Raw genomic sequence first — 56288 nt, 5'->3', positions numbered from 1 at the left:
TGGGCAAATACATCAACGAGTATCCCGCGGGCGACGGCTATCAGGTGCCGACCGGCTGGGACGAGTGGCATGTGACGGCGGCTGGTGGATACAACGAGTTCAAGTACCAGCTCACCCGCTACATCAAGGAGGAATCGGGCGGCAAGCGGCCGATCGATCCCTCCGGCGGCAAGTATCTGGTGGACGAGCTGGGGCAGCGGGCGGTGGGCTTCATCCAGCGCTCCCGCAAGTACGCCCCCGGCGAGCCGTTCTTCCTCCAGGTCTCGCCCTTCGCGCCGCACAACAGGGTCGACGTCAAGCCTGGCGACAAGGAACCGCGCTTTGCGCCCGCACGTCGTGACCGGCCGAAGAACCAGTGGCCCGCCGGCGAGTTCCCGCACGGCGACTGTGGCGGCCCCGACTGCGACAGCATTGACGTGACCACCGCCCTGCCCGGGTTCAACGAGGACACCACCGACAAACCCTCCTGGGTACGGCGGGAGCCGATCGGCGCGAAGCTGGTCAAGGAGCTCCAGAACGACTTCCGCGACCGGATCCGCATGGTGCAGTCGGTCGACGACATGGTGGAACGCGTCCTGTCCGCGTTGACCGATGCGGAGAAGCGCAACACGTACGTCGTGTTCACCAGCGACAACGGCTTCCATCTCGGGCAGCACCGCCTGGTGCGGGGAAAGTCCACCGCATATGACCACGATGTACGGGTGCCGCTCCTGGTCAAGCGTCCGGCGACGGGGCCGCAAGGCCACCTCATGACCAGCGCCATCGCCCAGAACGTGGACCTGTTCGCGACCTTCCTCGACATGGCCGGGATCGGCGCGGCGACGCGTGACAGCCGCGACGGGCGCAGCCTGCTGCCCCTCATCCAGGGCCGGCAGGTCACGGACTGGCGCGACGCGGCGCTGATCGAGCACGTCAAGCCGAACCCCAACACGCCGGGCAAGCCTGACCCCGACGCGGACCGCCTCAAAACGGGCAACTCCCAACCGCCCTCCTACTCCGCCGTGCGCACCGCCGGGGAGCTTTATGTCAAGTACGAGGGCGATCCGAAACCCGAGTACTACAACACGGTCACCGATCCGAACGAGGAGTCCAACGACCCCGGCAACGCCAGAACGGCCGATCTCGGCAGAGCGCTCGACCGTTTGACGGGTTGTGGCAAGCCCGGCGCGGTGGACTGCTGGACCGCCTCTCAGCTGCCCTGAAGCCGGAGCACACCCCAGTGGCTGGTTTCCAGGTAACCGCGGCCCGTGATGTCGTTCCAGGTCACCGCACTCGTACGGGCGGCGCCCGTCGCATCGTTGACCTGCACGTCGAACCCCGGCAACGTGCCCTCCCCCAGCGCAACAGCAGGCAACGCGACGGCCGCCTCGACCGTCGGGCGCGGGCGCCGGCCAGCTCCGCTGAGACCCGGATGGCGTCGGTGCACATGTTCACAACCGTAAAACCGGGCTTGTGACACATATCAGTCGGATCCCGCAAAACATACGGTCACCGGCAAGTGCCTCACCCCAGGAGTCGACCATGCCTGCACTCCTCAGCCGCGCCATGACCGCGCTACTCCTCGCCCTCGCACTGATCGCCACCCCGGCCACCTCCCAGGCGGCCACCCTCACCAGAGTCACCGGATTCGGCTCGAACCCCGGCGCCCTCAACATGTGGGCGTACATCCCCGACAACCTCCCACCCGGCTCCCCCGCCGTCGTCGCCCTGCACGGCTGCACCCAGAGCGCGAACGCCTACTACACCAACTCGGGCTGGCGGAAGTTCGCCGACCAGCACGCCTTCGCCCTGATCTTCCCGGAGGCCACCACACCGCCCACGAACTGCTTCCAGTGGTTCCAGGACGGCGACATCAGACGCGGCCAGGGCGAGGCCCTGTCCATCGCCCAGATGGTGACGTACGCCACCACCACCTACCACCTGGACCCGGCCCGGATCTCCATCACCGGCCTGTCGGCGGGCGGCGCGATGACCGCCGTCATGATCGCCGCCTACCCCGACCTGTTCCACGCCGCCTCGATCGTGGCCGGCCTGCCGTACCGCTGCTCGCCACCCGCCTCCACCACCACCTGCATGCTCGGCCCGGTGAACAAGACTCCGGCCGACTGGGGCTCCTTGGTCCGCGCGGCCTACTCCGGCTACACCGGCCCGCGCCCGAAGGTGGCGATCTGGCACGGCCAGGCCGACTACACGGTCAACAAGGCCAACGGCGACGAGCTGAGAGACCAGTTCACCAACGTCCTGGGCCTGCCCCAGACCCCGGCCTCGACCACGAGCCTGCCCGGCGGCACCACCCTGGAGAGCTATGGCACGGGTGCGCTGCGCTACTACAAGATCGCCGGAATGGGCCACGGCACCCCGGTGGACCCCGGCAACGCGGCCGACCAGTGCGGCACGGCGGGCGCGTACTTCCTGGACACCATCTGCTCGGCGTACCACGACACCCGCTTCTTCGACCTCGCCGCCGGCAGCACTCCGGAGCCCACTCCGACCGTCACGCCCACGCCGACCGTCACGCCCACGCCTCCGGCGGCGTGCTTCACCGCCAGCAACTACGCCCACACCCAGGCCGGCCGCGCCCACCAGTCATCCGGCTACACCTACGCCAACGGCTCCAACCAGCCGATGGGCCTGTGGAACACGTTCGTGATCACCACGCTGAAGCAGACCGGCACCGCCTACTACGAGGTGGCCCCTGCCTGCTAGAACCGTAGGAATATCACGACTACCCAGTACCCCTGGGCCCGGGCCTAGCCTCGAGACCATGGACACGGAAAACTCGCCCGGCCGGTCCCCGCGCGCCCGCCGCGAGCAGGTCAGCCCGAACCTGCTGCGCATGATGGAACGCTGGCCGCGCACCCCGGCCGTGGTCCTGGGCCGCTGCCTGACCGTGCTGGCCGGCAACCCCCTGGGCAAGGCCCTGTTCGACGGCCACCACCACAGCGAGGACCTGGTGCGCCTGGTGTTCCTGGACCCGCACGCACGCGACTTCTACCCGGACTGGGACCAGGTGGCCGTCAGCACCGTCGCCGGGCTGCGCGCGGTGGCCCGCACGCACCACGACGACCCGCAGCTGATCGACGTGGTCGGCGAGTTGTCGCTGAAGAGCGACGCCTTCCGCCGGCTGTGGGCCCGCCAGGACATCCGCCAGAAGACCGAGGAGACCAAACGTTTCCGCCACCCGCTGGTGGGCGAGCTGACGCTGCACTACGAGTCGTTGACCGTGAACAGCGCTCCCGGCCAGCAGCTGGTCGTCTACCACGCCGAACCGGGCAGCCCGTCGGAACAGGCCCTCTCCCAGCTGTGCATCGCCGCGAACGCACCGCCGTCAGGTGGGTGAGATCATGCCTCCGCCGTTGTGCAGGCCCTCGCCCAGTTTGCCTGATTCCACCTCCCTAGGTCACCAAAAGTGAGAGAGTAACTACTCCTCCCCGGGACCGGGGGCGTGCCCGTTCCGGGCACGCCCCCGCGACATCAGGTCCCGTAGGCCTTGACCTCCAGGAGGCCGACGGAGCTGGTGCCGTTGCCGGTGAGCAGCACCCGCAGCCGGGTGGTGCCGGTGGCGGTGAAGGTGACGTTGTTGTAGGCGTTCTTGGTCAGCGTGTACGCCGACGCGCCGGGCACGTCCACGTACGCGCTGCCGTTCCAGTACTGCAACTTCCACGACGCCGGCATGTCGATGCCCTGCTCGTCGTCGAAGAAGTACACCTCGGCGCGGTTCAGGTTGCGGGCCGACGACCAGGTCAGGTCCACCCACTGCTGCCCGGTGTTCGGCCAGCAGCCCCAGCGCGGGTTCGCGGTGTCGTTGGACGACGACGGGTCGATCCCGTCGTTGACCGCGGCCACGCTCTCCCACGAGGAGGTGAAGGAGGCCGACGGCGTGGCCGACGACGCCAGGTTGGACGGCGGCTGGACGACGCCGCCCCGGTTGTACGCCTTGATCTCGGTGAGCCCGGTCCTGGCGCCGGAGGCGGCCGTGGCCAGCACCCGTACCCGCTGCGCGCTGACGGCGGGGAACTGCACCACGTTGTAGTTGGCCCGCGGCGCCGAAGGCGACTTGGCCTGGCTGGGCACGCTCACCCAGGCGGTGCCGTTGTAGTACTGGATGTCGTACGACGCCGGCGCCCGGTAGGTGGCGCTGGCCGGGCGGCTGTCCTTGAAGTAGAGCCGCACCTCGTTGAGCGTCCGGGCGGAGCCGAAGTTCAGCTCGTACCAGTCCTGCCCCGAGGTGGTGCCGCCCCAGAAGGGCTCGTTGATCGGGAACCCGTCCACGGCGCCCGCGGCGGAGCTGCCGGAGGCGGTGGTGGAGGCCGTGGCGGTGGCCCCGGCCGCGAGGTTGGTGAGGTTGGCGGTCAGGTCGACGCCCGCCTTGGCCAGCAGGTCGACCATGCGGGCGCTGGTCTGGGTCACCTGCGCGGGAGCCTGGAGACCTGGGACGGCCACGTGGTAGGTGACCGTGCCGCTGGTGGTGACGTCACCGGTGGCCGGGTCCCACGTGAACGGCACCAGCGACGACACCGTGGCCGCCCGGCTGCCGTTGACGTAGATCGAGTAGCCCTCGGGCACGCCGGGGTAACGTACGACGCCGTCGGCCGGGTCGTCCCACACGATGGTCAGGTCGGCGTTGCGGTAACGCAGGTTGTTGACCGTGAAGTGGGTCCAGCCGATGTTGATCGGCGAGAGCTCCACCTTGGCGTCGTTGCGCGGCCGCAGCCCGGCGACGTCCTCGATCACGGTCCAGTTGCTGCTGCCCAGGATGTTGTGGTGGATCCAGGAGCGGTAGGCGATCGAGGAGCCGTTCCAGTCGGCCCAGAACTCGTTGGCGTCCGGCCACTGCGTGTTGCCGCCCACGTATTGGGCCCAGGCGTTCCAGTAGAGCAGCTTCTTGTACCAGGTCGTGTCGATCCACTCGTTGGGGTAGTTCCGCAGCACCGAGGAGAGCAGGCGGAACTGCACGGTGGAGTTGATCGTGGAGAAGTTGTTGCTGCCGGTGCCCGAGGCCGCCTTGTCGGCCTGGTTGGCGGTGTAGAAGGGGAAGATCGGATACTGCGCCGGATCGTCGAAGAGGCGCAGGGCCTGCTTGTAGGTGGCGGTGTTGGGGATCGCACCGACGGCGAACGGGTAGTAGTTGTTGATCTCCTTCCACGGCACCCATTCGTTCGTCGACTTCAGCCGGTGCTCGAACAACTGCCTGCTCGGATTCCAGAGCACGTTGACGATGGCGTTCTGGATCTGCGTGGCCAGCGTGCGCATCTCGGTGGCCTTGGCCGTGTTGCCCACCGCCTCATACGCCTGCGCCGCCGCCAGCGCCCCGCTGTACTGGTAGGCGGCCTCGGCGCGGTCCATGCGCCCGGACTTCCAGTGGAACGACACGGCGTCGGCGTCGTTGCCGGTCAGGGCGCCCCAGTCGTACTCGATGAGCTTGTTGTTGTCGGTGTCGTAGAACGACAGTTGCCCCTTGACGTCCTGCTCGGCGTAGCGGGCCAGGTTGGCGGCGATGGCCGGTTGACCGCCGTGGATCTGGTAGCTCTTCCAGGCCGCCTCGGCGATGTACTGCGTGTAGCTGTTCGACCAGTTCTCCGGGTCACCCGGATTGTCCAGGAAGCGGCCGTTCTTGGAGATCTGGCCGACGCTCAGCCAGTCGCCGTAGGAGTAGATCGGGTTGCGCAGGTATTTGAGGTCGTCGATGTGCATGGGCTGCGTGAGTGCGATCGCGTTGTTGTAGCCCAGGACGCCTTCGGTGGAGGTGGGGAACTGGAACGTCTGCCCGGGGATGTCCGCGTCCAGATGGTTGAAGCGCATCAGCCACCAGCGGTAGTAGATGTTCTTCTTGATGGCGGGCTCGGGCACGTCGATGTAGGGGACGTTCTGCGCCCACCACAGGTTGTACGCGCGCACGTGCGTGGCGAACGCGGTGGCCGCCGAGTAGCCGGCGTAGGCGTCGTACTCGGTGCGCGAGGCGGGGATCTCGTTGGTGACGAAGCCCATGACCACCTTCACGGTCACGGTCGCCCCCGCCGCGATGGTGACGGACCTGTTGAGGCCGCCGCTGGAGACGGTGAACCCGTCGCCGGTGAGTCTGGGGTAGAGCGTGGTGAGGTTGTTGTAGGCGTTCACCTGGCCGGTCAATTCGCTGCCGCTGCCGGACGTGGCGTCCGGCGAAGTGGCCCTGAGCTGCAGCGTCGTCGAGGCGGAGCCGCCGTTGGTGATGGCCAGGTTGGTCACCGCGACGTTGTTGTCGGTGATGAACTTCGTCTGGTTGATCGTGACCGAGCCGCTGGTGTGGCGGCTCTTCCAGTGGCTGGGCGCCTGCCAGCGGGAGGCCACCTGTTCGGTGAACGTGCCGGGCGTGACGGCGACGGTGAAGGCGTTGTTGTTGTTGATGCTCTCCCAGTACGCCACCTGCCCGGCGAACCCGAGCGTGCCCGGCGTGTGCGTCTTCATGAACAACGCCCGCCCGCGCGACATGAGCCACGTTCCCGCCGGATCGTTGCCCGGGCGGGCGAGCAGCCGGTCCATCCAGAAGTCGGTGCCCGAGCTCTCGGCGTCGTAGATGGCCTGCATCATGTTGCCGGTCGTGTACGCCCCGGGCGGGGCCGGGACGGCCGGGCCGTTGAACGACGGGAAGCCGATGGTCTGATCCGCGTGCGCCGGCCCGCCGGCCACGAGTAAGCCCGCGACGAGCAGCAGGGCCGTGAGGATCCTGCTCATGAGAAGGCCCTCCATTCGAGCACACCGGTCGAGTAGCCGGTCCTGGAAGTGATGTTCAGCCGCAGCCGGGTGGTGCTGACCGCGGTGAAGGTCGTGGTGTTGAAGGTGTTGCCCGCCACGCCGCAGGCCGACTGCCCGGGCACGTTGACGTAGGCGCTGCCGTTCCAGTACTGCACCTGGCACGAGGCCGGCAGGTCGATGCCCTGGTTGTCGTCGAACCAGTACACCTGGGATCTGGAGACCGTCTGCGCGGTGGGCCAGCGGTACTCGATCCACTCGGTGCCCTGGTGGTTCCAGTTGCCGTAGGCGCCATGGCTGTGATCGGCCGAGTTCGCCGGGGTGTAGCCGTCGTTGATCGCGCCGAGGGTCTCCCACGGCGAGACGTAGGAGGTGGAGGGGGTGGCACTGGCCGCCAGGTTGCCCGGAGTGGTCGGTCCGCCGGTCTGCACGACCTTCTGCATGGTGCCGTCGGCGTTGAAGTAGAGCTTGTCGATCGTGACCGAGCGGCGGAAGTTGCCCCCGCCCGGGCTGGACGCGTTGTGGTACACCATGTACCACTGGCCCTTGTACTCGATGATCGCCGGGTGGTTCGTGGTCGAGGTGACCTGGTCGAGCACGACTCCGCGGTGGGTCCACGGACCCATCGGGTTGCTCGCGGTGGCGTACCGGATGCAGGCGTAACCGGGCGCCGAGCAGGCCGAGTCATTGGCCGCGTAGGCGAGGTAGTAGACGCCGTTGCGCTTGAACATCCAGGGGGCCTCCCAGAAGTTCGACACGCCGCTCGGGGTGACCACCGAGCCGTTGATCGAGGTCATGTTGGCGTTGAGCCGGGCGGCGCGCACCCCGTTGTACGAGCCCCAGTACATGTAGACCTGGCCGTCGTCGTCGGTGAACACGGTCGGGTCGATGTTCAGCGGCGAGGAGCCGGGCGTGCTGTCGCTGACCAGCGGGCCGCCCTTCGCGTCGGTGAACGGGCCCAGCGGGCTGTTGCCGACGGCCACGCCGATGTCCATCCAGCCGGCGCCGTTGCCGTTGACGGGGACGTACCAGTAGTAGCGGCCGTCGGCGCCCCGCTCGACCTCGCCCGCCCAGGCGTCGGCGCCCGCCCAGGAGAAGTTCGAGATCGCGAGCTTGGCGCCCTGGTCGGTGAAGGTGGTGGCGTCGGAGGAGGTGAAGACGTGCCAGTCGCGCATGACGAAGTTGGTGCCGCCCGTCGGGGCCTCGTCGTGGCCGGTGTAGAGGTACAGGGTGTCCCCGACGACCAGCGCGGCCGGGTCGGCCGTGTAGATCGCGGTGGTGATCGGCGGGCCCGCGAGCGCGGGCTGTCCGAGGAGGAGCACAAGTGCTCCGGCGAGGGCCACTGCCCATCGTCGTCTCATGAGTTCGCCCCTTACGACCTAGCGATTGCTTGTGTTAGCGCTAACATCACCGACTGGGACCTGAAGCGGTGAACCTAAAAGGTTTTCGGGAAGGTAGATCGGCCGGAGCAGGGCTGTCAATCGGCCACTGCAACTCTTTGCATAGCCCTTTAGCTGGTACGACTTCGCCGCGCGGCCGCTGATCAGCAAGCGAGCACTTGGTTACAGTTTCATATCTCCGAAAAGGCTTTCGGACTTTCGTCCGCGAGGTCGCGCTAGACCCTCCGGACGACGTGCAGCAGGTACTCCTTGCGGTTGAGCGGGTTGTGATCGGTACGCGGGCGTTCCGGGATCGGGCCGCGTACCGGCTGGTAGCGGTCGAAGTCGCACTCCAGCACGCCCTCCCCGCGAGTCAGCGCGGGCAACTGCTGCTCCAGCCGGTGCACGCCGGCCGCCGGGATCTCCCCCTCCACCAGACCAGGCGTCTGGGTACGCGGGACGGCGCCCAGCCGGGCCAGCACCGGCAACACCGGGCCGAGGGTGTCGGCGGGCAGCTCCAGCCTGAAATGGTGCATCGGCTCGAACACCCTGGTCCCGGCCCGCCGCAACGCGCCCATGAGCACCAGCGGGGTCAGGTTGCGGAAGTCGCCGGCGGTGCTCGACATGCTCTTGTCGAAGCCGCCTCCCGAGTGGCTCTGCCTGGCCCAGTAGCCGGAGTGCGTCAGGGTGACCGCGCAGTCGGCGACCTCCCAGCCGTACAGGCCCTGCCGCAGTGTCTCGCGTACCGTCTCCTCGATCGTCTTCATGAACGAGAACGGCAGCGAGCCCAGCTCGACCTCCAGCCGGAACTCCACCCCGCTGCCGAGCTCGCCCGGCTCGACGCGCAGGCCGACGGTGGCGAGGAACGGGTTGGGGTCCTTGCCGATCAGCTCGAACGCCTCGCCGGTGCCGATCAGGCGCTCGACGCAGATCGTGGTGGTCTCGCGGAAGGTGACGTCGAGGCCGAAGTCGTTCAGGAGGGTGGCCTGGATGACCTCCTTCTGCACCTCGCCGTAGAGCGAGACGGACACCTCCTGCCGCAGGTCGTCCTGGCGCAGGGCGATCAGCGGGTCCTGCTCGGCGAGCTGGGCCAGCGCGAGGTGCAGCGCGCCCTTGTCGGCGGCACGGCACGGGACCACGACCGTCTCAAGGGTCGGGGGCGCGAAGTGCCTCTCCGGCTCCTTCTTCCCCGGCCCATCCGTCGCGGGTGCGGTGATCGGGTCGCCGATCCGGACGTCCGTCAGGCCCCACAGCCGGGCGATCCGGCCCGCCTGGACCGACGTGCTGCGGGTCGCCGTGCCTCGGTCGAAGACGCTGATCGCGGTGACCTTGCCCTCGCGGCCCTCGCGCTTCTGGCCGAAGTTGAGCCGGTCGCGGGTGCGTACCGTGCCGGAGAACAGCCGGACGTAGGCGATCTTCTCCCCCGCGTCGCCGCGCTCGATCTTGAAGACGGTGCCGGAGACCGGCTCTTCCGGGTCGCCCTGGGCGGCTGGGAGCAGCTCCTCGATGCCGGCGATCAGCGCGTCCACGCCGGCGCCGGTGATCGCCGAGCCGAAGAACACCGGGTGCGCCAGCGCCTGCCCGGTCTGGGCCACGAGCTCGGCGCGGAGCCGGGCGTACGAGATCGAGTCCTCGTCGTCCACGTACGCGGCCAGCAGCGCGTCACCCTGGTCGGCGAGCACCTCGACCAGCGTCGAGGCGAAGGCCGCTGCGCCGTCGAACGGCGTGAACGAGGCGGCACTCGTGCCCAGCTCATCGGTGGAGCCCATGGCGACAACGGCCGGGGTTAGCTTGTCGGAAATTTCACGCAATATGCGGTCGTACTGGGCGCCGCGACGGTCGATCTTGTTCACGAAGACGAGCGTGGGGATGCCGAGGCGGCGCAGCGTGCGCATGAGCACGCGGGTCTGGGCCTGTACGCCCTCGACGGCGGAGATCACCAGCACGGCGCCGTCGAGCACGCTCAGCACCCGCTCCACCTCGGCGATGAAGTCGGGGTGGCCGGGCGTGTCGATCAGGTTTACCGTGGTGCCGCCGATGACGAAGGAGACGACCGCGGACTTGATCGTGATGCCGCGCTGTCGTTCCAGGGCCAGGGAGTCGGTCTGGGTGTTGCCGTCATCGACGCTGCCGACCTCGTCGATGGCGCCAGCGGCATAGAGCAGCCGCTCGGTCAGGCTGGTCTTACCGGCGTCTACATGCGCCAGGATCCCCAAATTGAGCATACGCACCGAACGTCATGTCCTCCGTATAGACGGCTGTTCCTCTCTGGGGGGACACGAACGTTGCTCGCATTACTGCTCCTTCAAGTAGCCGGGCTCCGCCAGCACACCAGAGACCGCTCAGCACCGGCAACCGATTTACCGCCCCTTGGCCCACGAAGGCGCCGGCCGCACACGTTCCGGTTGCCGAGTCGGTGTGCCCGTAAGGCGTGCGCGTGCGGCATACGCCCTAGGGTGGTGTGCGTTCACGAGGAGAAGGAGATCCGGTGAGCGGTGATCTGGCCATCCCCGCAGTGGTCGACAGCCCGACCCGCCAGGCGGCGCCGGCCAGTGGCCTGGTGCGCTGGTTGTTGCAACATCGGGTGCAGCCGGTCGGGCCCGAGACGGCCGAAGGGCATGCCAAGCCGCAGTCCTGGTGGAAGGTCATGTGCCTGACCGGCGTCGACTACTTCTCCACGCTGGCCTACCTGCCCGGCATCGCCGCGCTGGCGGCCGGGGCGCTGTCGCCGCTGGCCACGTTGCTCATCGTGGCGCTGACGCTGCTGGGCATGCTGCCGATGTACCGCAGAGTGGCCAAGGAGAGCCCGCACGGGCAGGGGTCGGTGGCGATGCTGGAGCGGCTGCTGCCGTTCTGGCGGGGCAAGCTGTTCGTGCTGGTGCTGCTGGGGTTCGTGGCCACCTCGTGGATCATCACGATCACGTTGTCGGCGGCGGACGCGTCCGTACATGTTCTGGAAAATCCGTATTTTCCGGGGTTCCTGCATGGGCACGCGGTGGCCATCACGGTGGTGCTGCTGGTGGTGCTCGGCGGGGTGTTCCTGCTGGGCTTCACCGAGGCCGTCGGCGTGGCGATCCCGCTGGTGGCGCTCTTCCTGCTGCTGAACGCCATCGTCGTCGGCGTCGGTCTGAGCGACATCGTGGCCGCGCCGGAGACGGTCTCTCGCTGGACCGAGGCGCTGACGAGCGGCGGGGGCGGCTTCGGCGGCCTGATCGGGCCGGCGGTGCTGGCGTTCCCGCTGCTGGTGCTGGGGTTGTCGGGGTTCGAGACGGGTGTCAGCATGATGCCGCTGGTGGCGGCCAAGGGCGAGAACTCCGAGCGGCGGCTGGGGGCGCGGATCGCCAACACGCGCAAGCTGCTGACCGCGGCGGCGCTGATCATGAGCGTCTACCTGATCGCGACCAGCTTCGTGACCACCGTGCTCATCCCGGCCGAGCAGTTCAGTCCCGGTGGCGAGGCGAACGGCAGGGCGCTGGCGTACCTGGCCCATGAGCGGCTGGGCGAGGCGTTCGGCACCGCGTACGACATCAGCACCATCCTCATCCTGTGGTTCGCCGGGGCCTCCGCGATGGCCGGGCTGATCAACATCGTGCCGCGCTACCTGCCTTCCTACGGCATGGCACCCGAGTGGGGCCGTGCCGTGCGCCCGGTGGTGCTGGTCTACACGGGCATCTGCATCGTGCTCACCATGGCGTTCGACGCCGACGTGGACGCCCAGGCGGGCGCCTATGCCACTGGCATCCTGGCCATGATGGTCTCCGGCGCCGTCGCGGTGACGATCTCGGCCATCCGGCGCAGGCAGGGGCTCGCCATCGTCGGGTTCACCGTGCTCACCCTGGTCCTGCTGTACGCGCTGGTGGAGAACATCAGGGAGAAGCCGGACGGCATCGCCATCTCCGCGCTGTTCATCCTCGGCATGGTCGCCATCTCCCTGGTCTCGCGCGTGTCGCGGACCACCGAGCTGCGGGCCGACCGGATCGAGTTCGACGCGGCGGCGCGGCGGTTCGTGACCGAGTCGCTGGACTTCGACGGCGCGCTCAACGTCATCGCCAACCGCCGCGGCCCGGGCGACGAGGCCGAATACGACGCCAAGGAAGCCGAGCAGCGCGGCATGAACCCGGTGCCCGGGCGGGCTGACGTGTTGTTCCTGGAGATCGACGTGATCGACCCGTCGAGTTTCAGCGACGTGTTGCGGGTGCGCGGGGTCGAGGTGGGCAGGCACCGCGTGCTGCGCGTGGAGAGCCCGGCCGCGCCCAACGCGATCGCCGCCATCCTGCTCGCCCTGCGCGACGCCACCGGGGTCCGGCCGCACTGCTACTTCGAGTGGGCGGAAGGGTCGCCGCTGGTGCATCTGTTCCGCTATCTCATCCTGGGACGCGGTGACACGGCCCCGGTCGTACGCGAGATCATCCGTACCAGCGAGCCCGACCCCGCGCGGCGGCCCGGCATCCACGTCGGCGGCTAAAGCGCGCCCAGCCCGGCCGAAAGCGGGAAGTAGGGGACGAAGGCGACGCCCTGCCCCTCGCACGGCCGCAGCCCGGCGTCGTCCTCGATAACAGGTGATACGCGCCGCGCCTCCGACGAAATCCGCACATCTCATGAGAGGTTCGACTGGACCGGAGGAGACATCGGGGGCTCCTCCTCACCTGCCGGAGAACGATCTCAGTGAGACACGATCATGAAGGGCAGCGGGTCAGCCGTCGGCGGCTGATCACCAGCATCGGCATCAGCTCGCTCGGGCTCGGCGGCGTCCTGGCCGCCCGCAGCCCCGACGCCACGGCGGTCACGGACTCTGGGGACCTGTTCTCCGACGCCCGTACCTGCACGCTCACGCCGGCCGCGACCAAAGGCCCCTTCTACTTCGACGCAGACAAGATCCGCAGCGACATCCGCGAGAACAAGCCCGGTGTACGCCTGCGCCTCGCCATCAAGGTGCAAGACAGCGATACGTGCCAGCCACTGCCAGGTGTGGTAGTGGACATCTGGAACTGCGACGCCTCCGGGCTCTACTCGGGAGGCGAGCGGGGAGCCATGATCGAGCAGGCCGAGGCGAACACGATCAACCACGACAGGCCCTGGCCCGACCTGAAGCCCACCGACGGCAAGCGCTACCTGCGCGGCGCACAGGTGACGGACGGCGACGGCGTCGTGGAGTTCACAACGGTATGGCCGGGATGGTACCCGGGGCGCACGGTGCACATCCATGTCATGGTGCACATCGGCAACGCGCGTGTGCTGACCACGCAGCTGATGTTCGAGGAGGCGCTCAACTGCCAGGTTCTGTCCCAGCCGCCGTACTCACACCACAGGGGGCGGGACACGTACAACACCAATGATTTGTACTACAAGGACGACCTGCGGCTGACGGTCGTCGAAGACGGCGACGGCTACTGGGGCGCCATCATCCTGTCCGTCGACCCCGACAAAGACGGCGGCTAGACCCGCCGAACGTCAAGTGAAGGCTTTGTTCACGGCTTGCAGTAACTGCGGGGCACAGTTGGACGGATGGCGGGGACGAGGGCGGCGCGCGGATTAATTCGAGGCGTGGCCTAAGATGGCCGCCATGACGGAGGCACCGCACAGGACGGTTCGCGACCTGCGGCGCGGCAACCGGGCCACCGTGCTGCGTGCCCTCTACCTGGGCGGGCCCGCCAGCCGCCAGGAGCTGAGCCGGATCACCTCGCTCAGCCCGGCCACGGTGAGCAACGTCGTCGGCGACCTGCTCGCCCACCAGGTGGTCTACGAGGCCGGCGTCGCGGAGTCGCAGGGCGGCCGGCCGCGGGTGCTGCTGCGGATCAACGCCGCCCACGGGTACGCCGTCGGCATCGACGTGGGCGAGACCCACGTCCGCGTCGAGCTGTTCGACCTGGAGATGAACCCGCTGGCCCGCACCGAGTACAAACTGCGCCCGGCCAGGCACGACCCGGAGATCGTGGTACGCCACATCCTGGCGGGCGTGGACCTCGTGCTGAGCGAGGCCGGCGTGGCCCATGACCAGGTGCTCGGCGTCGGCGTCGGCGTTCCTGGGGTGGTCGAGCAGGGTCCTGACGCCGTCATCCACGCGCCCGGCTTCGGCTGGGACGCGGTGCCGCTCGGCAGGCTCCTGCGCAAGGGCACGGACCTGCCGCTGTACGTCGACAACGGCGCCAAGTCGATGGGCCAGGCCGAGTTGTGGTTCGGCGCCGGGCGGGGGGCGCGGCACGTCGTGTCCGTGCTGATCGGCACAGGCGCGGGCGCCAGCATCGTCACCGACGGCGTGACCTACCGGGGCGCCAACAGCAGCGCCGGCGAGTGGGGCCACACGAAGATCGTGGTCGGCGGGCGCGCCTGCCGGTGCGGCGGCAAGGGCTGCCTGGAGGCGTACGTCGGGGGCAGAGGCATCCTGGAGCGGGCGGGGATGTGGACCGACACCGTCGACGAGCCGGCCGCGCTGGCCGAGCTGCTGGCGAGCGGCTCCCCGGTGATCGAGGAGACCGTCGCCTACCTGGGGGCGGGGCTGGCCAACCTGATCAATCTGTTCAACCCCGAGCGCATCGTGATCGGCGGCTGGGCCGGGGTGCTGCTCGGGGAGCGGCTGCTGGTCGGGATCCGGCGGGCGACCGAGGCGAACTGCCTGGCCAGGCCCTACATGAGCGCGTCCATCAAGCTGGGCAGGCTGGGCGTGGACTCCATCGCCCTGGGGGCGGCGACGCTGGTGATCGACGAGTTCCTGCTCAACAGCGTTCCCGCGAGTGCTTGACGGTTATTTTTCAGCTTGACGTAACTCCTTCATGCGTTGGTCGTCAACAAGCGTGCAGGCCACGCCAATGAGCGCCGCCGTCTCCGCCGAAAGACTGGGAGGCCACCCGAGAAACGGAGACGACGCAGACCATGAGGCAATCGATCATCGTGGTCGCGTCGCTGGCCCTCGTAGCGGCCTGCGGCGCACCCATCCAGGACAGAGGAGAGGACACGCAGCCGGCGAAGCAGCCCCCGACGACCGCGGCGGCCCAGCAGTCGCCGGCCGTCGAACCCCCACCCGCCGAGCCGCCCGCCACGGCCTCCGAAGAGCCCGCCTCGGACGTCGGGTCCGGGCAGCCGGAGGGCGGGACCGTCGCCACCAGGACGGTGAAGGTGAAGGGCGCGGAGGTGCGCGTGGACATCACCGGATTCCGGCGCGAAGGGCGGCTGGCCACGCTCAACTGGTCGGCCAGCACCCTCAACGACGGGACCTGGTACATCTACACGTACATGAGCGCCGACCGAAAGACCAACGACGTCAGCGGCGTCTCGCTGGTCGACCCCGTGAACGCCAAGCGCTATCGGGTCGCCCGCAGCGGCGGCCAGGGCGGCGCGTGCGTGTGCTCGGCGACCGACGACCTCTACTCGGTGGGGCCCGACGAGTCGGCGACGTTGTCGGCCACGTTCCCCGCGCCGCCGGCCGAGGTCACCAAGGTCAACGTGGAGATCCCGCTGCTGGGGACGTTCACCGATGTCCCGCTGGCGTGAGGCGGCATGCGCCTGCGTGCTCGTCGCCTCCGGCCTCGATCCCGCGGACGCTCAGGGAGTGGTCGAGGACCTGTACCTGACGGTGGAGTCGCTCGACGGGACCGAGAGCGAGGTCCGCGAGCCGCGCCGGGTCACGGTGGTGCTGACCAGCGACGTGCTGTTCGCCACCGACAAGGCCGACCTGAGCTCGCGGGCGCGCGACCGGCTGCGCGCGGTGGCCGACCAGATCAAGGCGGAGGAGGCCGGCGGCACCGTGCGGATCGCCGGTCACACCGACGACCGCGCGAGCGACGCCTACAACCTGCGGTTGTCCAACCGCAGGGCGCAGGCCGTACGCACGGCTCTGTCGACGCTGCTGGCGGGCCGCGGTCTGGACCTCCAGGCCAAGGGGTACGGCGAGAGCCGCCCCCGCGCGTCGGGCACCGACGACGCGAGCCGGACCAAGAACCGGCGCGTCGAGATCTCCTACGGGGTGAAAGCTTCCTGACGTGCACGGTGCTTGACCATTCGTGCACGGGCCGGTTGCCCGCCCGCCGCCGCGGGTGGTTGGGTGAACGTCATGAGTGTCGTGTTCCAGGCCGAGGACGAGCCGGTGGTCTCGAGGCGGGACTACTGGCAGCAGATCATGCGCGACCTGCTCGCCCCTCTCGAGTTGCGCATGCCCAAGGGCGGCGACTTCCACAGCAGGGCCGTCGCCGCCGAAGTGGGCGCCGCCCAGGTGTTCGAGCTGTCCACCAGCAGCGGCGAGGCGGTGCGCACGCAGCGCCTCATCCGCCGCGCCGACCCGCGCCTCTGCAAGATCGACGTCCTCGTACGCGGGCAGCTCGTCGTCGAGCAGGACGGCAGGCAGGCCAGGCTGCGCCCCGGCGACTTCGTCTTCGTCGACCTGTCACGTCCCTGCCGCTGGGTCAACCCCGTCTCCGCCGTCAACGTCGCGGTCAGCTTCCCGCGCGGCCTCCTCCCTCTCGCCGACCGCGACCTGGGCGGGCTCACCGGGACCGCCATGCCGGGCGACCGCGGCACCGGAGCCCTGATCTCCTCGCTCACCCGCCAGCTGCCCGCCAGCCTCGACGGTTGCCCGCCCGCCGAGGGCGTCCGGCTCGGCTCCGCCGTGCTCGACCTGCTGGCCGTGGCGCTGGCCGGACGCGCGGACCGGGTCTCGGCGGTGCCCGTGGAGACGCGGCAGGAGGTGCTGCTGGCGCGGGTGCGGGCGTACATCGAGGAGCGGCTCGGGGATCCCGCCCTGTCGCCCGCGACGATCGCCGCCGCGCACCACATCTCGTTACGGCTGCTGTACAAGCTGTTCGAGGCGCAGGAGACCAGCGTGGCCGGGTGGATCAGGCAACGCAGGCTGGACCGGTGCCGGCACGACCTGCTCGACCCCGCGCTGCGGTCCCGGCCGGTGAGCGCGATCGCCGGGCGCTGGGGGTTCGGCAACGCGGCGCACTTCAGCCGGGCGTTCAGGGCGGCACATGGGATGCCGCCCGCCGAGTTCCGCGAGCTGGGCGTGCGGGGTTAGTCAACGAGCGTGCGCGCCGGGCGTACGACGAGGGGCCGGGGCCGCGCCTGAACCCGCTGGAGCGGGCGCGAAGCCGCCTGGGCGCGGCTCGAAGTCGCGCACGGCGCCCAGGCGGCGTTCCACCTCGTCCACCAGGGACGCGGGCAATTCGGCCCACTCACGCCGCCGGATCGGCCTCATCCTCCTTGTCCGCTTCGTGGCGGTGGTCGAGTGCGAGCTTGGCGATCCTGAAGCTGGCGCACCGGGCTTGGAGCTCGCGTTCGTCTTCGGAAGTCCACTGTTCGATCATGGTCACCAACGTGATCACCCGCCGGCCCTCCGGGCGGCCGACTTGGCGGAGTCTTTTCACGCCAGCAACTCGACCGTGCCCCGCTCGCCGTCCACCCTGATCCGGTCGCCGTCGCGCAGGCGCATGGTGGCGTTGCCGGTGCCGACCACGGCTGGGATGCCCAGCTCGCGAGCCACGATCGAGGCGTGCGACAGGGGTGCGCCCATGTCCGTCACCACGGCGGCGGCGCGCGGGAACATCGGGGTCCAGCCCACGTTCGTCAGCGTCGTGACCAGGATCTCGCCTGCCTTGAGCCGCTCGCCCTCCTCGGGGCCGGAGATCACGCGGGCGACGCCCTCCACGACGCCCGGAGCGCCGGGGAATCCCGTGACGGTGTCGCTCACCGGGGCAACACCGCCGCGGGCGTCGTAGACGTCGGCCCGCCGGTCGGGGTCGGCGGCCCAGCGTACGGGGTCGAAGTGGCCGACGATCAGCGCCGGGTAGGGCGGCAGCGCGGCGTACTGCTCGTGGGTCGCCCGCCGCACCGGCACCTGCTCCAGCGCGGCCTCGTCGCCGCGCAGCAGCGCGAGCAGCTCCTCCAGGTAGAGGAAGAACACGTCGTCGCCATGCCCGGACAACTCCCCCGCCCGCACCGCGAACGCCCGCAGCACCCAGAACGCCCGCATGTTCTCCGAACGCGTGAGCTCCCGATCGCGTACGACCGAATTCCAGCGCTGGACCCTGGCGCGCATCTTCGCTTCCTTGCCCGGATAACGCCGGGCGAAGCGCGCCCACGCCTCCTCCCTGGCCTTCTCCTGCCGGGCGAGCAGCGCCTCCGTGTCGGCCCGCAGGTCACGCAGGCCCGCGAGCTGGGCGTCGATCCAGCCGAGGTCCTCGCCGGGCCGGGGAATCGACACCTCGAACTCGTGAGGCCCGCGATGCCCGTACATCCTGGCGAACCCGTCCCTGGTGATCTCCCCGCGGGCCAGCCTGGACAGGCCCATGACCGGGCCCAGGCTGGCCAGCTCGCCGTCGGCGTTGACGCCGGTCAGCATCGCCTCGGCGGCCACGTCGCCCATCAGCTTGCGCAGCTTGTCGCGGGTGTAGACCAGCGTGGCGCCGCCCTGGCGGCCCGCGGCCTCCAGCATGCGGCAGGAGGCGACCATGTGGGGCTCGATCTCGCGGGCCCACAGGTCGGCCAGCTCGGGCCCCGAGCCGGTGGCGGCGATGCCGGCGCGCAAGTCCTCGCACCGCTGCCGCGAGGTCTCCAGGAACGCGTGCATGCCCTTGAGGTTCTCGCGTACCCGGCGCTGGATGCGGACGGCCAAGGGCAGGACGCGCTTGACGATCTCCCAGCGCGAGATCTCCAGCTTCGGCACGTCGAGGCCGGGCGGGAGCTTGCCGAAGACCTGCTCGACCGCGCTGAGCCTGCTCTTCATGCCCAGGGCGGCGCCGATGGAGTAGACGACGCTGAGGTTCATGTAGAAGCGGCCGCCGATGTTGCCCACCAGGTCGAAGCCCGGCAGGGCCGAGGCGGACATGGCCTCGTGGATGAACAGGCGCACGAACGACCACGTCAGCGGCGTCATCACGTCCGGGATGGCCTCGCCCAGGTTGCCGGCGGTCCACAGGTAGTCGCCCCTGAGGCTGTCGTTCCACTCCTCGGCCTGGGGTTTGATGCCGGTGATCGGGCGGGCCTGGACGATGGCGAACGTGCTGCCGCACCTGGCCCATTCGACGTCCATCGGCGTGCCGTACAGGGCCTCGATACGCTCGCCGATCCCGGCCAGTTCCACGGCCTGCCGGGGGTCGAGCACGGCTGCACCACGCAACTCGGCGGGCACCGGCTCCTCGTGGGTGCCCGCGGGGGTGCGGACGGTCATGACCGTCTTGTCGCCGATCCGCGACTGGGTGACCGCGCCGCCGGACACGACGATCGTGTCGGGGGTGACCTGGCCGCCGACGACGGCCTCGCCGAGCCCCCAGGAGGCGTTGATGACGGTCTCGTCGCGGGCGCCGCTGATGGGGTTCGCAGTGAACATGATGCCCGCCGCATCCGCGTCGACCAGCTCCTGGACCACTACGGCCAGCGCCACGTCGTCGTGCGGCACGCCGTTCTGGTCGCGGTAGGCGACGGCGCGTGGATTCCACAACGAGGCCCAGCAGCGCCTGACCGCGTCGAGCAGCGCGTCGCCCCTGATGTTCAGGTAGGTGTCCTGCTGCCCGGCGAACGACATGTCCGGCAGGTCCTCGGCGGTGGCCGACGAGCGCACGGCCACCGGAACGTCGTCGCCGAGCGCGTCATACGCCCGCCGGATCTCCGCGGCGATCTCGGCGGGCATGTCGTGCCCGTCGAACAGCGCCGCGATCTCTTCGGCCGAGCCCGAGGACGCCGCCTGGAGGATCTTGTCGCGGAAACCCGCCACGAACGTGCGGTAGGCCCCGGTCGTGACGTGGAAACCGCCGGGAACGGGCAACCCGGCCCTGGTCAGCCTGGCCAGGGAGGCACCCTTGCCACCCACGGTCGCCAGATCGGCCGCGGCATCCTCGAGAGGGAGTACGGCCCTCACTTGGCATGCTCCTTAGAGCCCAGGGAGGCGGCCAGCTTGCGCTGGGCGACCTCCCCCATGGCGTCGAGAAAGTCGAGGGTGGACCGCGCCACGGCGCTCGCCTGGCCGGGGGACGGCCGGCGGCCGGGGCTCATGGCGCGTTCGATGGTGTCGGCCACCAGGTCCGCGATCCGGTCATGGGGCAGCTCCGCCCCACCAGGGAAGAACAGGAACCCGTAGACGATCGAGTTGATCACCAGAGCGTGGTCTCCCGGCTCCGCGCGCACCGCGCCGTGCCTGATCAGCTCCGCCAGGTACGCATCGTAGACGTCGCCCTGCTCCAGGCCGCTGGTGCTGTGCCGCTTCAGGCGCGTGAGCTTGCCGAGCACCTCGGAGTCGCCCGCCAGCACCGCCCGGAGCAGCGGCCGGCCCAGCAGTGCCCGGGCGAACTCCCCGAACAACGCGCTCAGCGTGGCGGGCCCGCTCTGGCGCACCTCGGCCAGCATGAGGACCCGCTCGCGCCGCAACAACGCGCCGAGGAGGTCGTCGCGCGTCTTCCAGTGCAGGTAGATGGTGCCCTTGGCGACACCCGCCCGCCTGGCCACGTCGTCGATCGTGGTCTTGTCGTAACCCCAGCGCAGGACCAGCTCGGCGGCGGCGTCGAGGATCCGGTGCGCCCGCTCGACCTGGCGCGCGGGATCCTGCGGCGGCCGCCCGACCATGTGTCTCACCCCATTTGTTGACCAGATGAGACTAATTGGTCATTTAATTAATCGCAAGTTCACCGTGATGGCCTCCTCGGCGTTCGAGCCGGGCTCAGCCGAGCTTGCCCAGCAGCGCCTCCGCCTCAGGGCCGAACGCGGGATCGCCCGTGCCCACGGCCTGCGACAGAAGGCGCCTGGCCAGCTCCAGGTCGCCGCGGGCGTACCGGATCTCCCCCAGCCGGCAGGCGGCCTCGGCCACCAGGTCGGCCTCCTCGGTCAGCCCCAGCGTCAGCTCGTAGTAGCGCAGCGCCCCGTCGCGGTCCCCGAGCCAGTGGCACAGCTCACCGAGGTGCGCCGCGGCCAGCCCCGACTCCGGGTCCCCCGCGTCGATGACCCGCTGGTACCAGGTGAGGGCCTCGGGGAAGTCCCGGTTCCGTTTGGCCAGCAGGCCCAGGCACATCGCCCCCACCGCGCTGTTGCGCGCCTCGCCCTCCTCGACGGCCCGCAGATACCACTCGCGCGCCCGCGACTCGTCCTCGTCGTGGTACGTCTGCCCGAGCGCGACCATGGCCCGCGCGGCGAGGTCGGCGTCACCGGCGTCGACCACGCGCACGTACACCTGTCGCCCCTCCTCCACCTCGCCCACCCCGACCAGCGCCTGGGCGAACACGCTGAGCGCCGTCGGCTCCCCGCTCTCCGCCGCCGCCCGCAGCGTGCGCAGCGACTCCTCGGTGTCCCCCTGACGACCCTGGAGCATGCCCAGCAGGCTCCCGAACACCCCCTGCACGGGGCTGTCGGCGTCGCCCGCCTGCCGCTCGGCCAGGCTGTAGAAGGCCTCGGAGTCGCCTTCCGAGTCGAGCAGGGCGAGCAGCCTGCCGCCGGCCACGAAGCGCACCTCGGCGTCCTCGTGCTCGTTCAGCCGCTCGTACATCGTCCGGGCCTCGGCCGTCTCGCCCAGCTCCGCCAGCCGCTCGGCCACCCGCAGCTCGGTGAAGGCGTCCGACCCGGCCAGCGCGTAGTACCGCCGCATGGCCGCCGGGTCCTCGCACAGGTCGCCGAGCTCGCGGGCCTGGTCGGCGGCGTGCGCGCCCATGAGCGACAACACCTGGACGGCCAGTGAGTGGTCCGCGCGCTGGCAGGCCTGGTAGGCGAGCGTGTCGAGATTGTTCAGCGCGGTCTGCGCCAGGTCCGTGTCCGTGCCGGCAGCCGCGGCGAACGCCTCGGCGGCGGCGAGCCGGTCGCCCTCCTCGTGCAGCCAGACGCCCAGCTGGATGCCGCCTCTGGCCACCGCGTCCTGATCACCGGACTCGACGGCCAGCCGCGCCTCCCGCGAGGCGCCTCCCGCGTCGCCCAGCTCGCGCAGGACCCCGGCGAGGTCCACCCGCATGCTGGGCGTGGTGCCGGGGAAGCCGGTGTCGATGCCCCTGCCGTACATGCGGGCCGCGTCCTGCAGCTCGCCCCGTGCCTTGAACACGTCGCCCCACGCCCAGTAGCCCAGCGCCACGGTCTCGGGGTCGCCGGTCCCCACGGCCCGGTCCGCCTCCTTCGCCAGGGCGTCGTGGTCCTGCTCCTGGAGGAGATGGACGAGCAGCTGACGCAGGCATTCGAGGTCGCCGCCGGCCGCTCCGGCGGTCAGCGCCGCCCGTACCTGGGCGGTGTCGCCCCGCTCCGCCAGCAGCTCGGCGAGGAGGACGGCGGTGGCGGGCATCGCGGCGCGGGCCGCCTCGATCGCCCCGTCGAGGTCGCCGCGGCGACGGCGGACGACGGCGATGTTGCGCCAGGCCATCCAGGCCACCTCGGCGTCCCCGAGAGTGGCGGGCAGGAAGGCCAGCTCGGCCCGGCAGTGGTGGCCGTCGTTCGCGAGCAGCGCCCCGAGCTGGACCCCGGCCCGCGCGGCGAGCGCCGGGTCGCCCAGCTCGACGACCAGCCGGTAGAGCCCGGCGGCCACGTCGTCGTCATCCTGCCGACTAGCTCCGTCGAACGTCTGGGCCAGGGCGTCGGCCCTGTCGGCGGTCGCAGTCAGCAAGCGCTGAACGCCCGGGACGTCGCCGTCGTCGAGCGCCAGCAGCAGCTCCGCCGTCGGCTCGGAGCCGGTCTGCCCGGTCAGCGCCGCCAGCGCTCCCTGCCGGTCGCCTTCCGCCGCCAGCACCCAGGGCAGCTCTTCCGGGGTGGCCCGGCCCAGGAGGAAGCGGGACACGGCGGCGGCGTACCCGTCGTCCTCCTGCGCCGCGGCCCGCTCCAGGGCGAAGTGCGCGGCCTCGCTCTCTCCCGCCTCCAGCAGGCGGCGGCCCGCCTCCAGCATGGTCTCCGCCGCCGAGCCAGGGTCGATGGCCGCCGCGCGTTCGAAGGCCGCCTTCGCACCCTCCAGGTCGCCCGTCCTGGCGAGCAGGGCGCCGAGCAGGCGCTCGGACTCCCCCGTCACCTCGGGCGGCTCGCCCGTCATGGCCGCGAGCGCTCCTTGCGGGTCGCCGTGGTCGTTCAGGAACCGGGCGAAGTGCAGCGTCGCGTCCGCGCCGAACGTCGCGGCCAGCCGCTCCCGGGCCTCCTCCTCGCGGCCGCACGCCACCAGCGACTCGCCGAGCCGCAGGGCCAGTTCGGCCCGCCGGCCCTCGTCGCCGGAGTCCGGCACCCGGGCGAACGCCTCCGCGGCCTCGGCATGCTCCCCGAGCTCCTGGAGGATCTTGCCGACGGCGTGCCGGGCCACGCCGTTCAGGTGCTCGTCGTCGCCGACGGCCCGCCGCCAGGCGTCGATCCCGCCGCGTTCGTCGCCCGAGTCGTTGCGCAGGGCGCCGAGGTAGCAGCCCGCCCGCTGGCGCAGTTCCGGGTGCCCGGACGCGGCCACCAGCGACAGCGCGCCGTCAGCGGCGGCCGTCTGCCCGGTGCGCTGCCAGGCGTGCGCGCTCTCCATCGCCAGCGTGCTCGCCATCCAGCACGCGTCCCCCTCGGGAAACGCCCGCGCGGCCCCGTCGAAGTCCCGGTCGAGCAGCAACGTGCCGAACGTGCCCATCTCGCCGGGCGCCATGGCGAAGGCCGCCCGCGCGGCGTCGAAGTCGTCGAGCCTGACCCTCGTGTACCCGAGCGGCCAGGCACTGCGCTCCACCGCCCCGTCCGCGATCAGCCGCTCGTGCACGCGGCAGGCCGCGAGCAGGTCGCCCTGCCGCTCGAAGACCTGCACCAGCTCCGCCGCCGCCGCGAACCGCAACCCGCCGCACCCGGTGTCCATCGCCACCTGGTACGCCGTGCGCGCCTCCCCGAGGTCACGCTCCGCGACGAGCCCGCCCAGCGCGTACGCCACCCACGGCGCCAGCACGGCATGACCATCCGACCGGGCCCGGCGCAACATGGCGACCGCCTCGCCCGCGTCGGACAACACGTCCTTGCAGATCACCGCCGTATACGACAAAGCCAGCGGATCACCGGAGTCCGCCGCCGACTGGAACATCTTGGCCGCTTCGGACAGGTCGTACCCGATCGAGGCCAGCACCTGCGCGAACACGGCGGTGCCGATCGCGGAGACGGCCGGGTCGGCGTGGTCCATGGCCGCGCGGTAGCGGACCAGCCCGTCCTCCCTGCCCAGCCGCTGGTGGTCGAGCATCGCCCCCAGCACGGGATGCGGCTCGTCGGCCGACTCCCGCAGCAGGTGCAGCAGGAACGTCGCGTTGAACGCCTGCAGCACGTCGTCGCACTCGGCCACGTACGCCAGCAGCTCGTCGGCCTGCTCCCGGTCGCCCTCGCCCAGCTCCAGCTCGGCGAGCATCACCATGGCCCTGATCGACTCGGTGCCGGCCCCCGCGTCGGCCGCCACCCGCAGCAGCCGCCTGGCCTCGGCCAGCTCGCCGGCCTGTAGACGGGCCAGCCCGTCGTCGGTGTCCTGCAGCGCCTGCTCCGCCACGGGGTCGGCCAGCGGCTGCTGCCTGGCGGCGTGCTCCAGCATCAGCGCGGCCTTGAACCCGGCGTCGGGGTCCTCATGCCCAGAGGCCAGCTCCACCAGCTCCATGACCTGGTCGTAGGCGTCGGGGTGCTGTTCGAGCAGCAGGCCGAGCAGGGTGACGCAGATCGAGGCCCACTCGCTCTCGCCCGCCTCCAGCACGGCACGCAGCGCGGCCAGCGCCTCGGCCGGCTCGCCCGCCTCCGTGTGCATCTGGGCCAGGCACGCCTGGGCCTCCACGACGAACTCGCGCTGCCCGCTGGCGATCACCCTGCGGAAGATCGCCTTCGTCTCCTCCTCGTCGCCGAGCTGCGCGGTCACCTTGGCCAGCTCGATCAGCGAGGGCAGCCGGACCTCGGGCCTGGGGTCCTCGGCGGCCACCCGGTAGGCGGCCGCGGACTCGGCGTACTCGCCCAGGTCCACCAGCACCGCGCCGAGCAGCTTGTGCGCCATGGCCAGGTGGTCGGGGTGGCCGACGGCGATGGCGTGCTCGCACACCTCGCGGGCCTGCTCGAACTCCTCCTCGTCGGCGTAGATCTGATAGAGCCGGAACGCCGACAACGCCACCACGTCGGGATCGCCGCAGGTCAGCAGCGCCCGGTAGTCGTCCTCGCGCTCGGCCGCCTCATACAGGTCGCGGGCCGAGGCCGGGTCCTGGTGGAACTCGGGCAGCTCCAGCCGGGCGGCCAGCTCGGCCACGGCGGGGCTGTCGCATCTGCGCGCCCGTTCCAGCGCCGCCTGCGCGCCCGGCGCGTCGCCCAGCTGCGTGCACACCAGCACCATCGCCGTGTCGGCGAGCGCGGCCACCTCGAAGTCGGCCCCGCTGGAGGCGATCGACAACACCCGGTGCGCCGCGGGCCACTCCCTGACGTTGACCAGCATCATTCCCATGGCGATGGCCGAGCGCTGCCCGAACACCGGGTCGCCCGACTGGATCACCGATCGGTGCGCCGCCTCGGCGCCGTCCAGGTCCCCCTGCTCCTGCAGCAGTCCGGCCAGCAGATGGGAGGCTTCCGGGTCGCCCGTGGCCGCGATCTGCCTGAACAGCGCGGCGGCCTCATCGAGATCTCCCGCTTTCCAGTAGCTCATGGCCGCGTCGAGCTGTTCTGACGCCATTACTCACTCCAATGTCATCCAAACAATGTGAAAAAGCTACACATGTGTCACTCCGGTCACAGGGCATTCCGAGATCTCCGGACCTCACGCGGAAAAGTACGGGAGCGCCGTAGCGTGTACTCCATGGGCAAGGCGTTCTGGATCGATCAGGAGTTCGACAGGGACCGTGACGGGCGCTATGCCGTACACGTGCGTAAAAACCTGGACGAGTTCGAGTGGGGGGACATCGCGCCCGTCAGGTTCGCGTGCGCGGCGTGGCGGCTGGCCACGCCGCCGTCGCTGACTCCTGGCTACGTGCGGTGGGACCGGCGCGTCCTGGAGGCGACCTGCCACCGCAACACCTGGGACGGCACGCTCTACGCGCGCGTCAGGGTCGTCTCGCCGCTGCCCGAGGAGCTGACCCGGTCGCGGGCCTGGTGGCGCGACCGCGGCTGGCTGGGCTGGCAGGAGACCTTCGGCCAGTACGTCGAGCCGACCCAGCAGGACCTGGCCAGGATCCCGTTCCTGCGCGCCACGCTGCTCGTCGAGGCGCCGGTGCCGCTCGACGACCTGCCGCCGGAGCCCGAGGGGCCGCACGACGAGGTCGAGCAGAGCGCGCACCGGGCCGTGACGGTGCTGGCCCGCGAGCTCAACGCGCTGGTCTCCCCGGTCCTCGACCAGCTGGGCTGAACGCTTGCCTGATCCGCCTGTGGGTAGCAGGGGGATCATGAGGATCCCGCTCGTCGCGCTGGCGCTGGTCGCGGGCTGCGCCGTGGACACGGCCCCGCCCGCGCGGGCGGCGGAGCGCTTCCATGCGGCGCTGGCCGCGCACCGGGAGGAGGCCGCGTGCGCGCTGCTCACCCGCAGGACGGCCGACAGGCTCCCCGACCCCGGTCAGACCTGCGCCGACGCGCTGCGGGAGCTGCGGCTCGGCCCCGGCGGCCCGGTCGCCTCGGTCGGCGTGTGGGGCGACGAGGCACAGGTGCGGCTGACCGGCGACACGCTCTTCCTGCACCGCTTCAGCTACGGCTGGCGGGTCAAGGCCGCCGGTTGCCGGCCGATGGGCGACCTCCCCTACGCGTGCGAGGTTGAGGACTGATGCGCGTGATCTTCACGTTGACTCTGATCGTCATCGTGACCGGCCTGGCGTGGTTCTTCGCCGTGGGGTGGTCGCGGCTGTGAGGTGGCTCAGGGAGAACTCGCTGGCGCTGGCGTTCCTGGTGATGTTCCTGCTGGCGCTGGGCGGGCAGGCGGTGGCCGGGCTGCTGCAGTTCAACGACCGGCAGGTGGCCGAGGGCGCCGAGCCGGCCTCGTTCTTCCAGTACGTGGCCTCCTCGGCGTTCGCCGTGGACGTGGCGGAGAACTGGCAGTCCGAATACCTGCAGTTCTTCCTGTTCATCATGCTCACCGTCTGGCTCGTCCAGAAGGGCTCGCCCGAGTCGAAGGAGTCGGGCGAGGAGGGGGTGGAGTCCGAGGAACGGCAGCAGATCGGACGCTACGCCCATGACCGCTCGCCTGCCTGGGCCAGGGCGCATGGGGTGCGGTTGTGGTTGTTCAGCAACTCGCTGGGGCTGGTGATGGGGGGCTTCTTCGTGTTGTCGTGGCTGGCGCAGTCGGTGGCGGGGCAGGCGGCGTACAACTCCGAGCGGCTCAGCGACCTGCGCGATCCGGTCTCGTGGGGCTCGTACGTCACCTCGGCCGAGTTCTGGGACCGCAGCCTGCAGAACTGGCAGTCGGAGCTGCTGGCCGTGTTGTCGATGGTGGTGTTGTCGATCTACCTGCGCCAGCGGGGCTCGCCCGAGTCGAAGCCGGTCGGGGCGTCCCACTCGGCCACGGGCGTGGAGGGCTGACCGGTGATCACGGCGACGATACGGGTGCCGGGGGCGAAGGCTCCCTGGCGTACGAGGTCGAGGAGGCCGTAGAGCATCTTCGCCACATAAATCCCCTCAACCCGAAATTTCGCGATAAATCGGTCCAAGGCGGGGGTTGTCCGGGCGTATCCGCCGAAGTGGTAGTCGAGGTTGATCGACCAGTTCGACCACGTACGGCCGTACGCTTCCCGCTGCAACCTCTCCACCTCGCCCGCGAGGAACCCGGCCCCCTTCAGCACCGCGAACCCGAGTGCCCGCTTCCCCTCCGGCAACCCCGCCGAGATCCCGGCCAGCGTGCCCCCGGTCCCGACGGGGCAGCAGATGACGTCGTACTCCTCGGAGATCTCCCCCGGCAGCTCCGCGCAGCCCCGCACGGCCGCCGCGTTGCTCCCGCCCTCGGGCAGGATCACCAAGTCGTCGCCCCACCGCTCGCGCAGCCGCGCCCGCACCTCCTCGGTGTGCTTGAGCCGGTAGGAGGCCCGATCGAGATAGGTGACCGTCATGCCGCAGGCCACCGCGTGGGCGAGCGAAGGGTTCAGCGGCAGGTGCTCCTCGCCGCGGATGACGCCGATCGTGTCGATCCCGTGCCACCGCCCGGCCTCGGCGACCGCCCTGATGTGGTTGGAGTAGGCGCCGCCGAAGGTCAGCAGGCGCGAATGGCCCAGGTTGTACTTGAGCTTGCGCGGCTTGTTGTCGTCGTGCATCAGGAACACCCGGACCTGACCGAGTCCTGGATCCAGGAGCTCCTCCATGGCGCTAGTCTACGGTCGGGGCTTTGTTGAGGAGTGTTCGGTTATGCGCGTTGTTGAAGCTTTTCGTGCCGCCTACGGCGCGTCCCCCGAGGCCGTCTGGCATGCGCCCGGCCGGGTCAACCTGATCGGCGAGCACACCGACTACAACGACGGCTTCGTGTTGCCCTTCGCGGTGCCCTGGGGCGTGACGGCCGCGATCACGCCGCGCGCGGACCGTACCATCCGCCTGCTGTCGCTCCAGTCCTCCGGCGAGCCCGTCACCATGGCGAGCCACGAGGAGTCGAAGGGCTGGACCCGCTACGTCGTGGGCGTGCTGGCCATGCTGGGCGACCGGGTGGCGGGCGCGGACATCGCCATCGACGGCGACGTCCCGCAGGGCGCGGGCCTCAGCTCCAGCGCCGCCCTCGAGGTGTCCGTCGCCTCGGCGCTCAACGACCTGCACGGCCTGGGCCTGACGCCCATGGAGCTCGCCCTGCTCAGCCAGAAGGCGGAGAACGACTTCGTCGGCATGCCCTGCGGCATCATGGACCAGGCCGCCTCGGCGTTGTGCCAGGAGGGGCACGCGCTGTTCCTCGACTGCCGCTCCCTCGGCTCCAGGAACATCCCGCTCGACCTGGCCTCCCACGGCCTGAGCCTGCTCATCATCGACACGCAGGTGCACCACGAGCACGCGGGCGGCGAATACGCCAAGCGCCGCGCTGAGTGCGAGTCGGCGGCCCGCAAGCTCGGCGTCCCGGCCCTGCGCGACGTGACGGACCTGGCGGCGGCCCTGGAGCGGTTGCAGGGCGCCGAGCGCAAGCGCACGATGCACGTCGTCACGGAGAACCATCGCGTGGAGGCGCTCATCGGCCTGCTGCGCGCGGGCGCCGTCACGGAGATCGGCGCCCTGCTGAACGCCTCCCACCTGTCACTTCGAGACCAGTACGAGGTCTCATCCCCCGAGCTGGACGTGGCCGTGGAGGCGGCGATCAGGGGCGGCGCGCGGGGCGCGCGGATGACGGGCGGCGGCTTCGGCGGCTCGGCCATCGCCCTGGTGCCGGAGGACCGCCTGGACACCGTTCAGGGGTCGGTGACGAGCGCCTACGCCGAGCGCGGCTTCCAGGCTCCCCGGTTCCTGCCCGCCACCCTGGCCGCGGGCGCCCACCGCGTGGCCTGAACCCTCCCGGCCGCCCCACCTGAGACACGCGCCACCCCGTCCTGGCACGCCCGCCCCCTCGGACCGGACGACGCGCACGAGCGACGCGCACGAGGGCGGGCGCCGTCCGATGGGCGGGCTGCCATAGGCGGGGTCTCACAGCGGCGGGAAGTTCGGCGGGCGGCGTTCCAGGAAGCTGGCGACGCCCTCCGTGAAGTCCGGGCGGCCGAAGGAGGCGATCATCTCCTGGGTGGCCGTCCTGGCGGACTCCTCCAGCGTGGTGTCCCAGTCGTGCCAGACCTGCCGCTTGATCACCGCCATCGACGCCGGCGAGCTGTGCGCCGCGAGCTCCCTGGCGTACTCGCAGGCCTGCGCCAGCAGCGACTCCCCCGGCACCGCCCGGTTGGCCAGCCCCAGCTCGTACGCTTCCCGCCCGGTGAACACCCGCCCCGACAGCAGGATGTCCATGGCCCGCTGCTGGCCCATGACGCGAGGCAGCACCCAGGACAGCCCGTACTCGGCGATCAGCCCCCGGCGCGGGAACGCCGTCGTCCACTTGGCCTCCTCGGCCGTGAAGACCAGGTCGCAGACGAGCGCGTGCACCATGCCCAGCCCGGCGCAGGCCCCGTTCACGGCGGCGATGATCGGCTTGCCGATGGTCGTGGGGAACGTGTTGGGCCGCGGATCGGGCTCCTCGTCGTACGAGCCGGTCTGGATGGCGGTCAGCGTCTTGAAGTCGGCGCCCGAGCAGAACCCCTTGCCCGCGCCGGTGACCACCACGGCCCGCACCTCGGGGTCCTTCTCGGCCTGTGCCAGCAGGTCGAAGTAGCGCCGCCCCATGGCGTCCGTCCAGGCGTTCAACGTGTCGGGACGGTTGAAGGTCAGCGTGAGCACGCCCTGGTCGAGCGTAGAGAGTACGAGTTCCGCCATGCCCTCACCGAACCATGTTCTAGCCCCGGAAGGCAAGGATACGGTGATCGGGTGAACAGGGATCTGGAGTGGGACGGCTGCGCCAACGTACGTGATCTGGGTGGTTTACCGGCGGCCGGCGGGCGCCGCACGCGCTGGGGGGCGGTGGTGCGCTCCGACACTCCCGACCGGCTGACCCCGGCGGGCTGGCAGGCCGCGGCGGCCCACGGCGTACGCACGATCCTGGACCTGCGCACCCCCGGCGAGCACCGGGCGGGGCCCGGCCACCGTCCCCCGGAGATGACCGTCGTCCAGGTGCCGCTGGACCATCCCGACGACCCGAACCGCGGCGCGTACGGCGGGACGCCGCTCTATCTGCGGCCCTTCATGGAACGGTGGCCGGACCGGTGCGCCCGCGCCCTGCGCGCGATCGCCCAGGCGCCCCCAGGCGGGGTGCTGGTGCACTGCGTGGCCGGGCGCGACCGCACCGGGCTGGTCACGCTGCTGCTGCTCGCCCTGGCCGGAGTGCCCCAGCGGGACATCCTGGCCGACTACGAGCTGTCTGCGGCCCGCCTGCGGCCCCTCTACGCCAGGCTGGGCCAGCCCGACGACGGCCTGCGCGTGGAGCGGCGCCTCGCCCAGGCGGGCACCACCACGGCCGAGGTGATCCGCGCGCTCCTGGACGGCCTCGACGCCGAGGAGTACCTGCGGTCGGGCGGCCTGACCGCGTCCGAGCTGACCGCGCTGCGCGAGCGGCTAACGGTGGTGGACGAAGGCAGGGGTCAGGACGCGGGTGTCGTAGTAGCGGTGGAAGACCGGGGTGGCGCTGCCCGATAACGGGGGCACGATCCACGACCAGTCCGCGGGGCAGACGCGCCCGGCCTTCTCCTCGCGCGACAGGTGGGTGAGGAAGCGGCGCGCCTCGGTGTGGTGGTCGGTCATCGTGACCCCCGCCCGCTCGAACGAGTGCAGCACCGCCACGTTCAGCTCCACCAGCGCGTGGTCGCGCCACAGGGAGCGCTCGGTGGAGGTGTCCAGCCCGAGGCGTTCCGCGACCACCTTGAGCTGGTCGTACCTGTCGATGTCCGCAAGATTGCGGGCGCCGATCTCGGTGCCCATGTACCAGCCGTTGAAGGGGGCGCACGGGTAGCAGATGCCACCGATTTCCAGGCACATATCCGAAATAGCCGGTACGGCGTGCCAGCGCAGCCCGAGCTCCGCGAACCAGGGGTATTCGGGGTGGACCAGCGGCACCTCCAGCACGGCGTCCCCCGGCAGGTTGCACAGCAGCGGATCGCCGAGGCTGGGCTGGATGATCAGCGGCAGCACGTCGAACCGCCCGGACCCGCCCCGCCACCCGAGGGCCTTGGCCATGTCCGTGAGCGACACGTTCCTGGGATCGCCGACGACGCCGCCACTGGTGCGGTGCCCGGCATAGCGGATGAGCTGTTCGTTCAGTATCCGGGGGCCGGGCAGGGCAGGGGTGTCGGGGGACAGGACGGTGACGGTGGGCCTGATCTTGCCGGTTCCCGTGGTCTCCCGCAGGTGGGCGACGCATTCGAGGGCCACCCCCTCGGCCGTGCTCACCTGCCTGCGGTCACGCACCTTCAGCGAGCGCCAGTACAGCCGCCCGATGCACCGGCTGCTGTTGCGCCAGGCCACCCGGGCGCCGAACTCGAGCTCCTCGTACGTGTGCGTGTAGGTCCCGTAGCGGGCCACATCCCTGGCGACGTCGCGGAGCCGGGCGTGCAGGCCCCCGGCGGAGGGGTTCTCGGCGTGGTAGAGCCTGATGAAGCGCTCCGCCTCGCGCAGGTCGGTCGTTCGCTCGATCACCGCCAGCGCGGCGAGCGCGTCAAAGGGGCGCAGGGTCTTGATCCAGGTAGGCACGCGGCAACCAGCACTTCTCCGTCGTCGGATCGCCCCGCCGATTCCGGGTCGGCGGCACGTCCTGGTGGCGGCGCCCTCTCCTCGCCTCCGTCACGACCTGCCCGCGGCTCCGGCCCCGAGGACCGGCCTCCCCATCTTTCCGCGCCGAACCCCGTTTGTCCCGCTAAACCGAAATGAGCGCCCCCGGGGGCCCGGGAGCGCTCATACCGCCTACTTGTACAGTGCCCTGTCCTTGTACACGGAGTCCTTGTACACGGGCTCGTCCACCACACAGGTGAGGTGGATGAGGCGGCGGTGCTTCCAGCGCTTGCCGGCCTTGCCCGGCAGCTTCTTGGCGGGAACGCTGATCGACAACCGGTCGGCGGGAACGGTCGTCACGCCGTCCTCCGTGACGGACCATTCGAGCGTCGGCTCGACGAAGTCCCCCTCGATGAGCTCGGTGACCTTCGCCTTGGAGAACTTGACGACCTCGCCGTCACTCAACCAGCACGTCAACCGCCCGCCCTGCAGGACCAGTTCGGAACCGCCGTGCACCCTGACCGGCCCCTCGTCGGCCAGCGCGGACCCGGCCATCCCGGCCAGGCCGAGCGCGGCGACCGCGGTGACGATGGCGACGCGTCGCTTGAACATGGGGTCTCCCTCCCCGAGGTGATTAGACAGCCCCGAGGGTGGCCCGCCACACCTGAAGCGAGCCTAAAGACACCCGAAGTGATCTTCAGGTACGCCGCCACACCAGCCCCAGATCCAGCGCCGCCAGCACGGCCGAGGTCCGGTCGGAGACCCCCAGCTTGCCGAACACCCGCAGCAGGTACGTCTTGACCGTGGCCTCCCCGATGTACAGCCGCCTGCCGATCTCCGGGTTCGTCAGCCCCTCCGCCACCAGCTCCAGGACCTCCCGCTCCCGCGCCGACAACACCGGCGTCTCCCTGCGTGCGGCCAGCCGGGCGGCCACCGAGGGCGACCACACCGTCTCGCCGCGGGCGGCCGCCCGCACCGCCGCGGCGAGCTCGGCCCGCGACACGTCCTTCAGCAGGTACCCGGCCGCCCCCGCCAACACCGCCCGCAGGATCTCCCCATCGTCCTCGTACGTCGTCAGCACGATCACCCGATGCCCCGGCCCCAGCCGGCTGATGGCGCCGACCCCGTCGCCGCCCGGCATGCGCAGGTCCATGAGGATCACGTCGGGCCGCAGCCGGGACACGACCGCCACGGCCTCGTCCCCCGACCCGGCCTCGCCCACGACCTCGATGCCCGGCTCGGCCAGCAACATCCCGCGCAACCCCTCGCGCACGACGGGATGGTCATCGACGATCATCACCCTGACCAAGGCGGGATGCTCGTCGACGATCATGACCCTGAACCCGGCAGCTCCACCGCGACCGTCGTTCCCTGGCCTGGCGTACCGATGACAGAAACGGTCCCGCCGAGCCGGGTCACCCGGCCCCGCATCGCGCGCAGGCCGTACCCGTCCACGACAACCCCGGGGTCGAAGCCGCACCCGTCGTCGCTGATCGACAGCCGGACGACACCCCCGTCGGCGTGCTGAAGCGCGAGCCGCACGGCGCGGGCGCCGGCGTGCTTGCGCACGTTGGCCAGCCCTTCCTGGGCGGCCCGCACCAGCGCCTCCGCGACGGCGGGCGGCACGCCCGCGGATCCGGTCACGGTCACCTCCACCGGCAGCTCGAACCCCTCGGCCAGCCGCCCCAGCGCCTCCTCCAGCGAGGCCCCGTCCAGCGCGGGCGGCGCGAGCGCGGCGATGAGCGCGCGTGTCTCGGCCAGGTTCTCCCTGGCGGTCTGCGCGGCCCGCGCCACGTGCCCGTCCCGCCCGTCGGTGGCCTGCAGCAGCATGAGGATGCTGGCGAACCCCTGGGCCAGCGTGTCGTGGATGTCGCCGGCCAGCCGCTCCCGCTCGGCCAGCACCCCGGCCTCCTTGCTCACCTCGGCCAGCTCCTCGCGGGTGCGGTCGAGCTCCGCGATCAGCCGGGCCCGCTCGGAGTTCTGCCGCGCGAGCCGGTCGATGGACACCCCGAGCAGCGAGCTGGCCGACAGCCCGAGCACGATGGCCACCGCGACCACCGCGGGGTGCGACCCGAGCTCCACCATGAGCTGGATCGCGGGACCGGCGAACATGGCGATCATCACCGCCACCGCCTGCGCCGTCCGCAGCGACATGAACGCCATCGGGATCAGCGCGGACAGCGCAATGGCCGACTGGGGCGCCACCAGGTCGGCCGCGGTGAACAGGATGACCATCGCGGCCGCGTGCCACCAGCTCTGCCTGACGGGCACGACCGGCGCCCGCACGGCCGTGCGGCCCCACAGCGCGTACGAGACGGTGATCAGGAGCAGCAGCACGATCCCGGCCGGCGCGCCGCCGTCCACCACGATGATGACGATGGTCGCGACCAGCACGACCGCGAAGTACGCGTCCCAGAAGGGATAGGAACGCAGCCAGGCGTTCTCGGCCCGCGCGTCGGCGGGGCTCCCAGGACCCATGGATCAGCAGTTTACGGTGATATGTCCACCGATCGGTGGATACACCGGCGGCTCTCGTCACGTGATCGTGTGGGTATGAACCAGAAGACCTATCTCCGCCTGATGCTCGTACTGACGCTGGTCTTCGGCGCGGTGATCGCCCTGCTCGCGCTGCTGGACATCGGCAACATCGGCATCGTCGCCGCCGCCGGCGGGATCGTCGTCGGCCTCGGCTGGGCCCTCACCAGCGTCGTGTCGACCAAGCGCGACGGCACCTCCTGACACACGAAACGAGGCCCTCTCCCGGAACCTCGGGAGAGGGCCTCGCGCGTTGGCTCCCGCGATAGGACTCGAACCTATAACCTGCCGGTTAACAGCCGGCTGCTCTGCCGTTGAGCTACGCGGGATCGACCATCTGCGCAGATCGCCGGGCCGGTTTGGCCCTCCGCCGTGCGCAGAAATAGATTAGCGCACTCCGGGAGTGCGTGTCGCATCGCGAGCGGGGTAGGCCCGGAGACAGCGGAGGTGCGAAATGCGTTATCGGATGACATTCGCTGTTGGTCTGGCGATCGGCTATGTGCTGGGCAGCCGGGCCGGACGCGAGCGGTACGAGCAGATCAAGCGGACGGCGCAGCGCGTCGCCGACAGCCCCAGGGTCCAGGAGATCGCGGGGGTCGTCGGCGCACAGGCGTCGAGGTTCGCGGGGATGGCCAGGACGAGGGTCGGTGACACGCTGCAGCGGCGGATCCCGTTCCTCGGCTCGAATGAGCACAAGCCCGACACCGGCACCGGCTGGCCGGAGGAGGACGAGATGGACAGGAAGGCCCGCGAGTCCGGCATTCCCTACTGAGGGTGGCGTGGGCTCACACGCCCATGCTGCGCCGCACCCCTTCCAGGGCCTGTTCGGCCTGCGCCCGCAGGCCGGGGTCCTCGGGGTCGAGCCCGTCGTCGAAGACGAACGTCCAGCCGAGCACCTCGCCGCCGGGCCGGCGCCTGGCCACCAGCCGTACACCGCCCCGCCCGGGCAGCCTGACGTGCTTGTTGACCACGATCGTGGAGTTGACGCGCTCACGCACGGTCTCCGGCAGCAGCCGGGGCTCGGGGACCCGCTCGAAGTGCCGCGCGCCGTCCATGGTGATCACCCGCACCCCCTCCTCGTCCCACGCCGCCTTGTCGACCTCCTCGTACGGCACCCGCGTCCCGTCCGACAGGTAGAGCGCGAGGTTCGTGGCCACCACGTGGCCGTCATCGCTGCGGGCGAACGTCAGCACCCGCTCCCCCGGCTCGGTGTCCAGGGACTTGCGCACGTCAGCGGGCAGGCGGCGGAAAATACTCATTCCACCACGGTATCGGCGAGCAGATCGAGGGTGAGCGCCGCGCTCCACGAGAAGTCCCGGCACCCACGCCCGCTGCCGTCGAAGGGGTCGAAGCACTCGCGGAAGCCGGCCTGCCGCACCAGCCGCAAGGTGCCGTTGGTGAGCTGCTGGCCGAGCTGGTCGAGCGAGTGCACGGCGGCGGCCCGGCGTAACAGCCAGTTGGTGTTCACCCACGAGGGCCCGCGCCAGTAGCGGGTACGGTCGAACTCGGCGGCGCGGATCTCGCAGCTCGGCACCGGATAGCCGGTGGCGCCCATGAACCTGGCCGACTCCAGCACCTCCACGGCGGCGTGCAGGCGGTCGCTGGGCAGCCCGGGATCCAGCAGCGGCCCGAACGCGCCCACCGTGCACACCCGGATCAGCCGCCCCGCCCGCAGGTCCCTGGCGTAGAAGCAGCCGTCCCACAACCGGTCCAGCAGCGCCTGCCTGATGCGTTCCGCCTGCTCGGCATGGGGTACGGGATCGGCGCGGGCCAGCGGCGCCAGCTCCGCCATGGCCTGGCAGGAGGCCAGCCAGATCCCGTTGAACATCGGGTCCTCGATCGCGAACGGATGCTCGTCGCGCAGATACTCGGCGCTGTATCCGGCGTCCCGGTAGCGCATGGCCAGCCAGACGTAGCGGTCGTGGTCGCTGTCCGGGTGGCGTTCCTCCAGCTCCACGTTGCGGTAGCCGTACTTGATCATGGGCAGCGCGGCCAGCGGCTGGTCCCACGCCGGGCTGTCGTCCATGCCCGACTCCCAGGGGTGCACGATCGCGGCCAGCCCGGCGCCGCCGAGGTCGCGGGCCGAGGCGAGGTAGGCGTGCTGGGCCTCCAGCGCCGGGAACGCCTGCCGGACAAACGCGGCGTCCCCGGTGTGCCGGTAGAGCCACCACAGGGCCAGGGCGTGCAGCGGCGGCGAGGTGAGCCCCGAGGTGAGCACGTGCGGCGCGGCCTCGTGCTCCTGCGAGCGCCACACGGACGGCCCGGGGAAGTACGCCTCGCGGGTGTGGAAGACGATGTGCGGCACCATCCCGGTCGCCCACTGCCCGCCCAGCAGGCTGAGCAGCTCGTCGCGGGCCCGGTCGGGCCGGTGCCTGGCCAGGCCGATGACGACGAACGCGGAGTCCCAGCTCCATTGGTGCGGGTAGAGACCCGGCGCGGGCACGGTGCCCGTGCCCGTCCAGTTCGCCTCGAGCACGGCCAGTGCCTCGCGCCCGAGCGCGGCATCGTCGACCGCCGGCCGCGCCTCCATCACCCAACTATGACTGGGGATGCGCCAGGAAGCTATGTCCTCCGGGCCCACTTCGTCAGGAGCATGACGCCGAACGCCACAGCGCCGATGATGAGGCCCCACTTGAGCAGCGTGAGGGCGAAGCCCACGAGGGGCCCGAGGAGTACGAGTGCGGCGACGACCGCCGCGATGATCAGAAGAATGCGTCCCATGTCTGAAACGGTAAGAGATCCTTTAAGCGAATTGCAGGCAAGACAGGGTTGAATCAGGGACAAGTCAGGGTCCCCCCTACCCTAGGAACCAACCGGTCGGTTCGCCCGTTGTGCCGGTAGGACCACGCGGCATCGGGGGCCCGCTTAACGGGGAGCGTGATGAGCCTGGGACCACCCATGAGCAGGGAAGGCGCCGAGCACGCGCTGCGCGCTCGGGCCGACGAACGCGACCGGATCTCCGGCGACCTGCTCGATCTCGAATCCCATACCACCTACCGCTTACTCAAGGGGGCCTCCTTACGCGGGGCGACCGAGCGGCGATGGGCCGCGGCACAGGAGTCCCTGGCCGCACTGTGGTCGCTGAACGACGCCTACCGGGCCGTGCTGCGCGACGCCGAGCAGATCAGGGCCTCGCGGGGCCGGCTGGGCGCGGAGCAGCTCGCCGAGCTGACCGAGCTGCTCGCGGGCACGTCCGTGGTGCTGCGGGCCGCCGCCAAGCCGGTCGAACAGCGCTCGCTGCTCCCCCAGGCGGACGAACGGCTGACCCTCGACCAGACCGTGACGCGCATGGACGCCGCCTTCCAGGAGGTCACGTCCGCGCTCAACGACATCGACGCCGTGTGGAACACCGTGCTGCCCCGCCTCGACGCCGCCGACGGCGACCTGCGGCGGATCCACGACCTCGAACGCGACCTGGGCGAGGCCGCCGACCTGGCCGCGCAGGAGGCCGAGCTGAAGCGGATGCGGACCTCGGTGCTCGAAGACCCGCTCGGCGCGGCCGTCGAGCAGGACCTCGACCGGCTGGCCCGGCTGCTGGCCGCCGCCAAGGCCGAGCTCGATCTCGCGATCGCCGTCAAGGCCGAATACGCCAGGCGCCGCGAGGATCTGGCGGCCGCGCTGGACCGGGTACGGGCGGCCGAGAGCGAGGCCAGGCTGGCCCACGGCGCGGTCGTCGTCAAGATCGCCCTCCCGCCGCAGGCCCAGCCGCGGAGCAGGGCCGACGCACTGGCCGTCGAACTGGACGCGCTCGACGCCTCGGCCGACACCTGGGTGTTGCGCGCCAGGCGGCTGGCGGCGCTGGAGAGCGACGCCCGCAAGGCCGCCGACCAGGCGCAGGCCACCGCGAAGGCGCTCTACGGCCTGGTCAGCAGGCGTGACGAGCTGCGCGGGCGGCTGGGCGCCTGCCAGGTGATGGCGGTACGCAAGGGCCTGGCGGAGGATCCGGCCGCCTCCGAGCTGTTCGAGCGGGCGCGGGTGCTGCTGTGGAGCGCCCCCTGCGATCTGACGAAGGCGGCGGCGGCCGTCGAGACCTACCAGCGCGCGATACACGGAGGTAAGCGATGACCCGCTGCGCGCAGCCCGGCTGCACGGGGACGATCGAGGAGGGCTACTGCGACCTGTGCGGCACCGCGGAGAGCTCGCCACCACCAGCACTGGCGTCCGCGCCGGTGGTGACCCAGCCGGTGAGCCGGTCGGTGAGCTCGCCGGTGAGCAGCGGCAGGTCGCGGGCCGGCGTGCTGGCCACCATCGCGGACCTGCCTGCGGTGCCCGCCCGCGACCCGGCCGGCGCGGTGATGAGCAATCCCGAGGTGCCGGAGGACAAGCGGTACTGCGCCAACCCGGCGTGCGGCCAGAAGGTGGGGCGTTCCCGGCAGGGGCGGCCCGGGCTGACGGACGGGTTCTGCCCGCACTGCCGTACCGCGTTCTCCTTCACTCCCAAGCTGGACAAGGACGACCTGGTGGCCGGCCAGTACCGCGTGCTGGGCTGCCTGGCGCACGGCGGGCTCGGCTGGATCTACCTGGCCGCCGACGAGAACCTCGACGGCATGTGGGTGGTGCTCAAGGGCCTGCTCAACACCAACGACGCCGAGGCGCTGGCAGCGGCGGAGGCCGAGCGCAAGTTCCTCACCACGGTCGACCACCCCAACATCGTCAAGATCCTCAACTTCCAGCGCTCGGCCGGGCTCGGCTACATCGTCATGGAGTACGTCGGCGGCCAGTCGCTGCACGAGCTGCGCCGCCAGGGCCCGCTGCCGCTGCGCGAGGCCCTGTTGTACGGGCGGGAGATCCTGCAGGCGTTCGGCTACCTGCACGAGCACGGGCTGGTCTACTGCGACCTCAAGCCGGCCAACGTGATCAGGGTCGGCAAGCGGCTCAAGCTCATCGACCTGGGCGCGGTGCAGCCCGTCGGCTCGCCGCCCGGCACGTCCTGGGCGACGGTCGGCTACCACGCCCCCGAGCTGGAGACCCATTCCTCGTCGGTCACGTCCGACCTCTACACCGTGGCCAGGACGCTGGCGGTGCTGGCGATCCCGGGTTTCAGCCCGGCCGCGAACGGCCGGGCCGCGCCGCTGCCGGAGGACTGCGGGCACCCGTCGTTCACCCGGCTGCTGCGCAAGGCGACCGCGACCGATCCGGCCGACAGGTTCCAGAGCGCGTGGGAGATGGAGGAGCAGCTCGTCGGGGTGTTGCGCGAGGTCAGCGCGGTCGAGGACGGGGTGCCGTACCCCGCTCCTTCGACCTTGTTCGGGCCCGAGCGAACCGCGGTGGGGACGGCGCTGTGGGAGGGGGACGACCAGGTGGTGTTCGGGCGGCTCGACCCGGAGACGGTGGCCGACAAGCTGCCGGTGCCGCTGGTCGATCCGGCCGACCCGGCCGCGGGCGCGCTGGCCGGGCTGCTCGGCCGCGACGGCAAGGAGCTGATCGACCAGCTCGCCACGATGACCCCGACCCCCGAGACGAAGCTGATGAGGGCCAGGCTGCTGGCCGAGGGGGGCGCGGCGGAGACGCCCATCGCGCTCAACGAGCTGTCCAGGGAGCTGCCCGGCGACTGGCGGGTCACCTGGTACCGCGGGGTGCTGGCGCTGGCCACGCGGCAGGCGGACCTGGCGGTGTCGATGTTCGACCTGTGCCTGTCGGAGCTGCCGGGCGAGCAGGCGCCCAAGCTGGCTCTGGCGTACGCGCTGGAGTGCGCGGGCAAGCAGGCGGCCCCCTGGTACGAATCCGTCTGGCGCACCGACCACTCCTATGTGAGCGCCGCGTTCGGGCTGGCCAGGACGGGCAAGATGGGCGTGCTCGACCAGGTGCCGCCCACGTCGAGCTACCGGGTGGCGGCACAGGTGGCACTCGCGGCCTCCGTGGTGCGCCGGCCCGACCTGAGCGGGCTCGCCGCCGCCGATCTGGTGGGTGCGACGGGCCGGCTGGCCAACCTGGCCGACCTCGACCCGCGCCGCCGCGACCTGCTCACCGCGGAGTTGCTCGGGCACGCGCTGGTCTGGCTCGCGACGAACTCGCCGCCGCCCGACCTGAAGCTGGCCGACGCGCCGTTCACCGAGCCGGGGCTGCGCAGGCGGCTGGAGTCCATCTTCCGCAAGCTGGCCGTCGCCGCGGAGACGCGCCAGGAACGCCACGCGCTCATCGACCAGGCGAACGCCGTACGACCGAGGACCTGGTTGTGATGGATCCGCAGCGGAGCGAGGACATCCATCACAACACCCCGAGCGCAGCTCGGCAATCAGACGCTGTGACGGACGCTGTGATCTGCCCTGTGTGCGAGGCCCCGGTGCTGGACGGCGACACCTACTGCGAGGCGTGCGGCCACGCGCTGGGCGCCCCGACGTGTGCGTCCTGCGGCGCCGCGGCCGTCGACGCGGACGGCTACTGCGAGCGGTGCGGCCTGCGCCAGCCCACCGGCAGGGACCACGCGGAGACGGTGCTCGACGGCGGGGCGGCGGCCGTGACCGACAAGGGGCTGCGGCGCAGCCGGAACGAGGACGCGATGGCCCTGCTCGCGTCCGGCGACACGGTCGTGACCGTGGTCTGCGACGGCGTGGGCAGCTCGCCCAGGGCCGACGAGGCCTCGGCGGTCGCCGTCGAGACCGCGGTCGCCGCGCTGGCCAGGGGATTGCCGCAGGAGGAGGCGTTCGAGCTGGCCGGGCGGGCCGTGACGAAGCTGGCGACCTCCGTGAACGACGCCCCGGCCTGCACCTACATCTCCGCCGTCGTCGAGCCGGGCCGGATCACGCTCGGCTGGGCCGGCGACACCCGCGCCTACTGGCTGCCCAGCGGCGATCTTCTGACCGAGGACGACGCGGTGGAGACCGGCGAGATCACCGCCTGGCTCGGCGCCGACGCCGGCGACGTCGCGCTCCACGTACGCACCCTGACCCCGCCGGCGCCCGGATTGCTGCTCGTCTGCAGCGACGGCCTGTGGCGCTATCTGGACGGCTACGCCTTCCCCAGCACGGGCACCCCGCTCAAGATGGCCCGCGAGATGTTGCGCCACGCGCTGGACTCCGGCGGCCAGGACAACGTGACCATTGTTTTGATCCCCCTAGGAGAAGCGCATGGGTGACCAGCCCGCTTTCACGCTGAACATCGACCAGAACAAGTACCTCCCCACCGACGGCCGCGAGGTGCACGCCATCCTCAGCGTGGGCTCGACCGGGGGCGGGGTCACCACGCAGGCGGTGGCCGCGGAAGCCGCCGAAGTGATCATCGTGGACACCTCGGGTTCGATGAGCGGGGGCAAGATCCGTGAGGCCAGGCAGGCGGCCGCGACCGCCGTGCGCACCCTGCGCGACGGCGTGCAGTTCGCGGTGATCGCCGGCACCGAGACGGCCAGGGTGATCTACCCGGGTGGCAACCCGCACCTGGTCAAGGCCACCCCGGCCACCAGGGCCGAGGCCGAGCGGGCCATCAGCCGGTTGCTCGCGCACGGCGGCACCGCGATGGGCGAGTGGCTCAAGCTGGCCGGGCATCTGCTGACCGCGCACCCGTCGGCCATCCGGCACGCGCTGCTGATGACCGACGGCCAGAACAACGAGCGCACCGAGGTGTTCGGCTCGGTGTTGTCGGGCTGGAGCGGCAAGTTCGTGTGCGACTGCCTGGGGGTGGGCGACGACTGGGTGCCCGCCGAGCTGCGCAAGGTGGCCGAGGCGATGCTCGGCACGTTCGACTTCGTACGGAACCAGGGGGATCTGTCGGAGTTCTTCCGCAGGCTCACGCAGGCGTCGATGAGCAAGACGGTGGCCGAGTTGTCGTTGCGGGTGTGGGTGCCGCAGACGGCGACGCTGAAGTTCGTCAAGCAGGTCTCCCCCACGTTGCTCGACCTGACCGGCAAGCGCACCGACGTCAACCCGCTGACCGGCGACTACCCGACGGGCTCGTGGGGCGCGGAGGAGCGCGAATACCACGTCTGCGTCGAGGTGCCGCCGGGGCAGATGGGGCAGGAGATCAGGGCGGGCTGGGTCAAGCTCGTACGCCCTGACACGCAGGAGGTCGTGGCCAGCGGAAACGTGCTCGCCCAGTGGACCGACGACCTGGCCCAGTCCACCCGGATCAACCGGAAGGTCGCCCACTACACCGGCCAGGCCGAGCTGCACGAGCTGATTCAGGACGGGCTCAGCGCCAGGGCGATGGGCGACGTCGACACCGCGACCGCCCAGCTGGCCAAGGCCAGGCGGCTGGCCACGGAGTCCGGGCGCGAGGACACCGCCAGGCTGCTGGAGAGGGTGGTCGAGGTCGATCCGGCCACCGGCACGGCCAGGCTGCGCAGGAACGTGGACAAGGCCGACGAGATCGAGCTGGACACCGGCTCGGTGCGTACGAGCCGGTTGCGCAAGGAAGGAAGCTGATGGCGACCTGTCCACAGGGGCACCAGTCGGGCGACGACGAATACTGCGACTTCTGCGGCACCCAGATGGCCGGCGCGCCCGCGGCCGCCCCTGCCGAGGCCCAGGCCGGGGGCACGGCGGCCGAGAGTTGCCCGGTGTGCCAGACGCCGCGCGCCGGGCAGTTCTGCGAGGTGTGCGGCCACGATTACAGCAGTGATGGATCCGCAGCGGAGCGAGGACATCCATCCGTCCAAGTCCCGGTCTCGGGCGCCCGATGGGAGGCCGTCACGGCCGCCGACCGCACGTACTACGAGAAGATCATCGCCGAGGCTGGTCCCGACGCGGACGCGGTGGCGTTCCCGCCGTACTGCCCCGAGCGCTCGTTCGCCCTGTACGGCGAGCAGGTACGCATCGGGCGGCGCAGCAAGGCCAGGAACCTGGCGCCGGAGATCGACCTGACCGGGCCCCCGGAGGACCCGGGCGTCTCGCACCTGCACGCCGTGCTGCTGGGCCAGCCGGACGGCTCGTGGATGCTGGTCGACCCGGGCTCGTCCAACGGCACCCAGGTGAACGGCAGGCCCGTCAAGGTCAACGTGCCGGTCAGGATCGGCGCCGGCGACAAGATCCACCTGGGCGCGTGGACCGTCATCACGATCAGGGAGGGCACGCCGTGACCCTGGCACCACCAACCCAGGGCCCCCTGGTGCAGACCCGGGGCGCCCCGTTACCCGTACGCCGCAGCGTGCCCGGCAGGATCCGGGTCATCTCCGGCATCACCGTCGCCTCGCTGGCCCTGCTCTTCGCGGCGCTGGCGGTCGGCAGCTCGTCGGCCCGCGACGGGCTGCGGGTCATCGGACGCGACGCGGGCCCGCAGGTCGTGGCCACCGCCGGGCTCTACCTGGCGCTGAGCGACATGGACGCGCAGGTCGCCAACGTGCTCGTCATGGGCGACCAGTACGCCCAGCAGCGCAAGGAGGCGCTCGCCCAGTACGAGCGGCGGCGTTCGGAGGCCAACCAGGCGCTGCTGAAGGCGTTCGAGCTGTCGGGCGACAACCCGGCCGAGCGCAGGACCGTACAGTCGGTGCTCGACGGGCTGGGCCGGTACGAGCGGCTGGCCGGGCAGGCGCTGCTGCTCGACGAGCGCTCCGGGCACGCGCCGGGCCCGCCGCCCCAGGAGGTGGTGGGGACCTACCGCGCCGCCACCGACCTGATGCGGCTCGTACTGCTGCCGCAGGCCTACAACCTGACCTTGGAGAGCGGCACGATCGTGCGCCGCACGTACGACGAGAAGGCGCTCATGGTGCCCCTCGTGCGGGCCGCGGTGCTCGCGGCCGGGCTGATCGCGCTGGGCTGCCTGATCTGGCTGCAGCTCTTCCTGGCACGGCGCTTCCGCCGGGTGCTCGGGCCCGCGCTGCTGGCCGCCACGGTGACGACCGCGGTCGCGCTGGTCTTCGGGGTGAACGTGCTCGGCCAGGACGAGCAGGCGCTGCGCACGGCCAAGTCGGCCGGGTTCGACTCGGTGCTGACGCTGGCCAAGGCGCGGGCGATCAGCAACAGCATGCAGGGTGACCAGAGCCGCTACCTGCTGGACAAGGAGCGGGCCGACACCTACGAGCACACGTACCTGGACAAGTCGCTGTCGGTCATCTACTTCGAGGCGGGCAACCTGGACGCCTATCACGACAAGGTGGCCGAGGGCTCCGAGAACTTCCTCGGCATGCTGGGGCCGGAGATCGTCGGCAAGGAGGGCGACGACGTGGTGGAGGCGTACCGGGGCTTCCAGGCGGCCGATACGAGGTTCCGCGAGCTGGCGCTGAGCGGGCGGGCCAACGACGCAGTCGCCGCCAGGCTCGGGCCCGTCACCTCGGAGTTCGACTCCTACGACCGGTCGCTGGTGGCGCTGGCCGACACGCACCAGGACGTGTTCACCCGCGCGATCAGCGACGGCGAGGGCGCGCTGAACAACCTGTGGCGGCTGCTCCCCTACGCGATCGGCGCGATCGGCCTGCTGGTGATCGCCGGGGTGTGGCCACGACTCAAGGAGTACCGGTGAAGCGAGTGCTGGTGGTGGTGCTGGCCCTGGCCGCGACGGTCGTCGCGGGCTGCGGGACGAGCGGCCGGGAATCGATCGTGGACAAGGACCAGCTCGTCATCGGGATACGCCCCGACCTGCCCTCGGTCGGGTTCCGCAGGCCCGACGGCAAGTACGAGGGCTTCGACGTGGACGTGGCCCGCTACATCGCGGGCAAGCTGGGCAAGGACTTCACCTTCATTCCCGTGCTGGCGTCCGGCCGGGAGAAGGTGCTGGTCAGCGGGCCTGCCGATCTGGTACTGGCGACGTACACGATCAGCCAGGACCGCAAGGCGAGCGTGCTGTTCGCGGGGCCGTACCACATCTCCTACCAGGACATCCTGATCAGGCCCGACGAGACGATCAAGAACGTGCGCGACCTCAAGGGGCGCAGGATCTGCGAGGTCAAGGGCTCGAACGCGGCCCAGCGGGTGGTCGAGGAGCGGAAGGTGGCGGCGCAGGTCGTGCCGTTCGCGGACTACAAGCAGTGCCTGGCGGCGCTGAAGGGCAAGCAGGTGGACGCGGTCACCACCAACGACGTCATCCTGGCGGGCCTGGCCGCCCAGGACGGCTCGGGGCTGCGGCTGGCCAACGCCCAGTTCAACGAGCAGCGCACCGGGGTGGGCCTGCGCAAGGACGACGTGCCCGGGTGCGAGGCGGTGAACCGGGCGATCACCGACATGTACCAGGACGGGACGGCGGCCAAGCTGCTGCACAAGTGGTTCGGCAAGTCGGGGCTGAATCTCACGACCATCGCGGTCCCGCAGTTCGAGGGCTGTTCCTGACCTTTTGACGTGCGACGGGTCCGGGCCGTGTGGGCCCGGACCCTTCCGCGGCTCGTCGGATCAGTCGAGGTAGTCCCGGAGCATCTGGGCGCGCGTCGGGTGGCGGAGCTTGGCCAGGGTCTTCGACTCGATCTGCCGGATGCGCTCCCGCGTGACGCCGAACTCCCTGCCCACCTCCTCCAGCGTGCGCGGATGCCCGTCGGCCAGGCCGAAGCGGAGCTGGATGATGCGCTGCTCGCGGTCCGACAGCGTGGCCAGGATGTCGTCGAGCTGGTCCTGCAGCATGATGAAGGCCGCGGCCTCCATGGGCACGACCGCGTCGGCGTCCTCGATGAAGTCACCGAGGTCGGAATCCTCCTCGCCGATCGGCGACTGCAGTGACACAGGCTCCTGGGCGATGCGCTGGATCTCCACCACCCGATCGACAGGGAGGTCCATCTCCTTGGCGATCTCCTCGGGAATCGGCTCGCGGCCGAGGTCCTGGTGGAGCTGACGCTGCACGCGTACGAGCTTGTTGATGGTCTCCACCATGTGCACCGGGATGCGGATCGTCCGCGCCTGGTCGGCGATGGCCCGGGTGATCGCCTGCCTGATCCACCAGGTGGCGTAGGTGGAGAACTTGTAACCCTTCGTATAGTCGAACTTCTCGACCGCCCGGATGAGCCCCAGGTTTCCTTCCTGGATCAGGTCCAGGAAGAGCATGCCGCGGCCCACGTACCGCTTGGCGATCGACACCACGAGCCTGAGGTTGGCCTCGATGAGCCGCTGTTTAGCCCGGGTGCCCTGCCAGACGAGCTCCCTGAACTCCGGGAAGGCCAGACGCGAGACCCCGTTGCCCAGCTTGTCCTCGGCGAACAGACCGGCCTCGATCGACTTGGCGAGCTCCACCTCCTCCTCAGCGGTCAGCAAAGGCACTCGGCCGATCTCCCGCAGATAAATACGGACCAGATCGCTGGTCGGCGCCCGCTTGCCTACGTCTTCCTCATCGGCGCGGGGGGACTCCTCATCGCCCTGGGGCTCGAGGACCTCCACGCCCTTCTCGGCGAGCATCCGCACGACGCGTTCCAGCGCGTCGGACGGCAACTCGGATCGGTCAAGCGCGGCTGCGACGTCATCGACGGTTACGCTCCCGCGCTCCCTTCCCTTCGCGACGAGGTCCGCCACCTGGTCTACCGATGGCGGTCCGCTTGGCAGCACCGATGCACCCACGGGAGACAGTCTGCAGTATTGGTTCCATCAAATGGCAGACCCATTTTTGTCACTGAAGGTAAGGCGATCGTCCTTACCGAATTGAGATCGAAATAAGGTTTAGCCGGAGTTTGATCAGGAAAGTAAAGTCAATTACGCGGTCTGGTTACACGCGCCCGGCAACGCCCTCCAGTCGGACGCAACTTCTTCGCTGCCTGGATAGCGTTGTCCATCCTCTTTGTCGCATCTTGGACCGCGCCAAGTTCCCTGGTCAACCACCCTGGTATCCCGCCTACGATCGCCGCCGAACTGTTATCAACCACCTGCGTGATGAGCCTGACCAGGCAGGGTCAGGCCGCCCACTGGGCGATGCCGGCCCCCACCACGCCAGCGCGGCCGAGAGCGCCACGGCGGCACGGCTGTGCGCACAGGGCAGCGGCGAGGCGGCCACGGCAGCACGCAGGGACACCCGCGACCCGCTGGTCAGCTGCCGGCTGCGCGGTCGCGGAGGACGCGGCGTTGTTGCTCCAGCGCCACGAGCTCCCCGAACAGCTTGTTGTACTCCTGCTGCTCCTCCACCGGATTGAGCCGCTGGATCCGCGACTTCACCTGCGCGATGGCCCGATCGACCGCGATGGCCTCGATGGCCGCCAGCATGGCCTCGGCGTAGCGCTCCTCGGCATGCGCGTCCGCCTGGATCGGCTCCACCGCGAACCGGGTCACCAGCGCCCGGGAACCCTCCTCATGGGCGTGCTCCAGCAGCCGGTCCACCCACTCCCGCCCCCCGTGCCCAGCCGCCACGACACCACCGGCGGCGGCGATGACCTTGTGCAGCGCCACATGGTCAACGGCGGTGAAGGCCTGCGGGTCGAGCGCGTCGAAGCGGGGACCGAGCAGCGCCGGCCGCTGCACGGCCAGCTTGAGCAGCTCCCCTTCGACCCGCACGCTCGGATCGACGGGCGCCGCCCTGCGCACCCGCTGCGGCCGGCCCTGCTGCGCGCGCGAGATGTCGGAGATGCGCTGCATGACGAACCGCTCGTCCATGAACCCCAGCCACCGGTCCAGGTCGATGGCGTACCGCTTGCGCAGCCCGACGTCCTTGATCCCGGCCACGATCGGCGCGGCGGCGTCCAGCGCGGCGATCTTGCCTTCGTTGCTGCGCAGGTCGTAGCGGGAGATCGTGTTCCTGATCGCGAACTGGAACAGCGGCTCCCGGCTCGCGATCAGATCGCGCACGGCCGCGTCGCCCTGCTTGATACGCAGATCGCACGGGTCGAGCCCGTCGCTCTGGATCGCGACGTAGGTCTGGGTGACGAACTTCTGCTCGTCCGCGAACGCCCGCAGCGCCGCCTTCTGCCCCGCCGCGTCGCCGTCGAAGGTGAAGATCACCTCACCCCGGAACTCGGCCTGGTCCAGCAGGAACCTGCGCAGGACCTTGATGTGCTCCTCGCCGAACGAGGTGCCGCACGTGGCCACCGCCGTCGGCACCCCGGCCAGATGGCAGGCCATCACGTCGGTGTAGCCCTCGACGATCACCGCCTGGGCCCGCTTGGAGATCTCCCGTTTGGCGAGATCGATCCCATAAAGCACCTGGCTCTTCTTGTAAAGCGGCGAGTCAGGCGTATTCAGATATTTCGGACCATCATCGGAATCGAGCAACTTCCGCGCCCCGAAACCGATCACATCCCCGGTGGCGTCCCTGATCGGCCAGATGAGCCGCCCCCTGAACCGGTCGATGGGCCCCCGCCGCCCCTCCTTGGCCAGCCCACCCTTGACCAGCTCCTCGGCGGTGAACCCGCGCCCCAGGAGATGGCGGGTCAGCGCCTCCCACTCGGCGGGCGCGTACCCCACTCCGAACGTCTCCGCGTCGGCCCGCTCGAAGCCCCGATCCGACAGGAACCGCCGCCCGACGGAGGCGTCGGGCCCGAGCAGCTTGTCGGCGTAGAACTCGGCCGCCGCCTTGTGCGCCTCCACCAGCCGGGCCCGCTCGCCGTGATCGCGCCTGGGAACGTAACCACCCTGCTCGTACTGGAGCTGGATCCCGGCCCGCTGCGCCAGCCGCTCGACCGCCTCACCGAACGGCAGATGCTCGATCTTCTCGATGAAGGTGATCACGTCGCCACCTTCTGAGCAGCCGAAACAGTAGAACATTCCGCGCTCGGGGGTGACGTTGAACGACGGGCTCTTCTCGTCGTGGAACGGGCACAACCCCTTGAGGTTGCCGCCTCCCGCGTTGCGCAACTGGATGTGTTCGCCGATCACGTCGGCGATGGGTGAACGCTCGCGTACGAGCGCGATGTCGACATCACGGATCCGGCCAGCCACGCCGGTGAGTCTATTCCGCCCCACCGACGGTTCCCGACCTCGACGGTACGGGAAGGCATGGGTTACCTGTCAGTTGCTAAAGGGGGAAAGCGGCTATGCGGGGGCTCCCGGTCGGCTACAAAGGTTGTCGGTGGAAACGGTGACACGGGTGGAGATCATGCGATCGGGGCTTATCGGACGATGGGCGGCCGTCACGGGCGCGCTGCTGCTGACCGGTGCCTGCACCCAGGCGACCGGCCTGGCGGGTGTCAGCGCCCGGTCGCCCTCCACCGCCCCGGTCACCGGCACCCCGTCGGTCACGGCCACGATCCCGCAACCGAGCCCGCAGGCCGCCGCCGAGCAGCCGCCCAAGGGCGACGACCCGGTCAAGGTGCCGCCGCCGAAGTTGTCGAAGTACACGTACGCGTTCCCGGTCAAGGGGTGCAAGACCACCTACCAGCGCAAGTTGCTCGTGTTACCCAAGACGACGATCTGGGCCGGGCAGGGGTGCGCGTTCGTGGCGCCCGTCGGGGGTGTCGTGGACGAGGTGAACGCCCAGAACAAGTGGCGACCGTCCACGGACGAGGGCGCCGACCGCGAGGGCCGGTTCGTCACGATCATCGGCGATGACGGCGTACGTTACCTCGGCGGCCACCTCGACACGATCGCCGACGGCGTCAGGCCGGGCGTGCGGGTCAAGGCGGGCCAGTTGCTCGGGCGGGTGGGCAGGTCGGGCAACGCCCGCGACACCGCGTCCAACCTCTACTTCGCGATCTCGTGGAAGACCGGCCCGGCCTTCTGGTGGGTACGCAGGGGCATGGTCGAGCCGTGGGACTACCTGGACGCGTGGCAGTCCGGCAACCGCACGCTGTCGCCCAGGGAGGAGACCCTGGCGCTGCGCGGCAGGCTCGGTGAGACGCCGCGCTGCGCCGTTCAGTGCAAGGCGAAGAGGACACCGCAGGCGAGCAAGACTCCGAAGCCCGATGACGACGTGCCCGTGGTGATCACTATGGACCCGACGACAACTCTTTCTGGTCTACGATGACGCCTGACCTGATGAGCTCCTGGATATCGTCCACGACGTCCCAGGTGTTGACGTTCATGCCGGCGATCACCCGGCCGCCGCGCAGCCAGTAGACGATAAACTCCAGGCTCTCCGGGTCGCCCCGGTAGACGATCTCGTCGTAGCCCTCGATGTCGCCGGAGAACTCCATGCCGAGCTCGTACTGGTCGGTGTAGAAGTACGGCACCGCGTCGTAGACCACCTCCTGGCCGAGCATGGACCTGGCCGCCGCGGGGCCGCCGTTGAGCGCGTTGGCCCAGTGTTCGACGCGCAGGCGCCGGCCGTACAGGGGGTGGAAGGGCTCGGCCACGTCGCCCGCCGCGAACACGTCGGGGTGCGAGGTGCGCAGGGCGGCGTCCGTAAGGATGCCGTGCCCGACGTCGAGGCCGGCGTCGCGGGCCAGCCCGACCTCGGGGGCGGCGCCGATGCCGACCACGACCATGTCGGCGGTGAGCCGCTCGCCGGAGCTGAGCCGCACGCCGGTCTCGGTGATCTCCGCGGCGGCGGTGCCGAAGCGCAGGTCGACGCCCTTGCGCACGTGCAGGCGGGCGAACAGGTCGCCGAGTTCGGGGCCGAGCGCCCGGTTCAGGGCGGTGGGTTCGGGTTCGACGACGGTGACCGCGCAGCCCGCCGCGCGGGCCGCCGCCGCGGTCTCCAGTCCGATCCAGGACGCGCCGACGATCAGCACACTGCCCGCCGACGCGAAGCGTTCCTTGAGGGTCTCGCTGTCCTGGACGGTACGCAGGTAGTACGCGGGTCCCGGCAGGCGTCTGGGCACGGCGCCGGTGGCGATGAGCAGCTTGTCGTACGGCTGGCGCGACCCGTCGCCGAGCCTGATCAGGTGGTGATCGAGCTCGATGCGGGTGACGCGCATGCCGAGCCGTAGATCCACGCTGTTGTCCGCGTACCACTCGGAGGCGTGGACGAAGATCTTCTCTCGTTCGCTCTTGCCCTGGAGGTACTCCTTGGACAGGGGAGGTCTCTCGTAGGGCCGTTCGTTCTCCGCGCCGACCAGCACGACCTCGCCGTCGAAGCCCTCTTCGCGCAACGTCTGCGCCGCCTTGGCTCCCGCCAGGCCGGCGCCGACGATCACATATGTGGCCATGGGCGCAGTATCCGCCCACCGGGGTCGTGGCGAAAGCGGGTTGTGTCAGGTGACCTGCCTCATTGGCAAACCTTGGTCATCGCGAAAGCTGGTCATCGCGAGAGCCTTCTGTGCCAGGCCACCGCCGAGGTGTCGGTGAGCGAGGCGATCTGGTCGATGACCACCCGCACGCGGGCCGCGTCGTCGGGCGCCTCCGCGTACGCGGGTCGGAAGGCGGGCTCCAGCGTGCCCGGGGCGCCGAGGGTGATCAGGGAGGCCAGTTCGGTGATGAGGTCGCGCTGCCTGGCCTGGTTGGCGTTGTGGTCCTTGGTGGTCATCACGTAGTGGGCGGTGACGCCTTTGAGCAGCGCGCACTCCAGCCGGGTCGCGTGCGGCACGACGAGGTCGGCGCGGTGGCGGGAGCCGTACACCTCCTTGGTGGCGGCCTGCGCGGAGCGGCAGAAGCGGCCGATGAGGCCGCTCGTGAGGGCCTTGAGCCCGGCCAGGTCGGCGAGGGTGGCGTCGAAGTGGCGCGGCCAGAGCGGGTCGGCGATCAGCCTGGCGAAGACGTGTTCGAGCTCGTTCGGGTCGGTGCCGGGGGCGTACCAGGTGCGGGTGATCTCGCACACGTGGCTGCGCTCGACCGGTGACTGGAGTGCCTCGGGGGTGACGTGGCCGGAGTGCAGGGCGTCCTCGAGATCGTGTACGGAGTAGGCCACGTCGTCGGCCCAGTCCATGATCTGCGCCTCGAAGCTCACCCGCCCCTCGGGCGCGCCGTCCCTGATCCACTCGAACACGGGCAGGTCGTCGTCATATACGCCGAATTTTGGTGACTTGTCGCAGGTCCACGGGTACTTGATCGAGGCGTCCAGGGCCGCGCGGGTCAGGTTCAGCCCGGCGCTGCGGCCGTCCTCGGTGAGCACCTTGGCCTCGAGCCTGGTGAGCAGGCGCAGGCTCTGGGCGTTGCTCTCGAAGCCGCCGCACGAGGCCGACAGCGCGTTGAGCGCCATCTCCCCGTTGTGGCCGAACGGCGGGTGCCCCAGGTCGTGCGCCAGGCAGGCGGTCTCCACCAGGTCGGGGTCGACGCCGAGCGTGGCGCCCATCTCCCTGCCGACCTGGGCGCATTCGAGCGAGTGCGTGAGCCTGGTGCGCGGGATGTGCTGGCCCCCGCCGAGCGTCTCTCCAGGGCCCACGACCTGCGTTTTCGCCGCCAGCCTGCGCAGTGCGGCGCTGTGCAGCACCCGGGCTCGGTCGCGTTCGAACGCGGCTCGTTCCGGATTGCCGGGAGGTTCCGGAACCCAGCGCTCCTGGTCGTGCTCGTCGTAGTACGGCATCAGTGCAGTGATTTTATCCAGTTTCCTGACTCCGCTAGTGTCAAGCCTCGCGAGAACCCATTCCCCGGGAGCCCTCCCCCATGACGACAGCGTTCCGAGCAGTGCTGGCCTTCACCCTGCTCGCCGGCTTCTACGTTCTGGTCGGCCTCATCCTGGCGGCCGCCGTCTTCTTCGACGTCCTGCTCCTCGTCGACTTCCACGCCAACACCGTCAAGATCGCGATCGTCCTCACCCTGGCCGCCGGGGCGCTCGTACGTGCCCTGTTCATGGTGAGCCGCCGCCGCGGCGGTGACCAGCCGGGCGTGCCGGTCGGGCGCGAGCACGAGCCGGTGCTCTGGCAGACGGTCGAGGACCTCGCCCAGCGCGTGCGCACGGCGCCGCCGGACGAGATCCGCCTGGTGGCGGAGGTGAACGCGGCCGTCTCGGAGGACACGAGATACCTGGGGCTGAAGGCGACGCGGCGGCGGATGTTCATCGGGCTGCCGCTGCTGCAGACGCTCACCGTCGACGAGATGCGCGCGGTGCTCGGGCACGAGCTGGGCCACTACAGCGGCGCCCACACGCGGCTGGGCGCGCCGGTCTACCGGGGCCGGGTCTCCTTGATCGCGACCGTGCAGGGCCTCGGCAACCACCCGTTCATCCAGCGGGTCTTCACCTGGTACGCCAAGCTCTACCTCCGGGTCTCACAAGGCGTCTCGCGCAAGCAGGAGCTGGAGGCCGACACGTTCGCCGTCGGGATCGGCGGCCGGCAGGCGATGGCGGACGCCCTGCGCAAGATCCACGCCACCGCGATGGGCTGGGAGCTGTACGTCAACAACTACCTGGCCCTGACGGGCGCGGGCGGGACCAGGCCGGCGGCGGTGTTCGGGGGTTTCCACGCGCTGATGAGCGACCCGGACCGGCAGGCCGAGATCGCCAAGCTGGGGGAACAGCCTGAAGAGGTCTCGCCGTACGACTCCCATCCGAGCCTGGCCGAACGCCTGTCCGCCATCGAGCACCTGGCGGAGCCGCAGCACGTACCCGACCCTCGCTCCGCGCTGACGCTGCTGCGGGACGCGAACGTGGCGGTGCAGGCGGTGGAGCAGTCGATGTGGACGCCGGACGCGCTGACCGGGCTGCGGCCGGTGCCGTGGGAGGAGCTGATCGCGCACGGCATGTACGCGGGCCGCAACGCCGACGCCCTCCACGACCTGGCGGTGTCGGGGCAGGAGGTGATGGGGGCGGCCCAGCCGTACCTGGACGCGGCCTTCGAGGCGATCGCGCGGGGGCGGCAGGCGGAGCTGGCGGCGAAGCTCCTGGAGCGGGGCTGGAACCCGTCGGACACCCTGCTGGCCGGGGTTCTGGGCCAGGCGCTGGAGGCCGTGCTGATCCAGCTCGGGGAGGCCAAGTGGACGTTGTCGTGGTCGGGGCCGGCGCGGCTGCTGTTCGACGATGGGGAGGAGGTGGCGCTGTCGGAGTACGCGGCCCAGGTGGCGGCGAATCCGGCGGCGGTGGGCGGGTTGCGGCAGTGGCTGGGGGACCACGGCATGCGCCACGACTACGTCCCGGTGGGTGTTTCGCCGGGGCCACAAGCACGGCCTGCGCAATAGGGGCGCTACGCGCATCAGGACATCAGCCGTCCCGGCGCTGAGGATCGTGTCCACCACGCCACTCCGGTCGGGCAGCCCGTAGGCGTCGCAGATCAGCCGGACCCGTCTGGGGGCGTCGACGGCCCCGGGGCCCAGGCCCACGTACTGCCAGCAGACGTGCGCCACGTCGTGGATCCGCCGCCCGGGTCCCGCCAGGTCCCAGTCGATGAACGCGATGGGCCGCAGGTCGTCACCTCCGTAACCCCGTCAACCCGCGCGGCGTGGAGCTGATCCTGCGCAAGACCGCCACCTCGGCCGTGTACCGCTTCCCCCTCACCGCCGACCCGCGCAAGTGGCAGCCGGGCACCACGACCGCGATCACCCAGACGGTCACCCTGCGCGCGTCCATCCCCGCAGGCGGCTACGCGCTCCTGCTCAACCTGCCGGATCCGCAGCTCGCATCTCGTACGGAATACTCGATCCGGCTGGCCAACCAGGGCACCTGGGAGTCCGGCACCGGCCTGAACAACCTCCTCCACACCATCACCGTGAGCTGACGGTCTTGACCGACTGGGATCGGTATCCGCCCGCCTCCACAGCCTCGACGACGAGGTCGTGGACCGGCCGGGGCTCGGCCGGGAGGAGGGTGGTCAGGTCGGTGTCACGCGCTTCGAGAACACCCGCGATGGCGTTGGAGAACAGCGAGATCGTGTGGGTGATCTGATACGGCTCAAGGCCGCTTCCCGCCAGCGCCGCACGCGTGTCGAAGAGGGGGATGGCCCGGTATTCGACCGTACGGCCGAGCGCCCCGGTCAGGACCTCGGCGATGTCCTGGCCGCCGAGCGCGGTGACGCCTTCGAGTTCGTACGTCCTGCCCGCGTGGCGGCCGCGGCCCGTGCCCGCGAGGTCGTGCTGGGTCTCGGCGGCGACGCGTACGGCCACGTCCGCGAGGTCCTGCTTGGCCACGACCGATACCCGGCCGGTCCCGAGTGCCGCCGCGAAGAAACCGGTCGCGGCGGCCGACTCGGCGCCCGCGGCCGCGAGGCCGACGGGCACCTCGGCGTACAGCCCGTTGCGCAGCACGGTGACCTCGAACGGGGCGGCGGCCAGGCGGGCCTCGGTCCAGCGGTGCGGGAGCGCGATGGTCATCAGGTCACCCGAGCCTGCCAGGCTGGTGTAGATCACATGCCGTACGCCCGCGGCGGCGGCCGCGTCCACCACCGCCCCATGACGGGCGAACACCACGTCGTCCTCGGCGTACCCGGCCGAGACGAACACCAGCACGTCCACTCCCTTGAAACCCTCCGACAGGCTCGCCGGATCGTCGAAGTCGATCCGGCGCGCGGTCGGGCCGTCGCCCGACCGGGTGCCCGCCACGACGTCCAGCCCACCGACCGCGGCCAGACCGTCCAGGATCAGGCCGCCGAGCGCTCCGGAAACACCGGTAACGAGAATCATCGAGACACTCCTCACATTGATCTGCTGGGAACCACGTCCCAGCATCGGCCCGGAGCCGGCGGTGTCGTAAGAAGGCATCTTCATGTCAGTCACGAACACGGCGATAACCCTCCAGGCCGGCCGCGTTGGGGGGCGGAAACTCGTTTGACCACGCGGACCGCCGATGACGACGATCAGGTGGTGCGCATCGATGTCTCGAGATTCTCGCCCGGCGACATACAGCTACTGGTCGATTTCCTGACCGAAGAGGAATGGCCCTTCCACGCGGGCACCCAGGACCGGGAGACGGTCCGGCGCAGGGCCGTGGAAGGGCTTTATGACAACGAGGAGA

General features: G+C 70.5%; 48 protein-coding genes, 1 tRNA gene and 1 pseudogene (2 of these 50 cut by a window edge). 27 read left to right on the top strand and 23 right to left on the bottom strand.

All coding sequences use genetic code 11. The annotated features are described in order from the left end of the window. Positions 1–1202, top strand: the 3' portion of a protein-coding gene (locus ACFLIM_RS05340) for a sulfatase family protein (RefSeq protein WP_393162529.1). Its footprint begins 361 nt before the window's first position; only the last 1202 of its 1563 coding nucleotides appear in the window; its start codon lies beyond the left edge, outside the window; it ends in the stop codon at positions 1200–1202. Here the strand turns inward: ACFLIM_RS05340 and ACFLIM_RS05335 are convergent. Further along, positions 1190–1354: a sugar-binding protein gene (locus ACFLIM_RS05335; RefSeq protein WP_393162471.1), complete on the bottom strand. Its 165-nt coding sequence runs from the start codon at positions 1352–1354 to the stop codon at positions 1190–1192. The two genes, ACFLIM_RS05340 and ACFLIM_RS05335, sit on opposite strands and share 13 nt — an antisense overlap. Before the next feature lie 167 nt (positions 1355–1521). Between ACFLIM_RS05335 and ACFLIM_RS05330 the strand changes: the two genes are divergently transcribed. Together ACFLIM_RS05330 and ACFLIM_RS05325 are read left to right on the top strand one after the other, a co-directional pair. Then, complete coding sequence (locus ACFLIM_RS05330) at positions 1522–2706, top strand: extracellular catalytic domain type 1 short-chain-length polyhydroxyalkanoate depolymerase (protein ID WP_393162469.1); 1185 nt, start codon at positions 1522–1524, stop codon at positions 2704–2706. Positions 2707–2764: 58 nt separating this feature from the next. Continuing rightward, positions 2765–3340 carry an MmyB family transcriptional regulator gene (locus ACFLIM_RS05325; protein WP_393162467.1) on the top strand — a complete coding sequence of 192 codons (576 nt, stop codon included), beginning with the start codon at positions 2765–2767 and terminating at the stop codon, positions 3338–3340. Positions 3341–3474: 134 nt separating this feature from the next. Here ACFLIM_RS05325 and ACFLIM_RS05320 read toward each other — a convergent pair whose 3' ends face one another. The 3 genes from ACFLIM_RS05320 to ACFLIM_RS05310 all read right to left on the bottom strand — a co-directional run bounded on the left by ACFLIM_RS05320 (position 3475) and on the right by ACFLIM_RS05310 (position 10333). Next, on the bottom strand, positions 3475–6711 hold the full coding sequence (locus ACFLIM_RS05320; protein WP_393162465.1) for a galactose-binding domain-containing protein: 3237 nt from the start codon (positions 6709–6711) through the stop codon (positions 3475–3477). Continuing rightward, positions 6708–8090, bottom strand: a complete 1383-nt coding sequence (locus ACFLIM_RS05315; protein ID WP_393162463.1) for a glycoside hydrolase family 43 protein — start codon at positions 8088–8090, stop codon at positions 6708–6710. The genes ACFLIM_RS05320 and ACFLIM_RS05315 overlap by 4 nt, the downstream gene beginning before the upstream one ends. A 254-nt stretch (positions 8091–8344) precedes the next feature. Further along, entirely contained in the window at positions 8345–10333 is a 1989-nt protein-coding gene (locus ACFLIM_RS05310; RefSeq protein ID WP_393162461.1) for a GTP-binding protein, read from the bottom strand. A gap of 263 nt (positions 10334–10596) precedes the next feature. Between ACFLIM_RS05310 and ACFLIM_RS05305 the strand changes: the two genes are divergently transcribed. From ACFLIM_RS05305 to ACFLIM_RS05280, 6 genes are all read left to right on the top strand, one after another. Then, a complete protein-coding gene (locus ACFLIM_RS05305; protein ID WP_393162459.1) occupies positions 10597–12573 on the top strand; it encodes an amino acid transporter in 1977 nt (658 codons plus the stop codon). A gap of 200 nt (positions 12574–12773) precedes the next feature. Further along, complete coding sequence (locus tag ACFLIM_RS05300) at positions 12774–13547, top strand: intradiol ring-cleavage dioxygenase (protein WP_393162457.1); 774 nt, start codon at positions 12774–12776, stop codon at positions 13545–13547. 124 nt (positions 13548–13671) lie between these two features. Beyond that, positions 13672–14847, top strand: coding sequence for an ROK family transcriptional regulator (locus ACFLIM_RS05295; RefSeq protein WP_393162455.1), 1176 nt, complete (start codon positions 13672–13674; stop codon positions 14845–14847). A gap of 131 nt (positions 14848–14978) precedes the next feature. Further along, a complete protein-coding gene (locus tag ACFLIM_RS05290; protein WP_393162453.1) occupies positions 14979–15596 on the top strand; it encodes a hypothetical protein in 618 nt (205 codons plus the stop codon). Beyond that, a complete protein-coding gene (locus ACFLIM_RS05285; RefSeq protein WP_393162451.1) occupies positions 15580–16083 on the top strand; it encodes an OmpA family protein in 504 nt (167 codons plus the stop codon). Before ACFLIM_RS05290 ends, ACFLIM_RS05285 begins: the two co-directional genes overlap by 17 nt. Positions 16084–16155: 72 nt before the next feature. Beyond that, positions 16156–17115 carry an AraC-like ligand-binding domain-containing protein gene (locus ACFLIM_RS05280; RefSeq protein ID WP_393162449.1) on the top strand — a complete coding sequence of 320 codons (960 nt, stop codon included), beginning with the start codon at positions 16156–16158 and terminating at the stop codon, positions 17113–17115. A 157-nt stretch (positions 17116–17272) separates the two neighbouring features. Here the strand turns inward: ACFLIM_RS05280 and ACFLIM_RS05275 are convergent, their stop codons facing one another. The 4 genes from ACFLIM_RS05275 to ACFLIM_RS05260 form a co-directional block, all read right to left on the bottom strand. Then, positions 17273–17464 carry a hypothetical protein gene (locus ACFLIM_RS05275; RefSeq protein WP_393162447.1) on the bottom strand — a complete coding sequence of 64 codons (192 nt, stop codon included), beginning with the start codon at positions 17462–17464 and terminating at the stop codon, positions 17273–17275. Beyond that, positions 17461–19953: a PEP/pyruvate-binding domain-containing protein gene (locus tag ACFLIM_RS05270; protein ID WP_393162445.1), complete on the bottom strand. Its 2493-nt coding sequence runs from the start codon at positions 19951–19953 to the stop codon at positions 17461–17463. Before ACFLIM_RS05270 ends, ACFLIM_RS05275 begins: the two co-directional genes overlap by 4 nt. Continuing rightward, positions 19950–20654, bottom strand: coding sequence for a TetR/AcrR family transcriptional regulator (locus ACFLIM_RS05265; RefSeq protein ID WP_393162443.1), 705 nt, complete (start codon positions 20652–20654; stop codon positions 19950–19952). The genes ACFLIM_RS05270 and ACFLIM_RS05265 overlap by 4 nt, the downstream gene beginning before the upstream one ends. A gap of 94 nt (positions 20655–20748) precedes the next feature. Continuing rightward, complete coding sequence (locus tag ACFLIM_RS05260) at positions 20749–25680, bottom strand: hypothetical protein (RefSeq protein ID WP_393162442.1); 4932 nt, start codon at positions 25678–25680, stop codon at positions 20749–20751. 123 nt (positions 25681–25803) lie between these two features. On the opposite strand from ACFLIM_RS05260, the gene ACFLIM_RS05255 reads away from it, so the two are divergent. From ACFLIM_RS05255 to ACFLIM_RS05245, 3 genes are all read left to right on the top strand, one after another. Next, the gene (locus ACFLIM_RS05255) at positions 25804–26349 is read left to right on the top strand and encodes a hypothetical protein (protein ID WP_393162440.1); all 546 of its coding nucleotides are present in this window, start codon (positions 25804–25806) and stop codon (positions 26347–26349) included. Between the two features lie 37 nt (positions 26350–26386). Further along, positions 26387–26758 (top strand): hypothetical protein, encoded by a 372-nt coding sequence (locus ACFLIM_RS05250; RefSeq protein ID WP_393162438.1) that lies wholly within the window; start codon positions 26387–26389, stop codon positions 26756–26758. Positions 26759–26837: 79 nt separating this feature from the next. Continuing rightward, positions 26838–27509, top strand: a complete 672-nt coding sequence (locus ACFLIM_RS05245; protein ID WP_393162436.1) for a DUF6766 family protein — start codon at positions 26838–26840, stop codon at positions 27507–27509. Here the strand turns inward: ACFLIM_RS05245 and ACFLIM_RS05240 are convergent. Then, entirely contained in the window at positions 27434–28282 is an 849-nt protein-coding gene (locus tag ACFLIM_RS05240) for a 1-aminocyclopropane-1-carboxylate deaminase/D-cysteine desulfhydrase (RefSeq protein WP_393162434.1), read from the bottom strand. The two genes, ACFLIM_RS05245 and ACFLIM_RS05240, sit on opposite strands and share 76 nt — an antisense overlap. A 43-nt stretch (positions 28283–28325) precedes the next feature. Here ACFLIM_RS05240 and galK point away from each other — a divergent pair, with 43 nt between their 5' ends. Further along, a complete protein-coding gene (galK, locus tag ACFLIM_RS05235) occupies positions 28326–29438 on the top strand; it encodes a galactokinase (RefSeq protein ID WP_393162432.1) in 1113 nt (370 codons plus the stop codon). Positions 29439–29573: 135 nt separating this feature from the next. Here galK and ACFLIM_RS05230 read toward each other — a convergent pair whose 3' ends face one another. Beyond that, complete coding sequence (locus ACFLIM_RS05230; RefSeq protein ID WP_393162430.1) at positions 29574–30347, bottom strand: enoyl-CoA hydratase-related protein; 774 nt, start codon at positions 30345–30347, stop codon at positions 29574–29576. A gap of 51 nt (positions 30348–30398) precedes the next feature. Between ACFLIM_RS05230 and ACFLIM_RS05225 the strand changes: the two genes are divergently transcribed. Then, positions 30399–31163: a tyrosine-protein phosphatase gene (locus ACFLIM_RS05225; protein ID WP_393162428.1), complete on the top strand. Its 765-nt coding sequence runs from the start codon at positions 30399–30401 to the stop codon at positions 31161–31163. Here the strand turns inward: ACFLIM_RS05225 and ACFLIM_RS05220 are convergent. From ACFLIM_RS05220 to ACFLIM_RS05205, 4 genes are all read right to left on the bottom strand, one after another. Then, positions 31083–32213 (bottom strand): nitric oxide synthase oxygenase, encoded by a 1131-nt coding sequence (locus ACFLIM_RS05220; protein WP_393162426.1) that lies wholly within the window; start codon positions 32211–32213, stop codon positions 31083–31085. The genes ACFLIM_RS05225 and ACFLIM_RS05220 overlap by 81 nt on opposite strands. A 210-nt stretch (positions 32214–32423) precedes the next feature. Then, positions 32424–32843 (bottom strand): hypothetical protein, encoded by a 420-nt coding sequence (locus tag ACFLIM_RS05215; RefSeq protein WP_393162424.1) that lies wholly within the window; start codon positions 32841–32843, stop codon positions 32424–32426. A gap of 85 nt (positions 32844–32928) precedes the next feature. Continuing rightward, positions 32929–33540 carry a response regulator transcription factor gene (locus ACFLIM_RS05210; RefSeq protein ID WP_393162528.1) on the bottom strand — a complete coding sequence of 204 codons (612 nt, stop codon included), beginning with the start codon at positions 33538–33540 and terminating at the stop codon, positions 32929–32931. Positions 33541–33560: 20 nt separating this feature from the next. After that, a complete protein-coding gene (locus tag ACFLIM_RS05205) occupies positions 33561–34709 on the bottom strand; it encodes a sensor histidine kinase (RefSeq protein ID WP_393162422.1) in 1149 nt (382 codons plus the stop codon). A 75-nt stretch (positions 34710–34784) separates the two neighbouring features. On the opposite strand from ACFLIM_RS05205, the gene ACFLIM_RS05200 reads away from it, so the two are divergent. Beyond that, a complete protein-coding gene (locus ACFLIM_RS05200; protein ID WP_393162420.1) occupies positions 34785–34970 on the top strand; it encodes a hypothetical protein in 186 nt (61 codons plus the stop codon). A 50-nt stretch (positions 34971–35020) separates the two neighbouring features. Here ACFLIM_RS05200 and ACFLIM_RS05195 read toward each other — a convergent pair. Beyond that, positions 35021–35095: transfer RNA gene (locus tag ACFLIM_RS05195), tRNA-Asn, on the bottom strand. A gap of 125 nt (positions 35096–35220) precedes the next feature. Between ACFLIM_RS05195 and ACFLIM_RS05190 the strand changes: the two genes are divergently transcribed. Beyond that, on the top strand, positions 35221–35538 hold the full coding sequence (locus ACFLIM_RS05190; RefSeq protein WP_393162418.1) for a YtxH domain-containing protein: 318 nt from the start codon (positions 35221–35223) through the stop codon (positions 35536–35538). Between the two features lie 13 nt (positions 35539–35551). On the opposite strand, the gene ACFLIM_RS05185 is transcribed toward ACFLIM_RS05190, so the two are convergent. The 3 genes from ACFLIM_RS05185 to ACFLIM_RS05175 are packed head-to-tail and all read right to left on the bottom strand — an operon-like array spanning position 35552 to position 37487. Further along, positions 35552–36025: a hypothetical protein gene (locus ACFLIM_RS05185; protein ID WP_393162416.1), complete on the bottom strand. Its 474-nt coding sequence runs from the start codon at positions 36023–36025 to the stop codon at positions 35552–35554. Next, positions 36022–37296 carry an amylo-alpha-1,6-glucosidase gene (locus ACFLIM_RS05180; protein WP_393162414.1) on the bottom strand — a complete coding sequence of 425 codons (1275 nt, stop codon included), beginning with the start codon at positions 37294–37296 and terminating at the stop codon, positions 36022–36024. Before ACFLIM_RS05180 ends, ACFLIM_RS05185 begins: the two co-directional genes overlap by 4 nt. Positions 37297–37328: 32 nt before the next feature. Then, entirely contained in the window at positions 37329–37487 is a 159-nt protein-coding gene (locus ACFLIM_RS05175) for a hypothetical protein (protein ID WP_393162412.1), read from the bottom strand. A 177-nt stretch (positions 37488–37664) separates the two neighbouring features. Here ACFLIM_RS05175 and ACFLIM_RS05170 point away from each other — a divergent pair, with 177 nt between their 5' ends. The 7 genes from ACFLIM_RS05170 (at position 37665) to ACFLIM_RS05140 (ending at position 45958) form a co-directional block, all read left to right on the top strand. After that, entirely contained in the window at positions 37665–38831 is a 1167-nt protein-coding gene (locus ACFLIM_RS05170) for a hypothetical protein (protein WP_393162411.1), read from the top strand. Continuing rightward, complete coding sequence (locus ACFLIM_RS05165) at positions 38828–40945, top strand: serine/threonine-protein kinase (RefSeq protein ID WP_393162409.1); 2118 nt, start codon at positions 38828–38830, stop codon at positions 40943–40945. The genes ACFLIM_RS05170 and ACFLIM_RS05165 overlap by 4 nt, the downstream gene beginning before the upstream one ends. A gap of 89 nt (positions 40946–41034) precedes the next feature. Then, a complete protein-coding gene (locus tag ACFLIM_RS05160; RefSeq protein ID WP_393162407.1) occupies positions 41035–41841 on the top strand; it encodes a PP2C family serine/threonine-protein phosphatase in 807 nt (268 codons plus the stop codon). Next, a complete protein-coding gene (locus ACFLIM_RS05155) occupies positions 41834–43123 on the top strand; it encodes a vWA domain-containing protein (RefSeq protein WP_393162405.1) in 1290 nt (429 codons plus the stop codon). The genes ACFLIM_RS05160 and ACFLIM_RS05155 overlap by 8 nt, the downstream gene beginning before the upstream one ends. Further along, complete coding sequence (locus tag ACFLIM_RS05150; protein WP_393162403.1) at positions 43123–43776, top strand: FHA domain-containing protein; 654 nt, start codon at positions 43123–43125, stop codon at positions 43774–43776. Before ACFLIM_RS05155 ends, ACFLIM_RS05150 begins: the two co-directional genes overlap by 1 nt. Beyond that, complete coding sequence (locus tag ACFLIM_RS05145) at positions 43773–45155, top strand: hypothetical protein (protein ID WP_393162401.1); 1383 nt, start codon at positions 43773–43775, stop codon at positions 45153–45155. The genes ACFLIM_RS05150 and ACFLIM_RS05145 overlap by 4 nt, the downstream gene beginning before the upstream one ends. After that, positions 45152–45958, top strand: coding sequence for a transporter substrate-binding domain-containing protein (locus ACFLIM_RS05140; protein WP_393162399.1), 807 nt, complete (start codon positions 45152–45154; stop codon positions 45956–45958). The genes ACFLIM_RS05145 and ACFLIM_RS05140 overlap by 4 nt, the downstream gene beginning before the upstream one ends. A 60-nt stretch (positions 45959–46018) precedes the next feature. Here the strand turns inward: ACFLIM_RS05140 and rpoD are convergent, their stop codons facing one another. Continuing rightward, positions 46019–47122, bottom strand: coding sequence for an RNA polymerase sigma factor RpoD (gene rpoD / locus ACFLIM_RS05135; protein WP_393162397.1), 1104 nt, complete (start codon positions 47120–47122; stop codon positions 46019–46021). A gap of 507 nt (positions 47123–47629) precedes the next feature. Beyond that, on the bottom strand, positions 47630–49471 hold the full coding sequence (gene dnaG / locus ACFLIM_RS05130; protein WP_393162395.1) for a DNA primase: 1842 nt from the start codon (positions 49469–49471) through the stop codon (positions 47630–47632). A gap of 157 nt (positions 49472–49628) precedes the next feature. On the opposite strand from dnaG, the gene ACFLIM_RS05125 reads away from it, so the two are divergent. Further along, the gene (locus ACFLIM_RS05125; protein ID WP_393162393.1) at positions 49629–50495 is read left to right on the top strand and encodes a M23 family metallopeptidase; all 867 of its coding nucleotides are present in this window, start codon (positions 49629–49631) and stop codon (positions 50493–50495) included. On the opposite strand, the gene ACFLIM_RS05120 is transcribed toward ACFLIM_RS05125, so the two are convergent. Both ACFLIM_RS05120 and ACFLIM_RS05115 read right to left on the bottom strand, forming a co-directional pair. Next, positions 50458–51618 (bottom strand): NAD(P)/FAD-dependent oxidoreductase, encoded by a 1161-nt coding sequence (locus ACFLIM_RS05120; protein WP_393162391.1) that lies wholly within the window; start codon positions 51616–51618, stop codon positions 50458–50460. The two genes, ACFLIM_RS05125 and ACFLIM_RS05120, sit on opposite strands and share 38 nt — an antisense overlap. 92 nt (positions 51619–51710) lie before the next feature. After that, complete coding sequence (locus ACFLIM_RS05115; RefSeq protein WP_393162389.1) at positions 51711–52931, bottom strand: deoxyguanosinetriphosphate triphosphohydrolase; 1221 nt, start codon at positions 52929–52931, stop codon at positions 51711–51713. Between the two features lie 80 nt (positions 52932–53011). Between ACFLIM_RS05115 and ACFLIM_RS05110 the strand changes: the two genes are divergently transcribed. Next, entirely contained in the window at positions 53012–54520 is a 1509-nt protein-coding gene (locus tag ACFLIM_RS05110; RefSeq protein WP_393162388.1) for a M48 family metallopeptidase, read from the top strand. 251 nt (positions 54521–54771) lie between these two features. Continuing rightward, positions 54772–55056, top strand: a pseudogene (locus tag ACFLIM_RS05105) (DUF4832 domain-containing protein); the annotation flags it as partial. Here the strand turns inward: ACFLIM_RS05105 and ACFLIM_RS05100 are convergent. Next, positions 55043–55957, bottom strand: a complete 915-nt coding sequence (locus ACFLIM_RS05100) for an NmrA family NAD(P)-binding protein (RefSeq protein WP_393162386.1) — start codon at positions 55955–55957, stop codon at positions 55043–55045. The pseudogene ACFLIM_RS05105 and the gene ACFLIM_RS05100 overlap by 14 nt on opposite strands. Before the next feature lie 180 nt (positions 55958–56137). Here ACFLIM_RS05100 and ACFLIM_RS05095 point away from each other — a divergent pair, with 180 nt between their 5' ends. Continuing rightward, positions 56138–56288: the 5' portion of a GNAT family N-acetyltransferase gene (locus ACFLIM_RS05095; RefSeq protein WP_393162384.1), read on the top strand. 386 nt of this gene lie beyond the right edge of the window; the window shows 151 of its 537 coding nt (coding positions 1–151); its start codon is at positions 56138–56140; the stop codon falls past the right edge of the window.

The sequence above is a fragment of the Nonomuraea marmarensis genome, assembly GCF_043197025.1.
GTDB lineage: Bacteria > Actinomycetota > Actinomycetes > Streptosporangiales > Streptosporangiaceae > Nonomuraea > Nonomuraea marmarensis.
This window is presented reverse-complemented; position numbering and strand designations above follow the sequence as displayed.

Excerpts from the sequence above, each read along its gene's own strand:
- ACFLIM_RS05200 (WP_393162420.1), top strand. The coding sequence starts at position 34,785 with ATGAACCAGAAGACCTATCTCCGCCTGATGCTCGTACTGACGCTGGTC.
- ACFLIM_RS05170 (WP_393162411.1), top strand. The coding sequence starts at position 37,665 with ATGAGCAGGGAAGGCGCCGAGCACGCGCTGCGCGCTCGGGCCGACGAA.
- ACFLIM_RS05175 (WP_393162412.1), bottom strand. The coding sequence starts at position 37,487 with ATGGGACGCATTCTTCTGATCATCGCGGCGGTCGTCGCCGCACTCGTA.
- ACFLIM_RS05180 (WP_393162414.1), bottom strand. The coding sequence starts at position 37,296 with ATGGAGGCGCGGCCGGCGGTCGACGATGCCGCGCTCGGGCGCGAGGCA.
- ACFLIM_RS05125 (WP_393162393.1), top strand. The coding sequence starts at position 49,629 with ATGCGATCGGGGCTTATCGGACGATGGGCGGCCGTCACGGGCGCGCTG.
- ACFLIM_RS05185 (WP_393162416.1), bottom strand. The coding sequence starts at position 36,025 with ATGAGTATTTTCCGCCGCCTGCCCGCTGACGTGCGCAAGTCCCTGGAC.
- ACFLIM_RS05205 (WP_393162422.1), bottom strand. The coding sequence starts at position 34,709 with ATGGGTCCTGGGAGCCCCGCCGACGCGCGGGCCGAGAACGCCTGGCTG.
- ACFLIM_RS05115 (WP_393162389.1), bottom strand. The coding sequence starts at position 52,931 with ATGCCGTACTACGACGAGCACGACCAGGAGCGCTGGGTTCCGGAACCT.
- ACFLIM_RS05250 (WP_393162438.1), top strand. The coding sequence starts at position 26,387 with ATGAGGATCCCGCTCGTCGCGCTGGCGCTGGTCGCGGGCTGCGCCGTG.
- ACFLIM_RS05315 (WP_393162463.1), bottom strand. The coding sequence starts at position 8,090 with ATGAGACGACGATGGGCAGTGGCCCTCGCCGGAGCACTTGTGCTCCTC.
- ACFLIM_RS05265 (WP_393162443.1), bottom strand. The coding sequence starts at position 20,654 with ATGGTCGGGCGGCCGCCGCAGGATCCCGCGCGCCAGGTCGAGCGGGCG.
- ACFLIM_RS05230 (WP_393162430.1), bottom strand. The coding sequence starts at position 30,347 with ATGGCGGAACTCGTACTCTCTACGCTCGACCAGGGCGTGCTCACGCTG.
- ACFLIM_RS05155 (WP_393162405.1), top strand. The coding sequence starts at position 41,834 with ATGGGTGACCAGCCCGCTTTCACGCTGAACATCGACCAGAACAAGTAC.
- ACFLIM_RS05310 (WP_393162461.1), bottom strand. The coding sequence starts at position 10,333 with ATGCTCAATTTGGGGATCCTGGCGCATGTAGACGCCGGTAAGACCAGC.
- ACFLIM_RS05215 (WP_393162424.1), bottom strand. The coding sequence starts at position 32,843 with ATGTTCAAGCGACGCGTCGCCATCGTCACCGCGGTCGCCGCGCTCGGC.
- ACFLIM_RS05240 (WP_393162434.1), bottom strand. The coding sequence starts at position 28,282 with ATGGAGGAGCTCCTGGATCCAGGACTCGGTCAGGTCCGGGTGTTCCTG.
- ACFLIM_RS05330 (WP_393162469.1), top strand. The coding sequence starts at position 1,522 with ATGCCTGCACTCCTCAGCCGCGCCATGACCGCGCTACTCCTCGCCCTC.
- ACFLIM_RS05295 (WP_393162455.1), top strand. The coding sequence starts at position 13,672 with ATGACGGAGGCACCGCACAGGACGGTTCGCGACCTGCGGCGCGGCAAC.
- ACFLIM_RS05110 (WP_393162388.1), top strand. The coding sequence starts at position 53,012 with ATGACGACAGCGTTCCGAGCAGTGCTGGCCTTCACCCTGCTCGCCGGC.
- ACFLIM_RS05325 (WP_393162467.1), top strand. The coding sequence starts at position 2,765 with ATGGACACGGAAAACTCGCCCGGCCGGTCCCCGCGCGCCCGCCGCGAG.
- ACFLIM_RS05100 (WP_393162386.1), bottom strand. The coding sequence starts at position 55,957 with ATGATTCTCGTTACCGGTGTTTCCGGAGCGCTCGGCGGCCTGATCCTG.
- ACFLIM_RS05150 (WP_393162403.1), top strand. The coding sequence starts at position 43,123 with ATGGCGACCTGTCCACAGGGGCACCAGTCGGGCGACGACGAATACTGC.
- ACFLIM_RS05320 (WP_393162465.1), bottom strand. The coding sequence starts at position 6,711 with ATGAGCAGGATCCTCACGGCCCTGCTGCTCGTCGCGGGCTTACTCGTG.
- ACFLIM_RS05190 (WP_393162418.1), top strand. The coding sequence starts at position 35,221 with ATGCGTTATCGGATGACATTCGCTGTTGGTCTGGCGATCGGCTATGTG.
- ACFLIM_RS05165 (WP_393162409.1), top strand. The coding sequence starts at position 38,828 with ATGACCCGCTGCGCGCAGCCCGGCTGCACGGGGACGATCGAGGAGGGC.
- galK (WP_393162432.1), top strand. The coding sequence starts at position 28,326 with ATGCGCGTTGTTGAAGCTTTTCGTGCCGCCTACGGCGCGTCCCCCGAG.
- ACFLIM_RS05255 (WP_393162440.1), top strand. The coding sequence starts at position 25,804 with ATGGGCAAGGCGTTCTGGATCGATCAGGAGTTCGACAGGGACCGTGAC.
- ACFLIM_RS05120 (WP_393162391.1), bottom strand. The coding sequence starts at position 51,618 with ATGGCCACATATGTGATCGTCGGCGCCGGCCTGGCGGGAGCCAAGGCG.
- ACFLIM_RS05260 (WP_393162442.1), bottom strand. The coding sequence starts at position 25,680 with ATGGCGTCAGAACAGCTCGACGCGGCCATGAGCTACTGGAAAGCGGGA.
- ACFLIM_RS05280 (WP_393162449.1), top strand. The coding sequence starts at position 16,156 with ATGAGTGTCGTGTTCCAGGCCGAGGACGAGCCGGTGGTCTCGAGGCGG.
- ACFLIM_RS05285 (WP_393162451.1), top strand. The coding sequence starts at position 15,580 with ATGTCCCGCTGGCGTGAGGCGGCATGCGCCTGCGTGCTCGTCGCCTCC.
- ACFLIM_RS05290 (WP_393162453.1), top strand. The coding sequence starts at position 14,979 with ATGAGGCAATCGATCATCGTGGTCGCGTCGCTGGCCCTCGTAGCGGCC.